The organism is Propioniciclava sp. (genome assembly GCF_029977985.1).
Lineage (GTDB): Bacteria > Actinomycetota > Actinomycetes > Propionibacteriales > Propionibacteriaceae > Propioniciclava.
Genome location: NZ_JARKOT010000006.1, coordinates 1 through 56313 on the forward strand (window position 1 = coordinate 1; position 56313 = coordinate 56313).

The 56313-nt window shown below is 70.5% G+C and carries 55 protein-coding genes and 4 tRNA genes (1 of these 59 only partly in view); 17 read left to right on the top strand and 42 right to left on the bottom strand.

Annotated elements, in window-relative coordinates:
* Positions 1–476: 476 nt before the first annotated feature.
* The 8 genes from rplA to Q1K57_RS00240 all read right to left on the bottom strand — a co-directional run bounded on the left by rplA (position 477) and on the right by Q1K57_RS00240 (position 5499).
* The gene (gene rplA / locus Q1K57_RS00205) at positions 477–1187 is read right to left on the bottom strand and encodes a 50S ribosomal protein L1 (RefSeq protein ID WP_300077456.1); all 711 of its coding nucleotides are present in this window, start codon (positions 1185–1187) and stop codon (positions 477–479) included.
* A 136-nt stretch (positions 1188–1323) separates the two neighbouring features.
* Positions 1324–1755 (bottom strand): 50S ribosomal protein L11, encoded by a 432-nt coding sequence (rplK, locus tag Q1K57_RS00210; RefSeq protein WP_300077459.1) that lies wholly within the window; start codon positions 1753–1755, stop codon positions 1324–1326.
* Positions 1756–1845: 90 nt separating this feature from the next.
* The gene (gene nusG / locus Q1K57_RS00215; protein ID WP_300077462.1) at positions 1846–2658 is read right to left on the bottom strand and encodes a transcription termination/antitermination protein NusG; all 813 of its coding nucleotides are present in this window, start codon (positions 2656–2658) and stop codon (positions 1846–1848) included.
* An 8-nt stretch (positions 2659–2666) separates the two neighbouring features.
* Entirely contained in the window at positions 2667–3200 is a 534-nt protein-coding gene (secE, locus tag Q1K57_RS00220) for a preprotein translocase subunit SecE (protein WP_300077465.1), read from the bottom strand.
* Positions 3201–3258: 58 nt separating this feature from the next.
* A tRNA-Trp gene (locus Q1K57_RS00225) sits at positions 3259–3331 on the bottom strand.
* A 221-nt stretch (positions 3332–3552) separates the two neighbouring features.
* The gene (locus Q1K57_RS00230) at positions 3553–4632 is read right to left on the bottom strand and encodes a UDP-N-acetylmuramate dehydrogenase (protein ID WP_300077468.1); all 1080 of its coding nucleotides are present in this window, start codon (positions 4630–4632) and stop codon (positions 3553–3555) included.
* A complete protein-coding gene (locus Q1K57_RS00235) occupies positions 4625–5074 on the bottom strand; it encodes a MaoC/PaaZ C-terminal domain-containing protein (RefSeq protein WP_300077471.1) in 450 nt (149 codons plus the stop codon). The genes Q1K57_RS00230 and Q1K57_RS00235 overlap by 8 nt, the downstream gene beginning before the upstream one ends.
* Positions 5071–5499: a MaoC family dehydratase N-terminal domain-containing protein gene (locus Q1K57_RS00240; RefSeq protein ID WP_300077474.1), complete on the bottom strand. Its 429-nt coding sequence runs from the start codon at positions 5497–5499 to the stop codon at positions 5071–5073. Before Q1K57_RS00240 ends, Q1K57_RS00235 begins: the two co-directional genes overlap by 4 nt.
* A gap of 65 nt (positions 5500–5564) precedes the next feature.
* On the opposite strand from Q1K57_RS00240, the gene Q1K57_RS00245 reads away from it, so the two are divergent.
* Positions 5565–6758 carry a glycosyltransferase gene (locus Q1K57_RS00245; protein ID WP_300077598.1) on the top strand — a complete coding sequence of 398 codons (1194 nt, stop codon included), beginning with the start codon at positions 5565–5567 and terminating at the stop codon, positions 6756–6758.
* Positions 6759–6845: 87 nt separating this feature from the next.
* Here the strand turns inward: Q1K57_RS00245 and rpmG are convergent, their stop codons facing one another.
* From rpmG to Q1K57_RS00270, 5 genes are all read right to left on the bottom strand, one after another.
* Positions 6846–7016: a 50S ribosomal protein L33 gene (gene rpmG / locus Q1K57_RS00250; protein WP_300077477.1), complete on the bottom strand. Its 171-nt coding sequence runs from the start codon at positions 7014–7016 to the stop codon at positions 6846–6848.
* A gap of 46 nt (positions 7017–7062) precedes the next feature.
* A tRNA-Met gene (locus tag Q1K57_RS00255) sits at positions 7063–7135 on the bottom strand.
* A 31-nt stretch (positions 7136–7166) separates the two neighbouring features.
* Positions 7167–7239 (bottom strand) — tRNA-Thr (locus Q1K57_RS00260).
* Between the two features lie 65 nt (positions 7240–7304).
* Positions 7305–7784 (bottom strand): GNAT family N-acetyltransferase, encoded by a 480-nt coding sequence (locus tag Q1K57_RS00265; RefSeq protein WP_300077480.1) that lies wholly within the window; start codon positions 7782–7784, stop codon positions 7305–7307.
* Positions 7785–7850: 66 nt separating this feature from the next.
* Positions 7851–7932, bottom strand: a tRNA-Tyr gene (locus tag Q1K57_RS00270).
* 87 nt (positions 7933–8019) lie between these two features.
* Between Q1K57_RS00270 and Q1K57_RS00275 the strand changes: the two genes are divergently transcribed.
* On the top strand, positions 8020–8511 hold the full coding sequence (locus Q1K57_RS00275; RefSeq protein ID WP_300077483.1) for a YajQ family cyclic di-GMP-binding protein: 492 nt from the start codon (positions 8020–8022) through the stop codon (positions 8509–8511).
* A gap of 307 nt (positions 8512–8818) precedes the next feature.
* On the opposite strand, the gene Q1K57_RS00280 is transcribed toward Q1K57_RS00275, so the two are convergent.
* From Q1K57_RS00280 to mptB, 3 genes are all read right to left on the bottom strand, one after another.
* On the bottom strand, positions 8819–9667 hold the full coding sequence (locus Q1K57_RS00280; RefSeq protein ID WP_300077486.1) for a YwqG family protein: 849 nt from the start codon (positions 9665–9667) through the stop codon (positions 8819–8821).
* A 161-nt stretch (positions 9668–9828) separates the two neighbouring features.
* The gene (locus Q1K57_RS00285; RefSeq protein ID WP_300077489.1) at positions 9829–10776 is read right to left on the bottom strand and encodes an enoyl-CoA hydratase/isomerase family protein; all 948 of its coding nucleotides are present in this window, start codon (positions 10774–10776) and stop codon (positions 9829–9831) included.
* Positions 10769–12295, bottom strand: a complete 1527-nt coding sequence (mptB, locus tag Q1K57_RS00290; RefSeq protein WP_300077492.1) for a polyprenol phosphomannose-dependent alpha 1,6 mannosyltransferase MptB — start codon at positions 12293–12295, stop codon at positions 10769–10771. The genes Q1K57_RS00285 and mptB overlap by 8 nt, the downstream gene beginning before the upstream one ends.
* A gap of 44 nt (positions 12296–12339) precedes the next feature.
* On the opposite strand from mptB, the gene Q1K57_RS00295 reads away from it, so the two are divergent.
* From Q1K57_RS00295 to Q1K57_RS00340, 11 genes are all read left to right on the top strand, one after another.
* Entirely contained in the window at positions 12340–12720 is a 381-nt protein-coding gene (locus Q1K57_RS00295; RefSeq protein WP_300077495.1) for a proton-conducting membrane transporter, read from the top strand.
* Positions 12721–12724: 4 nt separating this feature from the next.
* Positions 12725–13384: an NADH-quinone oxidoreductase subunit C gene (locus Q1K57_RS00300; RefSeq protein WP_300077497.1), complete on the top strand. Its 660-nt coding sequence runs from the start codon at positions 12725–12727 to the stop codon at positions 13382–13384.
* A complete protein-coding gene (locus Q1K57_RS00305) occupies positions 13381–13722 on the top strand; it encodes a 4Fe-4S binding protein (protein WP_300077500.1) in 342 nt (113 codons plus the stop codon). Before Q1K57_RS00300 ends, Q1K57_RS00305 begins: the two co-directional genes overlap by 4 nt.
* Before the next feature lie 9 nt (positions 13723–13731).
* Positions 13732–13818, top strand: coding sequence for a putative leader peptide (locus Q1K57_RS15640; protein ID WP_366525307.1), 87 nt, complete (start codon positions 13732–13734; stop codon positions 13816–13818).
* Positions 13819–13917: 99 nt separating this feature from the next.
* On the top strand, positions 13918–15630 hold the full coding sequence (locus Q1K57_RS00310) for a nitrite/sulfite reductase (protein ID WP_300077503.1): 1713 nt from the start codon (positions 13918–13920) through the stop codon (positions 15628–15630).
* The gene (locus Q1K57_RS00315) at positions 15627–16385 is read left to right on the top strand and encodes a phosphoadenylyl-sulfate reductase (protein ID WP_300077506.1); all 759 of its coding nucleotides are present in this window, start codon (positions 15627–15629) and stop codon (positions 16383–16385) included. The genes Q1K57_RS00310 and Q1K57_RS00315 overlap by 4 nt, the downstream gene beginning before the upstream one ends.
* Positions 16382–17314, top strand: coding sequence for a sulfate adenylyltransferase subunit CysD (gene cysD / locus Q1K57_RS00320; RefSeq protein ID WP_300077509.1), 933 nt, complete (start codon positions 16382–16384; stop codon positions 17312–17314). Before Q1K57_RS00315 ends, cysD begins: the two co-directional genes overlap by 4 nt.
* 59 nt (positions 17315–17373) lie before the next feature.
* Entirely contained in the window at positions 17374–18690 is a 1317-nt protein-coding gene (locus Q1K57_RS00325) for a GTP-binding protein (protein WP_300077601.1), read from the top strand.
* On the top strand, positions 18691–19602 hold the full coding sequence (locus Q1K57_RS00330) for a sulfite exporter TauE/SafE family protein (RefSeq protein WP_300077512.1): 912 nt from the start codon (positions 18691–18693) through the stop codon (positions 19600–19602).
* Between the two features lie 60 nt (positions 19603–19662).
* On the top strand, positions 19663–21516 hold the full coding sequence (locus Q1K57_RS00335; protein WP_300077515.1) for a 2-oxoacid:acceptor oxidoreductase subunit alpha: 1854 nt from the start codon (positions 19663–19665) through the stop codon (positions 21514–21516).
* Position 21517: 1 nt separating this feature from the next.
* Positions 21518–22573: a 2-oxoacid:ferredoxin oxidoreductase subunit beta gene (locus Q1K57_RS00340; RefSeq protein ID WP_300077518.1), complete on the top strand. Its 1056-nt coding sequence runs from the start codon at positions 21518–21520 to the stop codon at positions 22571–22573.
* A gap of 221 nt (positions 22574–22794) precedes the next feature.
* Here Q1K57_RS00340 and Q1K57_RS00345 read toward each other — a convergent pair whose 3' ends face one another.
* A complete protein-coding gene (locus Q1K57_RS00345) occupies positions 22795–23262 on the bottom strand; it encodes a VOC family protein (RefSeq protein WP_300077520.1) in 468 nt (155 codons plus the stop codon).
* A gap of 96 nt (positions 23263–23358) precedes the next feature.
* On the opposite strand from Q1K57_RS00345, the gene Q1K57_RS00350 reads away from it, so the two are divergent.
* Positions 23359–23976: a helix-turn-helix domain-containing protein gene (locus Q1K57_RS00350; RefSeq protein WP_300077523.1), complete on the top strand. Its 618-nt coding sequence runs from the start codon at positions 23359–23361 to the stop codon at positions 23974–23976.
* A 7-nt stretch (positions 23977–23983) separates the two neighbouring features.
* On the opposite strand, the gene Q1K57_RS00355 is transcribed toward Q1K57_RS00350, so the two are convergent.
* From Q1K57_RS00355 to Q1K57_RS00455, 21 genes are all read right to left on the bottom strand, one after another.
* On the bottom strand, positions 23984–25225 hold the full coding sequence (locus Q1K57_RS00355; RefSeq protein ID WP_300077526.1) for a serpin family protein: 1242 nt from the start codon (positions 25223–25225) through the stop codon (positions 23984–23986).
* Between the two features lie 52 nt (positions 25226–25277).
* On the bottom strand, positions 25278–26714 hold the full coding sequence (thrC, locus tag Q1K57_RS00360) for a threonine synthase (RefSeq protein ID WP_300077529.1): 1437 nt from the start codon (positions 26712–26714) through the stop codon (positions 25278–25280).
* 82 nt (positions 26715–26796) lie between these two features.
* Positions 26797–28185, bottom strand: coding sequence for an amidase (locus Q1K57_RS00365; RefSeq protein WP_300077532.1), 1389 nt, complete (start codon positions 28183–28185; stop codon positions 26797–26799).
* A 2-nt stretch (positions 28186–28187) separates the two neighbouring features.
* On the bottom strand, positions 28188–29093 hold the full coding sequence (locus Q1K57_RS00370) for a polyprenyl synthetase family protein (RefSeq protein ID WP_300077604.1): 906 nt from the start codon (positions 29091–29093) through the stop codon (positions 28188–28190).
* Between the two features lie 107 nt (positions 29094–29200).
* Positions 29201–30772 carry an NADH-quinone oxidoreductase subunit NuoN gene (nuoN, locus tag Q1K57_RS00375; RefSeq protein WP_300077535.1) on the bottom strand — a complete coding sequence of 524 codons (1572 nt, stop codon included), beginning with the start codon at positions 30770–30772 and terminating at the stop codon, positions 29201–29203.
* Positions 30769–32280, bottom strand: a complete 1512-nt coding sequence (locus Q1K57_RS00380) for an NADH-quinone oxidoreductase subunit M (protein ID WP_300077538.1) — start codon at positions 32278–32280, stop codon at positions 30769–30771. The genes nuoN and Q1K57_RS00380 overlap by 4 nt, the downstream gene beginning before the upstream one ends.
* 13 nt (positions 32281–32293) lie before the next feature.
* Positions 32294–34162, bottom strand: coding sequence for an NADH-quinone oxidoreductase subunit L (gene nuoL, locus Q1K57_RS00385; RefSeq protein ID WP_300077607.1), 1869 nt, complete (start codon positions 34160–34162; stop codon positions 32294–32296).
* A 55-nt stretch (positions 34163–34217) separates the two neighbouring features.
* Complete coding sequence (nuoK, locus tag Q1K57_RS00390) at positions 34218–34517, bottom strand: NADH-quinone oxidoreductase subunit NuoK (RefSeq protein ID WP_300077541.1); 300 nt, start codon at positions 34515–34517, stop codon at positions 34218–34220.
* Between the two features lie 4 nt (positions 34518–34521).
* Entirely contained in the window at positions 34522–35343 is an 822-nt protein-coding gene (locus tag Q1K57_RS00395) for an NADH-quinone oxidoreductase subunit J (RefSeq protein WP_300077544.1), read from the bottom strand.
* On the bottom strand, positions 35340–35900 hold the full coding sequence (nuoI, locus tag Q1K57_RS00400) for an NADH-quinone oxidoreductase subunit NuoI (protein ID WP_300077547.1): 561 nt from the start codon (positions 35898–35900) through the stop codon (positions 35340–35342). The genes Q1K57_RS00395 and nuoI overlap by 4 nt, the downstream gene beginning before the upstream one ends.
* The gene (gene nuoH, locus Q1K57_RS00405) at positions 35900–37270 is read right to left on the bottom strand and encodes an NADH-quinone oxidoreductase subunit NuoH (RefSeq protein WP_300077550.1); all 1371 of its coding nucleotides are present in this window, start codon (positions 37268–37270) and stop codon (positions 35900–35902) included. The genes nuoI and nuoH overlap by 1 nt, the downstream gene beginning before the upstream one ends.
* Positions 37267–39663 (bottom strand): NADH-quinone oxidoreductase subunit G, encoded by a 2397-nt coding sequence (locus Q1K57_RS00410; protein ID WP_300077553.1) that lies wholly within the window; start codon positions 39661–39663, stop codon positions 37267–37269. Before Q1K57_RS00410 ends, nuoH begins: the two co-directional genes overlap by 4 nt.
* Positions 39660–40976, bottom strand: a complete 1317-nt coding sequence (gene nuoF, locus Q1K57_RS00415) for an NADH-quinone oxidoreductase subunit NuoF (RefSeq protein ID WP_300077556.1) — start codon at positions 40974–40976, stop codon at positions 39660–39662. Before nuoF ends, Q1K57_RS00410 begins: the two co-directional genes overlap by 4 nt.
* Positions 40973–41671, bottom strand: coding sequence for an NADH-quinone oxidoreductase subunit NuoE (gene nuoE / locus Q1K57_RS00420; RefSeq protein WP_300077610.1), 699 nt, complete (start codon positions 41669–41671; stop codon positions 40973–40975). The genes nuoF and nuoE overlap by 4 nt, the downstream gene beginning before the upstream one ends.
* A gap of 47 nt (positions 41672–41718) precedes the next feature.
* Positions 41719–43011: an NADH-quinone oxidoreductase subunit D gene (locus tag Q1K57_RS00425; protein WP_300077613.1), complete on the bottom strand. Its 1293-nt coding sequence runs from the start codon at positions 43009–43011 to the stop codon at positions 41719–41721.
* A gap of 56 nt (positions 43012–43067) precedes the next feature.
* A complete protein-coding gene (locus Q1K57_RS00430) occupies positions 43068–43814 on the bottom strand; it encodes an NADH-quinone oxidoreductase subunit C (protein WP_366525305.1) in 747 nt (248 codons plus the stop codon).
* On the bottom strand, positions 43811–44368 hold the full coding sequence (locus Q1K57_RS00435; RefSeq protein WP_300077559.1) for an NADH-quinone oxidoreductase subunit B: 558 nt from the start codon (positions 44366–44368) through the stop codon (positions 43811–43813). Before Q1K57_RS00435 ends, Q1K57_RS00430 begins: the two co-directional genes overlap by 4 nt.
* A 22-nt stretch (positions 44369–44390) precedes the next feature.
* The gene (locus Q1K57_RS00440) at positions 44391–44750 is read right to left on the bottom strand and encodes an NADH-quinone oxidoreductase subunit A (RefSeq protein WP_300077562.1); all 360 of its coding nucleotides are present in this window, start codon (positions 44748–44750) and stop codon (positions 44391–44393) included.
* A 31-nt stretch (positions 44751–44781) separates the two neighbouring features.
* Complete coding sequence (locus tag Q1K57_RS00445) at positions 44782–46068, bottom strand: geranylgeranyl reductase family protein (protein ID WP_300077565.1); 1287 nt, start codon at positions 46066–46068, stop codon at positions 44782–44784.
* Positions 46069–46200: 132 nt separating this feature from the next.
* Positions 46201–47943 (bottom strand): DUF6297 family protein, encoded by a 1743-nt coding sequence (locus tag Q1K57_RS00450; protein WP_300077568.1) that lies wholly within the window; start codon positions 47941–47943, stop codon positions 46201–46203.
* Entirely contained in the window at positions 47940–48620 is a 681-nt protein-coding gene (locus Q1K57_RS00455) for an ABC transporter ATP-binding protein (protein WP_300077616.1), read from the bottom strand. The genes Q1K57_RS00450 and Q1K57_RS00455 overlap by 4 nt, the downstream gene beginning before the upstream one ends.
* Positions 48621–48680: 60 nt before the next feature.
* On the opposite strand from Q1K57_RS00455, the gene Q1K57_RS00460 reads away from it, so the two are divergent.
* Together Q1K57_RS00460 and Q1K57_RS00465 are read left to right on the top strand one after the other, a co-directional pair.
* The gene (locus Q1K57_RS00460; RefSeq protein WP_300077571.1) at positions 48681–49382 is read left to right on the top strand and encodes a demethylmenaquinone methyltransferase; all 702 of its coding nucleotides are present in this window, start codon (positions 48681–48683) and stop codon (positions 49380–49382) included.
* A gap of 11 nt (positions 49383–49393) precedes the next feature.
* Entirely contained in the window at positions 49394–51121 is a 1728-nt protein-coding gene (locus tag Q1K57_RS00465) for a TM0106 family RecB-like putative nuclease (RefSeq protein ID WP_300077574.1), read from the top strand.
* A gap of 321 nt (positions 51122–51442) precedes the next feature.
* Here Q1K57_RS00465 and Q1K57_RS00470 read toward each other — a convergent pair whose 3' ends face one another.
* Complete coding sequence (locus tag Q1K57_RS00470) at positions 51443–52315, bottom strand: 1,4-dihydroxy-2-naphthoate polyprenyltransferase (protein ID WP_300077577.1); 873 nt, start codon at positions 52313–52315, stop codon at positions 51443–51445.
* 50 nt (positions 52316–52365) lie between these two features.
* On the opposite strand from Q1K57_RS00470, the gene Q1K57_RS00475 reads away from it, so the two are divergent.
* The gene (locus Q1K57_RS00475) at positions 52366–52620 is read left to right on the top strand and encodes a PLD nuclease N-terminal domain-containing protein (protein WP_300077580.1); all 255 of its coding nucleotides are present in this window, start codon (positions 52366–52368) and stop codon (positions 52618–52620) included.
* A 37-nt stretch (positions 52621–52657) separates the two neighbouring features.
* Here Q1K57_RS00475 and Q1K57_RS00480 read toward each other — a convergent pair whose 3' ends face one another.
* The 3 genes in view from Q1K57_RS00480 to Q1K57_RS00490 are tightly spaced (at most 37 nt apart) and all read right to left on the bottom strand, a layout consistent with a single transcriptional unit that may run on beyond the window.
* Complete coding sequence (locus Q1K57_RS00480) at positions 52658–53317, bottom strand: response regulator transcription factor (RefSeq protein WP_300077583.1); 660 nt, start codon at positions 53315–53317, stop codon at positions 52658–52660.
* Positions 53314–55578 carry an ATP-binding protein gene (locus Q1K57_RS00485; protein ID WP_300077586.1) on the bottom strand — a complete coding sequence of 755 codons (2265 nt, stop codon included), beginning with the start codon at positions 55576–55578 and terminating at the stop codon, positions 53314–53316. Before Q1K57_RS00485 ends, Q1K57_RS00480 begins: the two co-directional genes overlap by 4 nt.
* 37 nt (positions 55579–55615) lie before the next feature.
* Positions 55616–56313 carry the 3' portion of an ABC transporter substrate-binding protein gene (locus Q1K57_RS00490; RefSeq protein WP_300077589.1) on the bottom strand. It continues 370 nt past the right edge of the window, so the window shows 698 of its 1068 coding nt (coding positions 371–1068); its start codon lies beyond the right edge, outside the window — the gene reads right to left on this strand; it ends in the stop codon at positions 55616–55618.

Sequence of the window (56313 nt, forward strand, 5' to 3'; positions counted from 1 at the left end):
ATGAAAAACCCACCTGACAAAAACCAACCCCACAAAAAAGGGCCAGCAATCATCTCAAAGAAACATCACCCACCAAAGCAGGCGACGAGGACACCAACAACAAAACCGTTGTCAGTGCAAAAAAACAGACCCACCAAAAAAATGGCAGGCCAACTGGCATTGACCTAAGCACGCTGTTGAGATCTCAAACTTCCACCACCAACCACGGATCAGCCTCGGAAGACCTCCCCGTGGGGCACTCGTTCTACTTTACGCTCACCGCCCGTCCGGGTCAAATCGGGCTCTTGGGCCCTCCTCGACGTGCTCCATCAGGAGCGGCTCGCCGGCCCGGCAGTCACCCGCCGGACCGAGGGTCAACTCTAGCGTGGATCTGCGCCACCGCGCAAAGTGAGGGGCGGCGTCCGACCCGTGGACGCCGCGTGCCCCCGCCCTCAGGAGGGCGGGGGCACGCGGATGCAGCCGGGTGACCGTGCTGGTCAGTTGGCAGCCGCCTCCGACGGCTTGAGACGCGCCGGGTCAACGGACACGCCAGGTCCCATGGTCGAGGAGATCGTCACCTTCTTCAGGTAGCGGCCCTTCGCAGCGGACGGCTTGAGGCGCATGACCTCGTCCAGAGCCGCGAAGTAGTTCTGCTTCAGCTGCTCCGGGGTGAAGGACGCCTTGCCTACGATGAAGTGGAGGTTGGCGTGCCGATCCACCCGGAACTCGATCTTCCCGCCCTTGATGTCCGTGACGGCCTTGGCCACGTCCATGGTGACGGTTCCCGTCTTCGGGTTCGGCATCAACCCACGCGGGCCGAGCACGCGCCCGAGGCGTCCGACCTTGCCCATCATGTCGGGCGTGGCGACGACGGCGTCGAAGTCGAGGTAGCCACCGGCTACCTTGTCGACGAGCTCGTCGGCGCCGACCTCGTCAGCACCGGCTTCGGTGGCGGCGGCGGCGTTGGCCCCGGTGGCGAAGACGAGGACCCGTGCCGTCTTGCCCGTTCCGTTGGGGAGGTTCACCGTTCCGCGGACCATTTGGTCGGCCTTCCGGGGATCGACGCCGAGGCGCATGGCAACCTCGATGGTCTCGTCGAACTTGGCGGACGCACCCTCCTTCGCGAGGGAGAGCGCCTCCTCAGGGGTGTAGAGCTGCGCGCCGTCGATCGCCTCGGCGGCCGCGCGGTAGGACTTGCTGCGCTTCATGTCTGGTTCCTTTCCTCAGCCCTTGCGGGCGTCTACCAGGTGTGGTGCGGGCCGCGCAGGCCCTGCCACGGTGTGTTGTCGTGCGGTGGTCTCGACAGGCTCGACCAATGGCGGTCGACAAGCTCGACCGGCGGGGTCAGCCCTCGACGGTGACGCCCATCGAGCGGGCGGTGCCCTCCACGATCTTCATCGCGGCATCGATGTCGTTGGCGTTCAGGTCAGGGAGCTTGGTGTTGGCGATGTCACGCACCTGCTCGCGCGTGAGCTTGCCCACCTTGTCGGAGTTCGGCTTGCTGGAGCCGCTCTTCAGGCCGGCGGCCTTCTTGATGAGCTCGGCGGCCGGCGGCGTCTTGGTGATGAACGAGAACGTGCGGTCCTCGTAAATCGTGATCTCGACTGGCACGACGGTGCCCCGCTGGGCTTCTGTCGCAGCGTTGTACTGCTTGCAGAAGTCCATGATGTTGACGCCGTGCGGGCCGAGAGCGGTACCGACCGGCGGTGCCGGAGTGGCGGCACCCGCGTTCAAGGCGACCTTGACGAGGGCTGCCACCTTCTTCTTGGGAGGCATGTTCGGGTCCTTGCTGGTTCATGGCACGGCCGGGAGCGTCGTGCCGGGTGGTTGGTGGCCCGCCGGGGCGGGCCGCACGAACGGGTTCGCTCAGCCCTTCTGGACCTGGGCGAAGCTGAGTTCCACAGGGGTCTCCCGCCCCAGGATCTCCACCAGCGCCTTCAAGCGTTGGTTGTTCGCGTTGATATCGGTGATGGTCGCGTGCACGCCTGAGAAGGGGCCCTGGACCACCATGACGGAATCGCCCACGTTGAAGTCGGCGACCTCCACCTTGCGCTTCTTCGGTGCGGACGCGCCGGCCGCCGCCGCGGTCGCCTTCGCGATCACGGCGGGCGCAAGCATGCGCTCGACCTCCTCGAGCGTCAGCGGCACCGGGTGGGTGCCCTGCCCCACGAAGCCGGTGACCGACGGCGTCTGCCGCACCGCCGACCACGACTCGTTCGTCAGGTCCATGCGCACGAGGACGTAGCCCGGGTGCGAGGTGCGGGTGACGTTCTTGCGCTGCCCGTTGCGGATCTCGACGACGTCCTCAGTCGGAACGATCGACTCGAAGATGTAGTCCTCCATGCCGAGCGTGGTGATGCGGGCGTCGAGGTTCTGCTTCACCCGGTTCTCCATGCCGGAGTAGGTGTGGATCACATACCAGTCGCCCGCCTGCGTGCGCAGCGTGGTCCGGAGTTCCTCGAGCGCAGCCTCGCCATCGGCGTCCGGCTCGGACGCCACGGGCTCCGGCTCGTCGTCCACACCGGCCAGATCAATCTCGATGTCGTCGCCCGCCTCGGCGTCGTCGTCGCCGAAGTCGAGGTTGAGCTCGGTGTCCGGCGCCTCGGTGCTGTCGAGCGCGCCGAGATCGATCTCGATCTCGGTCTCGCTGTAGGAGTCTGCGGACTGCGACTCAGTCATGCTTGATTTCAACCTTCCGTACGTCCGAACAGCTGGAGGAGCGCCCAGCCGAAGCCCAGATCGACCAGGCTGACGTAGGCGATCACGAACAGCACCAGGACGAGAACCGCCCAGAACAGCTGCTGCACCTGCGACCACGTCGGCCAGACGACCTTCCGTAGCTCCTCGGCCGATTCCTCCGCGAACTGCTTCGGCGTCGTGCGCTTGGAAGCCATCGGGCGCGCCTTGCGGCGTCCTTTGGCGGGGGTGGGCGGGGTATGGACGACCTCCGCGACCCGCCGCTTGGGGCGGGCGCTGCGGGCTCGTGCCGCCGCGGTCTCCGCCATCCTGAGCTGCTCGGGATCGTCCACCTCGACCTCGCTGCCGAGAGCGGACGCCTCGGCGTCCGCCTCCAACTCCTCGGCCTCCGCCTCGTCGGCGGCGACCTCGTAGGGCTCCGGATCGGCCAGATCCTCAGCGAGCATGCCGCCGGGCAGATTCTCGTCGACCGGCTCGTCCGGGGACGCCAAGGACTCCTCGGGGGAATCGTTCCTCGGGCTCACCTTGTTCCTCGCCTCATCTGTGCCGGTTGCGTCTTCTCCGGGCCGCGAGACGACCCAGCAGGGCAAGAGGGACTTGAACCCCCAACCTGCGGTTTTGGAGACCGCTGCTCTGCCAATTGAGCTATTGCCCTCCGGTGAATCCCCCCGCAGGAACGCCCGAGGGCAAGCTCCTGCCGGGTGGGAGAACCACCAAGACCAGAAGTGTACGTGGTTTGCCAGCGCGAGTCGAACCGGGCCGGATCGGACGCGTCGAGGCGGTGCGTTCGCGTGACGAGGGGCCTGCCGAACGACGCGCCGCCGAGCAACCAGCCTGGCGGGGCGTCACCCTGCCCTCGCCAGGGGCAACGACAGATCAGTCCAGCTCAACCCCGACGAACACCGGCTCGGGCACCAGCGTCACCCCGAATCGATCCCGGACGCCGTCACGCACCTCGCGCGCCAGGGCCACGAGGTCGGCGGCCGTCGCCCCCCCGCGGTTCGTCAGGGCGAGCGTGTGCTTCGTGGACAAGGTGGCGGGGGGCGTCCCGTAGCCCTTGCCGAAGCCCGCGTGGTCGATGAGCCAGGCGGCCGACGACTTGACCGTCCCATCCGGCTGGACGAACCGGGGCGCCTCCGCCGGCAGTGCGGCCGCGGCGTCGGCGTCCAGCAACGGGTTGGTGAAGAACGAGCCGGCGCTCCACGTGTCATGGTCGTCCGGATCGAGGACCATGCCCTTGCCGCGGCGCAGGTCGAGGACGGTCTCGCGCACCTGGGTCATCGGCGCGCGCTGCCCCTGCTCGACGCCGAGGCGACGAGCCAGCTCGGCGTACCTGATGCGCTCGGAGAGATCGCCCTGGAGGAACTGGAAAGTCACCGACACGACCACGTAGCGACCCGGCTCGGCCTTGAAGCGGCTGTGGCGGTACGCGAAGCGGCAGTCGAGGTTGGGGAAGGTCTTGAACTCGCCCAGCCGGCGGTCCCAGGTGCGGACGCTCCAGATGGTCTGCGCGACGTCTTGCCCGTAGGCGCCCACGTTCTGGATCGGTGTCGATCCCACCGCCCCCGGGATGCCCGACATTGCCTCCACGCCCACCAACTCGTTGCGGACGGCCCACGCGACGAAGTCGTCCCAGGGCTCGCCGGCCGCCACCTCGACGAGGATGCCGCCGCACGAGACGGGGGTGCCGCCGTCGCCCACGGCGTCCGCGTCGTACTCGCAGAAGTTGCCGCCGTCGGCCACGATGCCGCGGGTGGCGACGTGGACCACGGTCCCGTCAAAGCCGGCGTCCGCGACGAGGACGTTCGACCCGCCCGAGAGGACGAGGACGGGCTCGCCGGCGGCGTCGGCGTCCGAGACGGCCGCGACCAGCTCTTCGGTCGTCGTCGCCTCGACCCAGCGCGTCGCCGGGCCGCCGACGCGCAAGGTGGTGTGGTCGGCCAACAGCTCAGGCAAGGGACACCTCGGCCCTCGCGGCGCCCAGGACCTTCGTCTCGCCGCAGAGCGCGTCGATGGCGACCGTCGCGACGCCGTCGGTCACCGCCGTCACCGTCGCCGTGACCCGCACGACGACGCCTTCGTCGGTGTCCGGCACTTCGACCGGCTTCGTGAAGCGGACGCCGTAGCTGCGCACCCGACCGGGGTCGCCCGCCCAGTCGGTGACGATCTTGAGCGCGCGCCCCATCGTGAGCAGCCCGTGGGCGATCACCGAGGACAGCCCCAGATCGGCAGCCTTTCGGTCCGACCAGTGGATCGGGTTGAAGTCGCCCGAGGCGCCCGCGTAGCGGACGAGGTCGGCGCGGGTGAACGAGAGTTCGAGTGGAGGGAGCTGCGTGCCGACCGTCGCCGCGGCGAACTCGACACTGGGGGTCGGTGCGGTCGGGTGCGACGCGTTCATGCGGACTCCTCCTCGGGCCAGGTCTGGAACAGGGTGGACGCCGACGTGCAGACCGTCTCTCCCCCCGCCGTCAGGTCGACGGTGACGCCGATGATCGCCGAGTTGCCGCGCATGCGGACGCTGCCGATCGTGAGCGTCGCCGTGACCTCGTCGCCGGCGCGCAGCGGGCGCGCCCAGGTGAACTTCTGGTCACCGTGGATCGTGCGGTGCAGCGCCACGTCAAGCTCGGGATCGGCGAACATCGCCCCCCACGCGCGCGCCGACAGCACGGCCGCGAACGTGGGCGGCGCGACGGCGTCCTGGCCTGCGTAGGCCGGGTTGTCGTCCCCCAGCGCCGCGGCGAACTCGGCGATCTTCTCGCGGCTGACGAGGTAGGGCTCGGTCGGCGGGTAGGTCCGCCCGACGTGCGCTTCGGAAATCCGCATGGGACGAGGGTAGCCAAGGCCCGGGTCGTTTGTGGGTCGGGGCGGGTAGGGTCACGCCCGTGGGAATGCGCCTGTTGTTCGTGTCCATGCACACCTCGCCCGCGGACGCCCCCGGCGCCGGCGACGCGGGCGGCATGAACGTGGTCGAGTTGAGCCAAGCCCGGGCGCTCGTGGCCCTCGGGCACACCGTCGACCTCGTCACGCGACGCTCCGCGCCGGACCAGCGCGACGTCGAGGACTTGGGGGGCGGCGTCCGACTGCTCCACGTGGACGCCGGCCCCGCGCAAGCGCTCGCCAAGAGCGCCATCGACGCGCACACCGACGCGTTCGGCGCCGGTCTGGCGACGCTCGAGCCGTACGACCTCGTGCAGAGCCACCACTGGATGAGCGGTGTCGCCGCGCTGCCCGTGGCGAAGGCGTGGGGCGTTCCGCATGTGCAGAGCTTCCATTCGGTGGCCGCGCTGCCCGGTTCGCCGCTCTCGCACGGGGAGCCGCCGGAATCACCCGACCGGGTGGCCGGGGAGGCACTGTGCGCGCGGGAGTCCGACGCGATCATCACGGTGAGCACGGCCGAGGCGCGGACCGTCATCGAGCGCTGCGGGGCGGACCCGCGGCGAGTACAGGTCATTCCGCCCGGGGTGGACCTGGAGCTCTTCCGGCCGGCCGAGCCGTCCGACGAGCGCCCGGCCTGCCCGCTGTGCGGGTCGAAGGCCGGGTACATGCTCATGGCGGCGCGCCTGCAGCCCCTCAAGGGCGGCGACCTGGCGATCCGGGCTATGGCGGAGATCCCGGCCGCCGCACGACCCGACCTCATGATCGCCGGCGACGTCTCGGCCGACTTCGCCGACTACCGCGCCGAGGTGGAGGCGCTCATCGACGAGTTGGGCATGCGCAACCACGTGCACTTCGTGGGCGCGCAGTCCCGCGACAACCTTGCCGCGCTCATGCGACACAGCCAGGCGTTGCTGGTGCCCTCGCACTCGGAGACCTTCGGTCTGGTCGCGCTCGAGGGAGCCGCCAGCGGCGTTCCCGTGGTCGCCTCGAGCACGGGCGGGCTGCGCGAGGTCGTCGTCCACGAGGAGACCGGCTACCTCATGCACGATCGCGACCCGGTCGAATGGGGGGCCGCCCTCAACCGCCTCCTCGCCCACGAGCGGCTGCGACAGCGGATGGGCGTCATCGCCCGCGTCCACGCGCGCCGGTTCGCCTGGAGCGACATCGGACGCCGCCTCGAGGCCTCCTACGCCGCGCTTCTTTGACTACTCAGCACGACGAAACGGGAGCACGACGAAGACGGGCCGCCCCGGCTCAGGGGACGGCCCGTTCGTTGGGTCCGATGATCGGCGTCAGCGAGTCTCGCGGTGCGCCGTGTGCGTCTTGCACTTGGGGCAGAACTTCTTCAGCTCCAGGCGATCCGGATCGTTGCGACGGTTCTTCTTGGTGATGTAGTTGCGCTCCTTGCACTCGGTGCACGCGAGCGTGATCTTGGGCCGGATCTCGCCTGCCTTCTTGGCCATCCCAACCCCTCACTTTCCTGGTCTCGTGGGTCTCGCACTTGCTCGGTAGCGGGAACGGGACTTGAACCCGTGACACAGCGATTATGAGCCGCTTGCTCTACCGTCTGAGCTATCCCGCCTTGCTCACCCAGGTTCCCCCGGGCGATCCAGAGCCCCCATGCGGAATCGAACCGCAGACCTTCTCCTTACCATGGAGACGCTCTGCCGACTGAGCTATAGGGGCCAGACAGCGACGGACAACTTACCATCCAGAACGCACCGCCCCCAAATCAGCGGCCGCCGGGCCGCTCACCCCAACGCCCGGAAGCCGAGACGCTGGTAGATGCGGAAGGCGGCCATGGCCGTGGCGGGCTCGCAGTTGAGCCCGACGCTCGCGTACCCCAGCTCCCAGAGCGCGGACGCCGCCGCCTCCAGCAGGCCCTCGCCCAGGCCGCGCCCGCGGCGTCCGGGAGCGACGAACAACTCGATCACGAACGGACCGTCGGGAGCATCCCACGGAGGGTCCAGGACCGTCTGGATGCACCCTTCGATCCGTCCGCCCTCCTCGGCGACCAGGGTGGCGGCGGGGATCGGCGTGCCGAAGGCTCCAGCGAGGACGTCGGCCATCTCGGTGCGGGCCTCCTCCAGGGTTTCGGCAGCGACGCCGGCGGCATAAGCGTCGAAGTAGAGGCAGGCGACCTCGTCCAGATCGGCCGCCACCAGCGGCCGCACGCCGACGCCGGCGGGCAGCGGGCGGGCATCCAGCGGCAGGGGGCGAACCAGGTGCATGCAACTCCTCCCCACGTCCTCCCCACGACGCATCACGGCCCCGGCGGTGTACCGGGGCCGTGCGCGTGGCAGGTGTAGGGTTCGAACCTACGTAGGCTGTGCCGACGGTTTTACAGACCGCTCCCTTTGGCCACTCGGGCAACCTGCCGTGCTGATCGCTCAGCGGTGACCAACCTTAGCAACTGACCACGTCCCCCGCCCAATCGAGTACCCACCCAACCGAGGAGAGAGACCCATGGCGTCCGACAGTTCGTTCGACATCGTGAGCAAGTACGACCGGCAGGAGGTCGACAACGCCCTCAACATGGCGGCGAAGGAGGTGGGCCAGCGATTCGACTTCAAGGGGACCGACGCGTCCATCCGCTGGTCCGGCGAACTGATCGAGATGGAGGCCTCGGGCGAGGAGCGGGTGAAAGCCGTGCTCGATGTGTTCCAGAGCAAGCTCATCAAGCGCGGCATCAGCCTCAAGGCGCTGGACGCCGGCGACCCGCGCCTGTCGGGGAAGATGTGGAAGATCACCGCGTCGATGAAGCAGGGCATCAGCCAGGAGAACGCGAAGAAGATCACCAAACTGGTGCGCGACGAGGGGCCCAAGGGTGTGAAGACGCAGATCCAGGGCGACGAGCTGCGTGTCAGCAGCAAGAAGCGTGACGACCTGCAGGCCGTCCAGAAGCTCATCCGCGACGCTGATTACGACTTCGCCGTGCAGTTCACCAACTACCGGTGACGCCAGGTTCACACTCTGAGCACCCCCCGTAGCCCCGGCCACGCTCAGCGCGCGCCCCAAAGGCGCGTCGAGTGTGACGTTGGCCGCACCGCGCGGCTTGTACGGTGGCGTTCATGGCGAATGAACCCCGCTCAGCACTCATCGGCGGGGTGGCGCTGCTCGTCGCCGGGACCGCCGCCACCGTGTGGGGCGAACGGACCATCTTCGGGTTCGGGGAGCGCCGCCGGGCTCGCGGGGTGAGGTTCGCCCACGCGCTACCTGCCCTCGCGCTGGCCACCCTCGCCGCCGCTTCTCTCGCGGGTGATCTCTACATGCACTGGAGCATGAACCACGTTCGGTCCCACGCGCCGGCGGCCAGATCGGATTCGCGGATCCACCAATAGATCAGTCCGGCGTCGCCCCAGTTCATGCCCGCGTTCTCGTCGGAGTCGATCTGCAGGAGTAGCCGCCACTGGTCGGAGTCGCCGAGTAAGGCCGCGCCGTCGGGGCTACCGGATTCCTCCACCCCGTTGGCGGAGAGCTGGCACTCCGTACGCATGTCTCCCTGGAGTTGCTCGGGGACGCCGAGGAAGCGATGGCCGCCGAATTCTCCCGGAACTCCTTGGTTCCACCCCATGGTCGCCCACGCCGCCTCAGGGATCGGGAGGGGAGCGTTGATCGGCGTGGTGACCTGGATCTGTGGATGGGGCGTGAGGGCGATCGGCGTGAATCCTCCCATGGTTTCGACGTCGTCGGGCGGGTCGCGGAGCAAGCCACGGTCTTCGTGGTGGATGACCCGCCAGGCCCACTCGTCGCCCACGAATCCCCAGGCCTCCTGACGCACGGCCTCGTAGAAGAACGACAGGGTGCCTCTGGCGGGAAACGGTGCGTCCGGGAGCAGCGTCGCAGCCTCGGCGAGGTCGATTTCGGCGATGAAGCTGAGGGGGCCGGCTACGGGATCGCGCGGCCATTCCACTTCGGCCGGCAGGTGGGGGCGGCCCCCGACCCGCACGGGTGCCTCCTCCGGATTGGGGTGCTCCAGCTCCGGCTGCAGCACCAATCCGGGGCGCAGTAGGGGCGCCAAGGTGGGCAGCAGATCGGTGGTCCCGGTCCGCTCGAGGCGGTCGCGGAGGTCGGTCATCACCGCGGGGGGCGGACGCCATTCGTCGGGGGCCATGGGGAGATTATCGTCGTCGGAACCCGCCCTGATCACGCGGTCGGGAGAACCAGCGCGCTCGGTTCTCAACGGGGCGCGGACTAAGGCGTCGAAGAACTCGCAAGGCACGAGCCCGTCTCCGCGGCCGATCGCACGAGCGACCACGCGCCGGTGGTCGTGGACTACACCGTCTGAGCCAGCTCGGCGAACGCCGCGAGAACCTCGGCCCGGGTGACGTCCTCCAGCCGCGCGTGCTGCCAACGCGGGTTGCGGTCCTTGTCGACGAGCTGCGCCCGGACGCCCTCGGCGAAGTCGGGGCGGCCGAGCAGGTTGCGGGCGAGAACGAGGTCCTGGGCCAACACCTCGGCGAGGCCGGCCATGCGACGGACGCGGCGCACGGCCTCCAGCGCGACGGCGACCGCCAACGGGCAGCGTCGCCGCAGATCGGACGCCGCGGCCCGCGCCCGCGGGTCGGAATGCTCCTCGAGGCGTCCGACGACCTCGGCCGGGTCGTCGGTGGCGTAGCAGGAGTCGATCCAGGCGCGGTCGCGCTCCAGTTCGGACGCCGGAGCCTCCCCCGCCACCTCGTCGCTCAACCCGACGAGCACGGCGTCCGTCGCGTTGACGGTCGCGCCGGTGAGGGCGAGGTGTGTCCCGAGCTCGCCGGGGGCGTGGGCGAGATACCAGGACACGCCCACATCGGGCACGAAACCGATCATCGTTTCCGGCATGGCGAAGGCGGAGTCGGGGTAGGCGATCCGGTGTGAGCCGTGGGCCGAGACGCCGAGGCCGCCCCCCATGGTGTAGCCGCGCTGGTGAGCGACGTAGGGCTTCGGATAGGCGGCGATCGCGGCGTTGAGGGCGTACTCTGCAGCGAGGAAGTCCAGCCACGGTTCGCCCGCCGCGATCGCGGTGCGCAAGGCGCGGACGTCGGCGCCGGCGCACAGACCCCGCTCCCCCGCGCCGGTGAGCTCGACGGAGGCGACGGCATCGTCGACGCGCCAGGCGTTGAGGGCCGAATGGATGCCCGCGATCATGCCCGCGGTGAGCGCGTTCAGGGCGCGCGGCCGGTTGAGGACGAGGCGTCCGACCCCTCCCGCGACCTCCACGAGCAGTTCGGGTTCAGCCACGCTGCGCCCTCCGCTGCTGGGCGCGGACGACGAGCCACAACCCGGCGGCCGCGAGGGCGGCGAACGCGAGCGCGACGGCGTCGTTGCGCCAGGCGAGGTTGCCGGCCCCGTAGACGAGCGTGACCGCCGTGACGACCGCGGCCACGCGCCACAGGCGCCGAGACGGCCGGGTGAGCGGCAGTAGGAGTCCACCCCACAGCAGGTACCAGGTGTGCATGGCGGGGCCGAAGATGGCGACCGCGAGGTAGCCCCACGAGAGGAACCGCACCGGCTGGGTCCGGGCGCGGGTGACCGCGAGCCACACGAGCGACACGGCGGCGAGCGCCGTGCCCACCGCCTGGCTGCCGCCGATGAGGGCGCGGCCGGTCGGGTCGAGCCCGAAGGCGTTCGCCGCCTGCTGCACCGCCCAGCCGACCAGGGAGAACGGCGCCAGCGTCACGACCATGCCGGGGACGCTGACAGCGTTCATCCAGCCGTAGCCGAGCCCTGTCGCCCACGTGATCGCGGCGAACACGCCCAGGACGATCACGAAGGACGCCAGCAGCCGCGGGAGGAACCGCAGGACATCGCGGGCATGCCACGACGCCCAGCCCGAACCGATGATGGCGACCGGGAAGGCGGCCAGCAACGCAGGCTGCTTGACCGACATGGCCACCCCGACCGCGACCGCCGCCACCCAGAACCAACCACGCTGCGCCAGGTAGAGCGCCCACACGATGAGCCCCATCATGAGGGCGTCGTTGTGGGCGCCGCCGACGAAGTCGATGACGAGCAGCGGGTTGATCGTGGCGAACCAGGCGACGTCTCGCGGGGAGACGCCCATGAGCCGGCCGATCCGGGGCAGGTAGTGCACCACGAGGGCGACCCCCACGAGCGCCGGCAGCCGCATCAGGACCGCCGAGAAGTAGGGGTTGAGGCCTGCGAGTTCGACCAGCCACGCCGACACCTGCAGGGCCAGCGGGCCGTAGGGCGTCGGCGTGTACCGCCACACCCAGGCCACCTGATCGGCGAACGCGCCCGGCAGGACCGACGGCGAGGTGAGGTAGGGGTTGAGCCCGTTGTGCATGAGCCAGCCGTGGGCGGCGTAACTGTAGGCGTCGTGACTGAAGATGGGCGGTGCGCCGAGCAGCGGCAGCGACCACCAGGCCAGCACCGCCCAGTGCTTCACGTCCACGTAGATCGTCGGTCGCAGCCGTAGCCACGCCACGATGAGGAACCCGACGGCCGCGATGACCAGCGCCGTGCCGAACGCCCGCACGCCCCAGTTGTCGAGGCCGAGCGCCCGGAACGTGGGCCAGAACGGGCTTGCCTGCGGCAGGTAGGCCGGCGTGAGCGCCCCGAGGGCGAGCAGGAAGGTGCCGAGCAGGCCGAGGCGCACCGGCGCCAGCTTGATCGCCGCCACCATGTCGTCGAACCGCTGAGCTGCCTCCGCGCGCACGGCTCGGCCCGCGCGGACGACGAGGTTTCCGCGCCGCTCGGCGTCCGGAGCGGACGCCGCGGTGAGGTTCTCCGCCGGCACGAGGGACAGGGTATCCCTCCCGCCGTCGGCGGTACGCTGCGCCAATGCGCTACTGGGACTGGTTCGGCGACGGCTCACTCGTCGTCGGCGTCCTGGGGCTGGCGTGCTGCGTCGTCGAGACCGAGGCGGCCAGCCTCGGCCGCGCGGAGTGCCCGGCGCCCGCGGCGGGCGACACCGTCGCGCTCGTCGTCGCCGGCACGGTGACGGACGCCGTCGCTCCGGTTGTCGCCGCGTCGGTCGCGGCGCATCCGGGAGCGTCCGTGGTGGCTTTCGGAGCGTGCGCGTCGGCCGGCGGTCCCTACTGGGACTCGCCCGTAGTCACCAAGGGCGTCGACCAGCTGGTCGCGGTGGACGCCTACGTGCCCGGTTGCCCACCCACCCCCGCTGCCCTCGACGCCGTGCTGGGGGCGATCGCCCGTGGTTGACGCCGTGCGCTCTGTGCCGCTGTCGGGTTGGTTGGACGCCGCCCGCGCCGCCCGCGCCGAGGGGTACCGCTGGTTCGACTGGCTGGGTGCGGTGGACGAGATCGGTCGCACCGACTCGATCCGGATCGTGCTGCGTGTCGCGCCGCACCCGGACGCAGACGGCGTCCGGCTCGAGACGCTCGTGCCGAGGCTGGCTGGAGAGCTGGCGTCGGTCCGGGACGTGTGGGCCGGCGCTGCGTGGCACGAGCGCGAAGTGCGCGACTTCTTCGGCGTGACGTTCGCCGGCGGCGACCCGCGACCGCTCCTGCTGCGCCCGGACGCCGTCGGTCACCCGTTGCTCGCCGACTCCGTGCTGGCCGCCCGCGTCATGCGGGAGTGGCCCGGCGCGAAGGAGCCCGGGGACGCCCGCGCCGCCGGACGCCGCCGAACCGTCCCACCCGGCGTGCCCGACCCGGCCGTGTGGGGTGACCGGGCAGGCGAACCCGCATCGGCGGCGGAGGTGGCCGCCTCCGTGCAGGGCGGACGGATGCGGTCGCGAGCGACACCGGGGTCGCGACCAGCGCGCCCAGCGGCGCAGGCTCGTCCGGAGGCGGGAGCTCGCCCAGCGGCGGGAGCTCGCCCAGAGGCGGGGGATGGACCGCCGGAGCGGGGCGGAGCCCGATGACGCACGCACGGATCCGGTTGGTGGAGAACGCGTGCACGTCCTGCATGATCTGCGCGCGGGAGTGCCCCACGTGGTGCATCGACATCGGGAGCCACACCGAACCGGTTCCCGGCTCGCCTCCGGGGCCGCGACAACGCACGCAGCATGTCCTCGACAGCTTCACGATCGACTGGTCACTGTGCATGTACTGCGGGATCTGTATCGCCGAATGCCCGTTCGACGCCCTCGTCTGGGACGACGCGCTGCCACCGGCCGCGGCGTCCGCCACCGCATTGACCGAGGAACTCACCGCCCACATGGTGGGCACGGATTTCCCGAAAAGTGAACGTTCAAGTTAACCTCCTCGCATGCTGACCGACGCGACCGAGATCCTCGTGGGACGTCCCCACGTGGACCTGCAGCGCGTCGGGTCCTCGCTCTGTTGTGCGCGCTGACGCGCCCGCATCCCCTTTCACCGACGCCGGGCCGATGACCGCCCGTGCGCCGCCGTGCGCCCTCATGAGCGGTTCCCGGCCCCAGAACCGAGGAATCCCATGACCCACACACCCAGTGCGCCGCCCACCGGCGCCCGTGTCCGCCCACCGCGGGAGGGCCGCAGCAACGGCCAATGGCTCGTGGACGGCCGGACGCCGCTCAACGCCAACGAGGAGTTCAAGGCTGCCGACAACGGCCTGTCGGTGCGGGCGCGCATCGAGTCGACGTATGCCCGTGAGGGCTTCGCCTCGATCCCGGCCGACGACCTGCACGGACGCATGCGCTGGTGGGGGCTCTACACGCAGCGCAAGCAAGGCATCGACGGCGGCCGGACGGGCACGCTCGGCCCCGACGAACTATCCGATGAATACTTCATGATGCGCGTCCGGCTGGACGGCGGGGCGGTGAACGAGGCCCAGTTGCGCACCATCGCCGGCATCTCCACCGATTTCGCGCGCGACACCGCCGACATCTCCGACCGGCAGAACATCCAGTTCCACTGGATCCGCATCGAAGACGTCCCGGAGATCTGGCGGCGGCTCGAGGCGGTCGGGCTCCAGACGACCGAGGCCTGCGGGGACACCCCCCGCGTCGTGCTCGGCTCCCCCGTGGCAGGCGTGGCCGCCGACGAGATCATCGACCCGACCCCCGTGATCGAACAGATCGTGGCGCGCTGGATCGGCGACCCCGAACTGTCGAACCTGCCCCGCAAGTTCAAGACCGCCGTCACGGGCCACCCGAGCCTGGATGTTGTCCACGAGATCAACGACATCTCTCTCGTCGGAGTCGTGCACCCCGAACTCGGCCCCGGCTACGACCTCTGGGTCGGCGGTGGCCTGTCGACCGCGCCGCGGCTCGCCGAGCGCCTCGGCGCGTTCGTGACCGCCGAGCAAGCGCCCGCGGTGTGGCACGGCGTCGTCTCGATCTTCCGCGACTACGGCTACCGCCGGCTGCGCAACAAGGCGCGCCTGAAGTTCCTCCTCGCCGAGTGGGGGCCGCGGAAGTTCCGTCAGGTGCTGCAGGACGAGTACCTCGGCTACGCCCTCGCCGACGGCCCGGCGGCCGTCGCCCGTGGCGGCGCGGCCGACCACGTCGGCGTCCACCGGCAGGCGGACGGCAACTACTACGTCGGCTTCGCCCCGACGGTCGGGCGGATGTCGGGCACGAAGCTCGCCGAGCTCGCGGACGCCGCCGCCGCGGTCGGCTCGGACCGCATCCGGTTCACCCCGCACCAGAAGGTGCTCGTCCTCGACGTACCGCCCCGGCGCGCCAAGGGGCTGCGGAACCGGCTGGAGAAGATCGGCCTGACGGCGACGCCCGGCCCGTTCCGGCGCAACACGATGGCCTGCACAGGCATCGAGTTCTGCAAGCTCGCGTTCGTCGACACCAAGGACACCGCGACCGCCGCGATCGACGTGCTCGACCGCAGGCTCGCCGATCTCGACCTCGACGTGCCGATCACGCTCAACGTCAACGGTTGCCCCAACTCCTGCGCCCGCATCCAAACCGCCGACATCGGGCTCAAGGGACAGATCGCGAAGGGCGCCGACGGCGGCGACGAGTTCGCCTTCCAAGTGCACCTCGGCGGCGGCCTCGCCTCCGTCGACCGCGATGAGGCCGGCCTCGGCCGGACCCTGCGCGGCCTCAAGGTGACCGCCGAGGAGATGCCCACCTACGTCGAGCGCGTCGTCCGCCGGTTCGCCGCCGAACGCGACGCCGGCGAAAGCTTCGCCCACTGGGTCCACCGCGCCGACGAGGAGGCTCTCCGATGACGACCGTCGCTCCCCCGGCCCACGGCCCGGGCCGCACCCGGACCGCCGCGGAGCTCAGGGAACTCGCGCACGCGGCGTCCGAACGGTTCTCGAACGCAGACGCGGACACCGTGCTCGCCTGGGCGGCCGCGACGTTCGGCGACGCCCTCGTGGTGGCCTGCTCGATGGCCGGCGACACGGTGGTGCCGCACCTGGCGAGCCGGCACGCGCCGGGCGTCGACGTGCTGTTCCTGCAGACCGGATACCACTTCGCCGAGACGATCGGCACCCGGGACGCGCTGGCGGCGTCCGTCGACGTGAACGTCGTCGAGGTGCTGCCCGCGATCACCGTCGCCGAGCAGGACGCCCTCTACGGGCCGAAACTGCACGACCGCGACCCCAGCCGCTGCTGCGCCATCCGCAAGGTCGAGCCGATCAACCGCGAACTCGCCAGCTACGAGGCGTGGGTCACCGGCCTGCGCCGCGAGGACAGCCCGCTCCGCGCCGACACCCCCCTCGTCGAGTGGGACGCAGCCCACCAGATGGTGAAGATCAACCCCATTGCCGCCTGGACGTTCGACGAGTTGCTCGCCTACGCAGGCAACCACCAGGTGCCCGTCAACCTGCTGCTCACCGAGGGCTACCCGTCCATCGGGTGCGCCCCCTGCACGCGCCCCGTCGCGCCCGGCGAGGACCCGCGCGCCGGCCGCTGGTCCGGCCTGGCCAAGACCGAGTGCGGCCTGCACGTCACCGACACACACCCGGAGGAAGCATGAGCACGGCGGTCTCGACCAGCTCGATCGACGGACGGGGTGCCCTCTCGCATCTCGCCGAACTGGAGTCCGAGGCGATCCACATCATCCGCGAGGCGGTGAGCGAGTTGGAGCGGCCGGTTTTGTTGTTCAGCGGCGGCAAGGACTCCGTCGTCATGCTGCACCTCGCCGTGAAGGCCTTCTGGCCGGCGCCGTTGCCCTTCCCTGTCCTGCACGTCGACACGGGCCACAACTTCCCGGAGGTGCTCGCTTACCGGGACGCCGAGGTCGACCGCCTCGGACTCCGGCTCGTCGTGGCGTCCGTCCAGGACTACATCGACGACGGCCGGCTGCTGGAACGCGCCGACGGCACGCGCAACCCCCTGCAGACCCAGCCGCTGCTGGATGCCATCGCCGAACACCGCTTCGACGCCGTCTTCGGCGGCGGCCGCCGCGACGAGGAGAAGGCGCGCGCCAAGGAGCGCGTCGTCAGCCTGCGCGACGAGTTCGGGCAGTGGGATCCGCGCAACCAGCGCCCCGAGCTGTGGACCCTGTACAACCCGCGCCATCGGCCCGGCGAGCACGTCCGCGTCTTCCCTCTGTCCAACTGGACCGAACTCGACGTGTGGCGCTACATCGAGGCCGAGGGCATCGCGCTGCCCGGGCTCTACTACGCCCACGACCGGGACGTCTTCAGCCGCGACGGCATGCTGCTCGCCGTCGGGCCCCACAGCCAGCCCCGCGACCACGAGCCGGTCGAGACCCGCCGCGTCCGCTACCGGACCGTCGGCGACATGAGCTGCACCGGGGCCGTCGCATCCGACGCGGCCACCGTCGCCGACGTCATCGCCGAGGTCGCCGTCACCCGCATCACCGAACGCGGCGCCACGCGCGCCGACGACCGGCTCACCGAGGCGGCCATGGAGGACCGCAAGAAGGAGGGGTACTTCTGATGGTCTCGACACACTCGATCTCGACGAGCTCGACCAGCGAGGTCGACTCGACCAGCGGCATGGGGTCCGGCGGGCTCCTGCGGCTCGCGACGGCCGGCTCCGTGGACGACGGCAAGTCCACGTTGGTTGGGCGCCTGCTGTACGACTCCAAGGCGGTGCTCGCCGATCAGTTGGACGCCGTCGCGCGCGTCAGCGAGGCCAAAGGCCTCGGTCACGTCGACCTCGCGCTGCTCACCGACGGCCTACGGGCCGAGCGGGAGCAGGGCATCACGATCGACGTCGCCTACCGCTACTTCGCGACGGGGCGCCGCACGTTCATCCTCGCCGACTGCCCCGGCCACGTGCAGTACACGCGCAACACCGTCACGGGCTCCTCCACCGCCGACGTGCTGGTGCTGCTCGTCGACGTCCGCAAGGGCGTCCTCGAGCAGACGCGCCGGCACCTCGCCGTCGGCCAGCTGCTGCGCGTCCCGACGATCATCGTGGCGGTCAACAAGGTCGACCTCGTCGGTTACGACCAGGGCGCCTACGAGACCGTCGCCGCCGACATCCATCGCGTCGCCGCCGAGCTGGGCGTGCCCAACCTGGTCACGCTGCCGACGTCGGCGCTGGTCGGCGACAACATCGTCGACCGCTCCCCCCACCTGGACTGGTACGACGGCCCCTCCCTGCTCGAGCTGCTCGAAGCCGCACCGGCGGCGTCCGAGCTGGGGGAGCTGCCCTTCCGCTTCCCCGTGCAGCTCACGCTGCGCCCGCAGGACGCCGCCCCGGAGTTCCGCGACTACCGCGGCTACGCGGGCCAGGTGTCGACGGGGCAGGTGAGCGTGGGCGACGAGGTGGTCGTGCTGCCGATCGGACGCCGCACGCGCGTGACCGGCATCGACACCTTCGACGGCCCGCTGCAGACGGCGTTCGCCCCGCAGTCGGTGACCCTGCGGCTCGCCGACGAGATCGACATCACCCGGGGCGACCTGATCGCGGCGGCCTCCGATGCGCCGGAACCGACCCAGGACCTGGACGGGATGGTCGCCTGGCTCGCCGAGCGTCCGTTGCGCGTCGGCCATAGGGTCCTCGTCAAGCACGGGACGCGGACGGTCCAGGGCATCGTCCGCGACCTGCACGGACGCCTCGACCTTGCCACGCTCACCCCCCAGGCCACCGAGGCGCTCGAGCTCAACGACATCGGCCGCATCAAACTGCGGCTCGCCGCCCCGGTCGCCGCAGACGACTACACACGGTCGCGCCGCACGGGCTCCTTCCTGCTCATCGACCCGCAGTCCGGCGGCACGCTCGCCGCGGGCATGGTGCGCGGGGAGGCGTCCTTCAGCGACCGGGCCGCGATCCAGCCCGACGCCACCCTCAACTGGGTGATCTGAATGAGGCAGTTGGTGGTCATCGCGCTCGTGGGCTTCGCGGCGCAACTCGTCGACGGGGCGCTCGGGATGGGGTATGGGGCGACGTCGAGTTCGTTCCTGCTCGTCGCAGGCCTGACGCCGGTCATGGCCAGCGCCACCGTGCACCTCGCCGAGGTGGGCACCAACGTGGCGTCCGGGGTGTCGCACTGGCGGCTCGGCAACGTCGACTGGCGGCTCGTGGGGCGCATCGGCGTGCCGGGCGCGATCGGGGCCGCCCTGGGGGCGACCGTCCTCGCCCACCTGTCGACGGAGGCGGCCCGCCCGCTGATGGCGATGATCCTCGGCGGACTCGGCATGTACATCATGCTGCGCTACATCTTCCGGCCGCCGCAGGTGTCGGACGCCCGCCGATCCCCCCACCGCAAGCGGTTCCTCGTGCCGCTGGGGCTCGTCGGCGGCTTCGTGGACGCCACCGGCGGCGGCGGGTGGGGACCCATCTCGACGACGACCCTCATGTCGGCCGGCAAGACGGCGCCGCGCACGGTCATCGGCTCGGTCGACACCTCCGAGTTCCTCGTGTCGGCGTCGGCATCCGCCGCGTTCCTCGTCCACCTCGGCCTCCTGGGCGTCGAGTGGCCCCTCGTCCTCGCCCTCCTGCTGGGCGGGATCGTCGCCGCCCCGATCGCCGCGTGGCTCGTGTCGCGCATCCCCGCGCGCACCATGGGGATCGCCGTCGGCGGGCTCATCATCATGACCAACCTGAACACACTGCTGGCCGCCGGCGGCATCGACAAACAGGGCCTCACGCTCGGCTTCGCCGGCTTCGTCGCCGTGTGGTTCGCCCTTGTCATCGCCATGGCGGTGCGCGAGTCCCGCGTGAAGAAGGCCCAGGCGGAAGCACTCGCTGCCGCCGAGGCCGAGTGGTCCATCTGAGCGACTAAGCTGGTCCGTCGAGTGCGTCCACCGCCGCACCACGTCCTGAAGGAAACACCCGTGCCTGTGCAAGTCCAGACCCTCGATCGCGTGGTCATCCGGTTCGCCGGCGACTCCGGCGACGGGATGCAGTTGACGGGGGACCGCTTCACCTCCGACACCGCGAACATCGGCAACGACTTCGCGACCCTGCCCAACTTCCCCGCCGAGATCCGCGCGCCTCAGGGGACGGTCGCGGGCGTGTCGAGCTTCCAGCTGCACTTCGCCGGCAACGACATCAAGACGCCGGGCGACAAGCCGGACGTGCTCGTCGCCATGAATCCCGCCGCACTGCGCGCCAACCTGGGCGACCTGAAGCGTGGCGGCGTCGTGATTGCGGACGCCCACGAGTTCACCAAGCGGTCACTCGCCAAGGTGGGCTACACCAGCGATCCGCTCACCGACGGCACGCTCGAGGACTACCAGGTTCACGCACTCGACCTGACGGGCATGACGGTGGCGTCCGTCGAGCAGTTCAAGCTGGGCCGCAAGGAAGCCTCCCGGGCCAAGAACATGTACGCCCTCGGCCTGCTCACCTGGTTGTACAGCCGGCCCGTGGCGCACACGCTCGACTTCCTCGACCGCAAGTTCGGACGCCGCCCCGAGATCCGCGACTCCAACAAGGCGGCCTTCCTCGCCGGGCACGCCTTCGGCGAGACGACCGAAACCTTCGCGCACCGCTTCGAGATCCCGGCCGCGCCGGCACCCGCCGGCACCTACCGGCAGATCACGGGCAACAAGGCGCTGGCGCTGGGGCTCATGACGGGCGCCGTGCTCGCCGACCTGCCCTTGTTCCTCGGCGCTTACCCGATCACGCCGGCGTCCGACGTGCTCCACGAACTGAGCCGCGCCAAGGACCACGGCGTCACCACCTTCCAGGCGGAGGACGAGATCGCCGCCGCGGGAGCCGCGCTGGGGGCGTCCTATGCGGGCGCGCTCGGCGTCACCACCACGTCGGGGCCGGGCATGGCGCTCAAGAGCGAGACGATCTCACTGGCGGTCATGCTGGAGCAGCCGCTCGTGGTGTGCGACATCCAGCGCGCCGGGCCCGCGACGGGCATGCCGACGAAGACCGAGCAGGCCGACCTGTTCCAGGCGCTGTACGGACGCCACGGCGAGGCCCCCCTGCCGGTGTTGGCGGCGCAGTCGCCGTCCGACTGCTTCGCGACGGCGATCGAGGCGGTGCGGATCGCTCTGCGCTACCGGACGCCGGTGATCGTGCTGAGCGACGGCTACATCGCGAACGGCGCCGAGCCGTGGCTCGTGCCCGACGTGGCCGAGCTGGAGCCAATCGATCCGGAGTTCGCCACCGAGCCGAACGGGCCGGACGGGAGCTTCCTGCCGTACCTGCGCGACGAGCGCCTCGCTCGCCCGTTGGCGCTCCCCGGGACGCCCGGGCTCGAACACCGCATCGGCGGCATCGAGAAGGCCGACGGCACCGGCAACGTGAGCTACGACCCGGCCAACCACGAGCGGATGGTGGCGCTGCGGCAGGCGAAGATCGACGGGATCGTGGCCGACGTGCCCGACCTCGCCGTCGACGACCCGAGCGGCGCGGCCGACGTGCTCGTGCTGGGGTGGGGGTCGACGTGGGGGCCGATCGGGGCCGCGGCGACGCGGGTACGGGCCACCGGCCGCGCGGTGGCCACCGCGCACCTGCGCCACCTGAACCCCCTGCCCGCGAACACGGGCGACGTGCTGCGCGCCTACCGGCGGGTGATCGTGCCGGAGATGAACCTCGGCCAGCTGACGATGCTGCTGCGGGCGAAGTACCTGGTGGATGTGGCCAGCTACACGCGCGTGCGAGGTCTGCCCATCAGCCCCGCCGAGTTGGCACCGCACCTGATCGACCTCATCGACGCGAAGGAGGTCTGAGATGACCGACACGCAACAAGCCGGTCCGTCGACGTCCGGGCTGGACCGGGTGCCGCTCGCGCTGACGCCCGTGAACCGCAAGGACTTCGTCTCCGACCAAGAGGTGCGCTGGTGCCCCGGCTGCGGCGACTACGCCGTGCTGGCCGCCTTCCAGTCGCTCATGCCCGAGCTAGGCATCAAGCGGGAGAACACGGTGATCGTGTCGGGCATCGGGTGCTCGTCGCGGTTCCCGTACTACGTGGACACCTATGGCATGCACTCCATCCACGGGCGGGCGCCGGCGATCGCGACCGGCGTCGCGCTCGCCCGGCCGGACCTGGCGGTGTGGGTCGTGACCGGCGACGGGGACGCGCTGTCGATCGGCGGGAACCATTTCATCCACGCGCTGCGGCGCAACATCAACATCACGATCATGTTGTTCAACAACCGCATCTACGGGCTCACGAAAGGCCAGTTCTCCCCCACGTCGGAGACGGGCAAGGTGACCAAGTCGAGCCCTGCGGGATCGGTGGACCGGCCCTTCAACCCGGTGGCGCTGGCGCTGGGGGCGGGGGCCACCTTCGTGGCCCGCACGATCGATTCCGACCGCAAGCACCTCACCGACGTGCTCACCCAGGCGGTCAACCATCGCGGCGCCTCGCTGGTGGAGATCTACCAGAACTGCCCGATCTTCAACGACGACGCCTTCGCCGGTCTCAAGGAGCCGAACTCGCCGGCGATCGTGCCGCTGGTGCACGGCGAGCCGGTCGTGTTCGCGGGTGGGGAGTTGTGCGTGGTGCGCCGCGCGGACGGGAGCCTGGGCATCGCAGCGGTGGCAGACGTGGACGCCGCCGAGATCGTCGTGCACGACGCGCACGCGGCCGACCCATCGCTTTCGTTCCAGTTGGCACAGCTCACCCAGACCCAAACGCTGACTCGCTCGCCGATCGGGGTGTTCCGGTCCGTTGTGGCGCCGACGTTCGACGACGAGTCGCGTCTGCAGGTACACATGCCGTCCGACCGCCTCGGCGCTCTTCAGGGCTTGGTGACGGGCAACGACACGTGGACGGTCGCCTGAGGCTCCGGGGTCACTGAGGGGACGGGACGGGCACGGGCACGGGCACGGGCAAGGGCACGGGCAAGGGCAAGGACCATGGCACCAGCGATCGGCGGAGGTGCGCTCGGCACTGTCACGCCCACAGCCGGAGTTCTGGCGTGACAGTTCAAGCGCGACACCCGGACGCGCGAGTTGTCTCTCCGACTCGTGGTGAACGATCCGACCGCCTGGGTCGGTGATCCCTACTCCCCCGCGGCGGCGCGCTCGAGATCGGCGATGACGATGCGCTGCATGCTGAACGCCGCCTGCGCGACGCGCCCCATCGCGGCCGGATCGGCCGCCGCCTTCTGGAAGATCTGCATCTGCTGGACCGGGACGATGTCCCACCAGACGCCGAACCGATCCACCAGCCATCCGTTCATACTCGGCGTGCCCCCATGCGCGAGAAGGGCGTCCCAGTAGCGGTCGAACTCGTCTTGGCCGTCGACGACGATCTGCGTGCTCACCCGCTGGGACTGTACGTCGGCGTCCGGGCCGGCGCCGTTGAGCACGACGAAGTGATGACCCAACGCCGTGAAGGTGCACAGCATGACACCGCCCTGGCCGTCTGGCACGGGGCTGAGGTCGCTGGCCCCCAAGGCCTCGGCGTAGAACTCCCCCGCCTCCTTGGCGAGGCCGGTCAGAATGAAGCACGTGGTGGCGGTGGCCATGGGAGTCCTCTCCTCGCATAGTTGCTCTTTGCAACGTGACTTAGAGATTGCCATCATGGTGGTAGCCTGTCAACGGGTTGAGCCACGGAGGTGCGCATGAGGAGCTACGGGCAGTACTGCGGTGTCGCGCGCGCGGCGGACGTGATCGCGGAGCGCTGGGCGCTGCTCATCGTGCGCGACCTCCTCGTCGAGCCACTCCGCTTCGGTCAGCTCCGCGACGGGCTGGGCGCGCCATCGAACATCCTGACCACCCGGCTCAAGGAACTCGAGGCGTCCGGGATCGTCGAACGCGCCGTGGCCCCCGCCCCCGCCCGCGGCGTCTTCTACCGGCTGACCGACTACGGGCGCGACCTCGAGCCGATCGTAGACGCCATCGGCCTGTGGGGCGCGCGCCGCATGGACGCCCCCCGCGAGGGCGAGCAGGTGTCGGACTGGTCGCTGGCGAGCGCCCTGCGGGTGGGTTGGACCGGCGCCTGCACGCGCCGCACGGTGTGGCGCGTCGAGGCGGGGTCCGCGAGCGCGTGGGCCGTCACCGACCCGGACGCCCCCTTGTCCCTCGGCGCCGGTGAGCCGCCCGAGGAGCCGGACGTCACCCTCGGTGGCCCCGGACTGCGCCGGTTCCTGGCCGGACGCCGCCCCGCTGAGGTCGAGGCGTCCGACCCGGCCCTGTTGCCCGAGTTCGCCCGCTGCTTCTGTGTGCCCCTGGACGCCTGAGGGCGCCTCACGCGGTGGGATCGCCCACGTGGCCAGCGAAGAGCACGGTGCGTGTCGGCACGTGGACGAGGGCGAACCCGAACGGGCGGTCGAGGTCGAGCTCATGGACCTCCATCGGGGCGCTCCCCGCCTCCATGCCTGCCGCGGTCGCGGCGGCAGCCTCGAAGCCGTCGGCGTCCACGTCCATGACCGCCGAATGGACGACGAAGCCGATGTGAAGGGCCTCGTCGTCGGTCATGCCGGCGAAGTCGGCACGATAGGGGTCGAAGGCGTCGGTGACGCCGAGGGCCGCCAGCGCGTCGGCGAGGGACAGATCCGACGCCACCCGCCACACCGGCATGCCCAGGGACACCGTGCCTGCGGGGGCATCGAGCACCGCGCCGACCGCAGCTTCGGTGACGACGTGGTCGAGGGTGGCGGCCTCCGGGAGCGGGCCGGCGAGAGGCAGCACGGTGGGCGCATTCGGGCGCAACACGACGAGAGCCACTTCGTCGCCTTCGACGGCGATCGCGGTGCCGGTGAACTGGTCGGTCTCGACCCACGGCCAGTGGCCGCCGCCGACGAGCCAGTCCACATCGACCCGCCCACGCGCCGCGGTGGTGAATGGGTGGGTCTGCCAAGGGGTGAACGGCTCGGCCCAGGCACCCTTGGCGTGCAGTGCATTGACGAGCACCATGCGCGTGTCGGGCGTGATGAGGCCGGGCTCCACGAGCTCCGGGATGAGCCCGGCCGTCCTCTCGGATACCCAGTCGTTGATCTCGGTGCGGACCCGCTCGCCCTCCACCCCGATCGGCTCCCGGCGCAGCGGCGCCCCGAACGCGTCGAGGTGGGCGAGGTAGGCGTCCTTCCACGTGAGCGACTCCTCCGCCCACACCTGGTTGGCACCGGAGAGCTCGAGCCCGGCGGCAGCGTCCAGGGCGTTCCAGACGGTGTTGACAAGGGCCGGGAGCTCGTCGGCCGAGGCGCCGAGGGCCTTCTCGAGCTGCGCACGCGTCGCGCCGCCGGCGCCGCCGGTCACCATCGCAAGGACCGTCCCGATCGACCACGGCGACAGGACCAGGTTCGTCGCCTCCTGCCCGCACGCCCGCACGAGTGCGCCGGCGAGGACGCCGAAGGTCGCGTCCGGAGCTGTGGCCAGCGTGGGCCCGGAGCCGGGCCGGACGGCGGCGTCCGACCCCGAGCCCGGGAGCGAGCAGCCCGCCAGCGCCAGCAGCAGCGAGCCGAGGAGGAGGTCGCGCCGGTTCAGCATGATGGTGTCCTTTCGTCTCCCCCACCACGCACGCCGGCGCCGGCGCGTTGCGTCAGCCGGCTGCGATCAAGTCCTTGAGGGCGGCGGCGTCGTTCGGCAGGTCGACGACCTGGCGGGGCAGATCCTCGATGCCGGCGAAGCGCTCCGGTCGGGGCACGTCGGCGCCGAGCGCCTCGGTGATCGTCGCCGAGAACTTGACCGGCAGGGCGGTCTCCAGGGCGATGATCGGCCGGGCGATCGCCTCGGACGCCCCCAGCCGCCGAGCGACGCCGACGGCGTCCGCGGTGTGCGGGTCGATGACGATGCCGGAGCGGGCGTGCTCGGCGGCGATCGTGGCGATGCGGTCGGCGTGCGTCGAACTGCCCGCCACGAAGCCGAACCGTGCACGCAGGCCCGCGAAGGCGTCCGTGCGGGACAGATCGAACTCGGCGACCATGGGCAACTGGTGGGCGAAGAGGTCGCGCACGGAGGCGGCGTCCCGCCCGAGCAGGTCGAACACGAACCGCTCGAAGTTCGACGCCTTGGAGATGTCCATGCTGGGCGAGCTGGTCTCGTGGGTCTCCGACCGGCCCCGAACGCGGTAGACACCGGTGGCGAAGAACTCGGCGAGCACGTTGTTCTCGTTCGTCGCCAGCAGGAGCGTGTCGATGGGCAGCCCCATCTCGCGGGCGATGTGTCCGGCGCAGATGTTGCCGAAGTTGCCCGACGGCACGGCGAACGTGACCCGGTCGTCGTCGTCGGCGGTGGCGTGCAGCCACAGGGCGATGTAGTACACAACCTGCGCCAACAGCCGTGCCCAGTTGATCGAGTTGACCGCGCCGAGCCGATGACGGGCCTTGAACGTGAGGTCGGCGTTGACGGCCTTGACGAGGTCTTGGCAGTCGTCGAAGACGCCGTCGACGGCGATGTTGACCACGCCCGGATCGTCGAGGCTGAACATCTGCGCCTGCTGGAACGGGCTCATCCGGCCCGCAGGGGTGAGCATGAAGACCTTCAGCCGGTCCTTGCCGAGCATCGCGTACTCGGCGGCCGAGCCCGTGTCGCCGCTCGTCGCGCCCAGAATCGTCAGCGTCTCGTCGCGGCGTTCCAGCTCGTACTCGAACAGTTCACCGAGCACCTGCATGGCCATGTCCTTGAACGCGGCCGTCGGCCCGTTGGAGAGGTGGCCCAGCAGGACGCCCTCCCCCAGGTCGCTCAGGGAGACCACCTCGGCCGCACCGAACTTCTCCGCCGTATAGGCGCGGTCGCAGATGCCGCGCAGATCCGCTGAGGGGATGTCGTCGATATACAGGCCGAGCACCTCGGCGGCCAGGGCCGCGTACCCCGCCTCGCGGAGCAGGGTGCGCCAGGACGCCAGCGTTGCGGCATCCACCTGCGGGTACGACTGGGGCAGGTACAGCCCGCCGTCGGGCGCGAGGCCGGCCAGGAGGATGTCGCAGAACGGCAGCCCGGGGCCACCGGAGGAGTCGCGGGTCGAGACGTAGCGCACCGGCCCAGCCTACCGGCCGGCCCCGGCGACCCGGTCCACGTCCGGGCGGGCGGCAGGCAGGTTCGCGCCCCTGCCAGCCGCGTCAGGCGGCGCCGAACCCCGCCCGCGGCCGGACGGTGCGCGGCCACGGCAGGGTGTCCTCGAGGACGGCCGCCAGCCGCAGCAGCAGAGCGTCCCCGCCGCGGCGTCCGGTGAACATGACGCCGATCGGCAGCTCGACGCCCTCCACGTCGGCCCGCACGAGCGGCAGGCTGAGCGAGGGGCGCCCGGTGAGGTTCGCCACTGACGTCCACGGCGTGAAGTCGACCTGGGCGGCGAAGTCGGCAGCCGGGTCGTCGTCGTCGCGCAGCGCCCCGACGGGCAGGGGCGGCTGGGCGAGGGTCGGCGTCACGACGATGTCGAGACCGGCCCACGCCTGCTCGACGTCCCACGTCAGCCGCTGGATCTCCCCGAGCGCGGCCGCGTACTCCGCCGCCGAGACGGCCTGCCCACGCCGACGCAACCACGAGGTGAGCGGCGTCAGGTCCTCCTCGGCCTCCGGCGGCAGCGGCAGGGACGCCGCCCCCGTGGCCCACACCGCGTCGAACGCGGCCCAGCGGCCCGCGGGGAACGCCCGGGGCGCCGGCACCACCGCGTGGCCGAGATCGGAGAGCACGTCGGCCACCTCCGCCACCGCTGCGCGGCAGGCACGGTGCACCTCGGCCGTCTCGGAGATGACCGGCACGTCGGTGACGCCGATACGCAGCCCCGCGGGCGCCTCGGCCAGCACCGCGAGGAAGCCGTGCCCAGGCGCGAGCACGTCGAGCCCGAGCGCGCTGTCGCGGACCGTCGTCGTGAGGACGCCGTCGGTCACCAGTCCCGGCCCGGGCACCCGGCTCGGCAGCGTGTTGACCAGCCCTCGGGACGGCTTCAGCCCGACCAGGCCACAGCACGCGGCCGGAATGCGGATCGACCCGCCCCCGTCGGACGCGTGCGCCATGGGCACGATGCCGGACGCCACGGCCGCCGCCGCCCCACCGCTCGACCCGCCCGCCATCCGCGTGGTGTCCCACGGCGTCACGGCGGGCGGAAGCGAGTCCGGCTCGGTATAGCAGGGGAACCCAAACTCGGGCGTCGAGGTCTTGCCCAGCGTGATCGAACCGGCCTCGATGAGCCGCCCCGCCACCACGTCCGTCGCGACGCCGACGTGGCCCGCCATCACCTCGGACCCGCCCTCGAAGGGCAGCCCGGCGACCTCGACGAGGTCCTTGATCGGCAGTGGCACGCCGGCCAGCGGGGCGCGTCCCAAGGTTCCGGCGGCGACCGCGGCGTCCACCGCGGCGGCCTGCGTGCAGGCGTGCTCGGCGGCGAGCGACGCGAAGGCTCCCACGACGGGGTTCAGATCGACCGCACGGGCCAGCGCCTCGGTCGTCACCTCCAGCGCGGAGACCTGCCCCGCACGCACCGCGGCGGCCAGGGCGACGGCGTCCATGGCTAGGCCGAACGCTCCACGACGGTGTCGGCGAGCGCGCGCAGCGCCGCCTTCGCAGGCCCCTCGGGCAGCGGGGCCAGGTGCTGCCGGGCCACCGCAGCGCGCCGCTCGATCTCGGCCCGCGCGGCGGCCATCACCGGGTGCGCCCGCAGGCCGGCGAGCGCCTCCGCAACCTCCGCGTCGTCGGCGAGCGGCCGGGACACCAGATCGCGCAGACGGGCGTCTGCCGGATCGTCGCCGGCCAGCAGCATCAGGGTCGGCAGCGTCGGGACGCCCTCGCGCAGGTCGGTGCCCGGGGTCTTGCCGGAGGTGTCGGACGCGATGTCGAGCAGATCGTCGGACAACTGGAACACGACGCCGATCTCCTCACCGAACAGCGCCAACGCCTGCACCACGTCGGCCGGCGCTTCGGCGACCATGCCGCCGAACATCGCCGAGGCGGCGATGAGCGAGCCCGTCTTGTCGGCGATCACGGCCAGGTAGTGGCCGAGCGGGTCTTCGCCGGGCTCGGGACCACGCGTCTCGGCGATCTGGCCCTGCACGAGCCGTGCGAAGGTGTCCGCCTGCAACTCGACGTATTCCGGGCCGAGCTTCGCGACCGTCGACGACGCCCGCGCGAACAGGTAGTCGCCCACGAGGATCGCGACCTCGTTGCCGTAGAGCCGGTTGGCGCTCGCGACCCCGCGCCGCCGGTCGGCCTCGTCCATGACGTCGTCGTGGTAGAGGGACGCCACGTGCGTGAGCTCCACGACGATGGCGGCCTTCTCGACGCGGTCGGGGTCGGCACCGCCGTACAACTGCGAGGCGAGCACGACGAGCATCGGCCGGAACCGCTTGCCGCCGGCAGCGAGCAAGTGCCCCGCCACGTCGGTCACGTAGGCGCTGTCGCCCCTGGCAGCCTCCGCCAGGACACGCTCGACCGCGTCGAGGCGCTCACGAACGGCAGCCTCGAACGCCGGGTCGGCCCCCGGGTAGGTGATGGACGGCACAGAACTCCTTCTCGTGGGCCACCCGCTCAGCGCAGGTAGTTCCCCGCAAACGTAGCAAGCTGCATGACCTGATCGGGCAAGATACCCAGCCAGACCGTGGCGACCGCCCCCACCGCCACCGGGATCCACGTCCACCCGCTGGCCCGCCCGACGAACGTGCCCTTGGCCGGTTCGCCGCCGAACATGACGACGATGACACGCAGGTAGAAGTAGGCGCCCACCAGACTCGCGAGCGCCGCGACGAGGACGAGCCACCAGTAGCCGCCCCGCCACGCGGCGGTGAACACGGCCCACTTGCCGATGAAGCCGCCGGTGAGCGGGATGCCCGCGAAGCTGAGCATGAACAGGCCGAACAGGCCGGCGACGACCGGGTTCTTCTTGGCGAGGCCGGCCCACCCGGCGATGCCGTTCTCCTCGCCCGCCGCGTTGCGCACCAGCGTCACCAGCGCGAAGGCGCCGACGGTCGCGAAGCCGTACGCCGCCAGATAGAAGCTGATGGACGCCGCCGACGTCGCCTGGCCGATGGCCACGAGCTGGTTCGCCCCGACCACCGCGGTCAGGATGAAGCCTGCGTGCGCGATCGAGCTGTAGGCGAGCATGCGCTTGATGTCGGTCTGCGTCAGGGCCGCGACGATGCCGACGACCATGGTGACCGCCGCAACGACCGCGAGCATGGGCTGCCAGGCGAGGCGCTCACCGTCGAGAGCGACGTAGAGCACGCGGAGCAGGGCGCCCATGGCGGCCAGCTTGGTACAGATCGCCATGAACCCGGTGACGGGCGTCGGGGCACCCATGTAGACGTCCGGCGTCCAGCTGTGGAACGGCACGGCACCGATCTTGAAGAGCAGTCCGACGGCGAGCAGGACGAGGCCGGCGAGCAGGATGCCGTCGCCGGCCGTGCCTGCGCGAACCGCGTTGTGGATGCCGGCCAGATCGAGCGTGCCGGAGTAGACGTACAACAGCGCGATGCCCATGAGGAAGAAGGCGGAGCTGAACGCGCCCAGCAGGAAGTACTTGAGGGCGGCCTCCTGGCTGAGCAGGCGCCGCCGGCGCGCCATCGCACAGAGCAGGTAGAGCGGCAGCGAGAAGACCTCGAGCGCCACGAACATCGTGATGAGGTCGGTCGCCGCCAGGAAGACCATCATGCCGCCCACAGCGAACAGGCCGAGGGGGAAGACCTCCGTGTGCTCGTGGCCGGCGCGTGCGCTCTCGGCTTCGTCGACCGACCCCGGCACCGCCGCCGCCGAGGCGGCGAACGTGCTCGCCCCGCCGTTGACCCGCCGCTCGGCGAACACCATGAACGCCAGCAGGCCGAACACGAGCAGAGCTCCCCAGCCGAAGTAGGTGGGCCCGTCGAGCATGAGCGAACCCTCCACCATGGCGCCGACGCGACCTCGGTTCCAGTTCACGACGAGCAGGCCGAGGGCGAGCAGCAGGCTCGCCATCACCAAGGTCACCTGGGCGACGAAGCGCAGGTGCCGCGGCAGCACGGCCTCGAGCAGGATGCCGATGCAGGCGGCCAGGAGCACGAGCACGACGGGCGCGATCGCGACCCAGACGAAGTCGGGTGCGGGCCAGAACCCGGTGGTGGGAATCATCGGCCAACTCCTTCCACGACCGGCGCGGGGTCGGTCATGCCGAGGTGCTGCATGGTGGTAACCGCGGTGGGTTCGACGACATCGACAGCCGGCCCGGGAAAGAAGCCGAGGAGCAGCATGACGCCGATGACCGGCACCATGATCCAGCGCTCGGCACCGGAGAGGTCACGGCCGGTGAACGCCGTCGCGGCCTCGTCGGTGAGCGGCCCGGTCATCGTCAGGCGGTACCAGCGCAGGACGTACACGGCTGCCAGCACGACGCCCAACAGTGCGGCGACGGTTACCACCGGGTTGCGCGACCAAGCGCCGGCGATGACGAGGAACTCGCTCACGAACGTCGACATGCCCGGCAGCGACAGCGCCGACAACCCCGCGAGCAGCAAGACGCCGGCGGCCACCGGGGCGACCTTCTGCACGCCGCCGAACGCGGCGATGTCGGCGCTGCCACGCCGCTTCACGAGGTAGCCGACGACGAGGAACAGGGCCGCCGTCGAGAAGCCATGGTTGAGCATGTAGAACATCGAGCCGGTCAGGCTCGGCGTCGTGAAGCTGTAGATGCCGAGAATCATGAACCCGAAGTGGCTGACCGACGTGTAGGCGACGAGCCGCATCATGTTGCGCGACGCGACGGCGCCGAACGCGCCCCAGAGGATCGAGACGACGGCGAACCACGTCATGAAGGGAGCGATCCACGTGCTCGCCTCGGGAAACAGCGTGAGGCAGAAGCGGATCATGCCGAACGTGCCGATCTTGTCCAGGACGCCGACCAGCAGGGTGGCCGTTCCGGGCGTGGACTGCTCGGCGGCGTCCGGGAGCCACGTGTGCAGCGGCACCATCGGTGCCTTGACGACGAAGGCGACGAGGAAGCCGAGCATGAGCCACCGGCCGACATCGCCGGTGATGTCGGCACCGGCGAGATCGTCCAGCAGGTACGACGGGACGCCGACGGCGCTGGTCACGGCGAAGATGCCGACCACCGAGGCCAGCATGATGAGGCCGCCGGCCAGGCTGAACAGCAGGAACTTGAGGGCGGCGTACGAGCGGCGCGGTCCCCCGAACCCGACCATCATGAAGTAGACGGGGATGAGGGTCGCCTCGAAGAACAGGTAGAACAGCAGCACATCGGTCGCCGTGAAGACGAACAGCGACAGGCCTTCGAGGATCAAGACGAGCGCGAAGTAGACCTGCGCGCTCCAGCGGGCACCGGGCAGGTCCCACTCGGCGATCAGGACGACCGGCGTCAGGATCGCGGTGAGCAGCACCATGGCGACGCCCATGCCGTCGAGGCCGAGCGCCCACCAGGCGCCGAAAGCGCTGATCCACGGCACCTGGACGCTCATGTCGGTGCCCCCGAGGTGCAGGCCGACCACCGCGATCGCGAGCGCCAGGGTCAACAGGCCGGCGCCGAAGCCGAGCAGCCGGGCCGCACCCCTGCCCATGGGCAGCAACAGGAGCAGGCCCGCCACCAGCGGCAGCAGCCCCAACACGGTGAGCCAAGGGAATGTCATCTCAACTCCTCCCTCAACCCAGCAGGCCGAGGATCAGCACGACACCGACGGCGAGCACGCCGAGGAGCATCGTGAGGGCGTAGCTGCGCAAGTAGCCGGACTGCAGGCGCCGCACCTGCGTGGACAGCCCGCCGAACGCGCGGGCGGTGGTGTCCACGGCGCCGTCGATGCCGACCCGGTCGGTCACCTCGAGGGCGGACGCCGTCGCGTACGCCGGGTGCACGAACAGGAAGTCGTTCGTCTGGTCGCCGTACAAGACGTTGCGGCCCATCAGGGTGAAGGGGTCGCGGGTGGCGGGGACAGATGCCGGGATCGCCCGGCGGCCGAAGACCAACCACGCCGCGGCGATGCCGGCGGCGACGACCGCGAGGGTCAGCAGGCCGATCGGGGTCGGCAGCAGGCTGAGCTCGTGCGGGTGGATGCCGAGCGCCGGCTCGAGCCAGCCCTGGATCCAGTTGTTCATCACGATGCCAGCGCCCACGCTGAACACGGCGAGCACGATGAGCGGCACCGTCATGACGGCCGGGGACTCGTGCGGGTGGACGCCGGCGCGCCACCGTTTCTGGCCGAAGAACGTCATGAGCATGAGGCGCGTCATGTAGAACGCCGTGATGCCGGCGCCCACCAGCGCGCACACGCCGACGATCAGGTTGTGCTCGAACGCGGCCTCGATGATGTGGTCCTTGGAGAAGTAGCCCGAGGTGAAGGGGAACCCGATGATCGCCAGGTAGCCCATCGCGAACGTCAGGAACGTGACCCGCATGACCTTGCCCAGCGCCCCGTAGTTGCGCATGTTCACGTCGTCGTTCATTCCGTGCATGACCGAGCCGGCGCCGAGGAACATGTTGGCCTTGAAGAACCCGTGGGTGAGCAGGTGGAAGATCGCGAACGCGTAGCCGGCCGGGCCGATGCCCGCGGCGAGCATCATGTAGCCGATCTGGCTCATCGTGGAACCGGCGAGCACCTTCTTGATGTCGTCCTGCGCCGTGCCGATCCAGGCGCCGGCGAGCAGGGTGACCGTACCGACGACCACGACGGCGCTGGCGGCGATCGGCGCGGCCTCGAAGATCACGTGGCTGCGGACGACGAGGTAGACGCCCGCGGTGACCATGGTGGCGGCGTGGATGAGCGCCGACACGGGGGTCGGGCCCTCCATGGCGTCCAGCAGCCAGGCCTGGAGCGGCACCTGCGCCGACTTGCCGCAGGCGGCGAGCAGCAGGAACACGCCCAGCAGCGTGGCCCACAGCTCGTTGCCGAGGCCCGCCATGCCCTGCGCGACGGCGGCGAACGACGAACTGCCGAACAGGGCCAGCATCGTGCCGATGGCCATGAGCATGCCGAGGTCGCCGACGCGGTTCATGACGAAGGCCTTGACGCCCGCGCTGGCCGCCGACGGCTTGTGCTGCCAGAAGCTGATGAGCAGGTAGGACGCCAGGCCGACGCCCTCCCAGCCCACGAACAGGATGAGGTAGTTGTCGGCGAGCACCAGCAGCAGCATCGCCGCGACGAACAGGTTCAGGTAGGCGAAGAACCGGCGGCGGCGAGGGTCGTGCGCCATGTAGCCGATCGAGTAGACGTGAATGAGGCTGCCGACGCCGGTGATGAGCAGGGCGAACAGGATCGACAGTTGGTCGACGAGCAGGCCGACCCCGATGTCCCACGTTCCCGTGGTGAACCACGTGTACAGCGGCAGCGAGATGCGCCGCGCGTCGTCGGGGTTGAGCAGCATGCCGACGAACACGGCCAGCGCCACGCCGAAGGACACGAGGGGCGCGAGGGTGCCGAGGAGGTGGCCCCACGCATCCGCGAGTCGCCCGGCGAGCAGCAGGACGGCGGCCGAGACCGCCGGCACGGCGATCATGAGCCACATGAAGAGGTACATCCCGCTGGCCGGTACCGGCTCGGTGATGGTCTCGAGAAGGATCACGTCAGCCACCTCAGAGCTTCAGCAGGTTGGCGTCGTCGACCGAGGTCGAGCGGCGGGTCTTGAAGATCGCCACGATGATCGCGAGGCCCACCACGACCTCCGCCGCCGCGACGACCATGACGAAGAAGCTCGCCACCTGCCCGTCCAGCCCGCCGTGGATGTGGGAGCCCGCCACGAGGGCGAGGTTGGTGGCGTTCAGCATCAGCTCGACACACATGAACGCGACGAGCGCGTTGCGCCGTGTCAGCACACCGAAGGCGCCGATCGAGAACAGGATCGCGGCCAGGATGAGGTAGTTCTCCGGATTCATGCGCTCACTCCTCCTCGTCCTCGTCGTCGGAACGAACGGCCTCGATGGCCGCGAAGGTCTCCTCGGTCACCTTGGCGAGTTGGGGGCTGTCGAGCGAGGCACCGCGCAGCACGAGCGTGTGCGAGAGCGACTTCTCGGCGACGGTGCCGTCCGGCAGGAGCGCCGGGGCGCCGATGGCGTTGGTGTGCGCGTAGACACCGGACGCTGGCAGCGGGCCCGGATGCTCGCCCGAGGTCGCGTAGGCGTCCATGCGTTCGGCGGCCAGATGGTGCTGACCCTTCTTGGGGTGCACGCGCTGGTGATGGGCCAGCAGCATCGCGCCGACGGCGCCGGTGATCAGCATGGCGGCGGTGAGCAGGAAGACGAACGCGTACCGGTCGAAGAGGAGGAAGGCGATGCCCTGAGCGTTGCCGTCGTAGGCGTTGTTGGCCTCCGTGACCGTGACGGGCGGCGTCACGATGGCGCCGCCGATGGCCCAGATGAGCAGCATCGCAAGGCCGAGGCCGCCGATGCCCGCCAGGAGTTGCTGGCCCCTCAGGGTTTCGACGAGCGAGTCCGGGGTGTCGACGCCCACCATCATCAGCACGAACAGGAACATCATCATCACGGCGCCGGTGTAGACGATGATCTGCGTCATCGCGAGGAACGGGGCGTTCAGCGACGCGTACAGCACGGCCAGCGAGATCATCGCCACCGCCATGCCGAGCGCGGCGTACACCGCACGGCGCGCCAGCACGAGCCCCAGGGCGCCGATGATGGCGAGGGGCGCGACGATCCAGAAGGTCACCTCCGCCCCGGTGACGAGCGGAACGAGTGTCGGGTTCACTGGTGGGCCCCCTTCGCGGTGACCGGGCCGGTCCTCATGTCCGGGACGCCGGTGGGCGGCAGGCCGAGGAAGTAGTCCTTCTCGTCGTCGCCGAGGCGCCGCGGGTGGGGCGGCTCCTCCATGCCCGGCAGGAGTGGGGCGAGGAGGCGGTCCTTGGTGTAGATCATCTTCTCCCGCGAGGTGTCCGCGAGCTTGAAGTCGTTCGTCATGGTGAGCGCTCGGGTGGGGCACGCCTCGATGCACAGGCCGCACAGGATGCAGCGCAGGTAGTTGATCTGGTAGACGCGGCCGTACCGCTCACCGGGCGAGAAACGCTCGGCGTCGGTGTTGTCGGCGCCCTCCACGTAGATGGCGTCGGCCGGGCAGGCCCACGCGCACAACTCGCAGCCGACGCACTTCTCGAGGCCGTCCGGCCAGCGGTTGAGCTGATGGCGCCCGTGGAACCGCGGGGCGGTGACCTTCTCCTTGCCCTTCTGCGGGTAGCCCTGCGTGAAGGTCTTGCGGAAGATCGTGCGGAAGGTGACGCCGAAGCCGGCCCACGCGTCGAACAGGCCCATCACTGTTCCTCTCGGTTGGTCTCGGACGCCGCCGGTGCGGCCGCTGCGTCGTCGGCGTCCGTCTGGCCGGCAATGACTCCGGCGAGCTCCGGCAACTCCTGGCCGGGCAGCGGCGGCACCGGGTAGCCCCCGGCGAAGGCGTCCACGGGACCGTCGGCGTAGGTCTCGACGGGTCCGACCGGTTCGGTGCGCAGCAGGGCGACCGCGAACAGGGCGACCACGACGAGGCCGATGAGGATCCACAGAAGCGGGCCCTGCAGCAGCCCGTGGTTGCGCAGGCCGATGATGAGGGATGCGCCCATGACCCAGACCAGCGAGATCGGGATAAGGAACCTCCAGCCGAGCGCCATGAACTGGTCGTAGCGGAAGCGCGGCAGCGTGCCGCGGAGCCACACGAAGAGCGAGATCAGCAGTTGCACCTTGAGCACGAACCAGAGGAGGCCCCACCAGCCGGTGTCGACACCCGGGATGAGAGCGAGGGGCCAAGGTGCGTGGTAGCCACCGAGGAACAGCGTGGTCGCGATCGCGGAGACCGTGGCCATGTTGATGTACTCGGCGAGGAAGAAGATCGCGTACCGGAAGCCGTTGTACTCGGTGAGGTGGCCGCTGACCAGCTCGGACTCGCACTCGGGCAGGTCGAACGGGGCGCGGTTGGTCTCGCCGACCATCGAGATGACGTAGACGACGAAGGAGGGGGCGAGCAGCAGCCAGTACCACTGGGTCAAGCCGAGGAAACCCTCCTGCTGGCCGAGGAAGCCCGGGCCGAACAGCGGCCGGTTCTGCGCCTCGACGATCTCGGAGGTCGACATGGTGCCCGCATAGAGGAACACGGCGACGTAGGACAGCCCCATCGAGATCTCGTAAGAGATCATCTGCGCCGAGCTGCGCAGCGAGCCCAGCAGCGAGTACGGAGACTGCGAACTCCAGCCGGCCATGACGAAGCCGTACACGGCGACCGAGCTCATTGCCAGCAGCAGCAGTGCCGAGACGGGCATGTCGGTCACCTGGAGGCGTGTCGTGACGCCGAAGAGGTTGACCTCGCCGGCGAGCGGGATGACCGACCAGGCGGTGAACGCCGTCACGCCCGCGATGAGCGGGGCGATGGAGAACAGCACCTTGTCGACCATGCCGGGGGCAAAGTCCTCCTTGAACATGAGCTTCAGGCCGTCGCCGAGCGCCTGGCCGAGACCGCCGAGCCACGTCGGGTTCATGATCGGGCCGAGCCGGTGCTGCATCTTGGCGACGAGACGGCGCTCGTACCAGACGTTGAAGATCGTCCACGTCAACAGCAACACGACGACGCCGACGACCTTGATCAACACGATCCACCAAGGATCGTTGCCGAAGATCGAGAGATCCTGCGGAGTCATGCCACACCTCCACTCACCTGGACGGGTTGGGTCGCGGTGACCGCGAGCTCCCCGAGCCCCGCACCGTCGATGTTGCCGGGGACCCACACGACCCCGTCGACCATCGTGGGCTCCACGACGAGCGGCAAGGTGAGCTCCCCGTTGCCCGCACCCACGGTGACGAGATCGCCGTCGGCCAAGCCCAGCTCGGACGCCGTCGCCTCGCCCAGGCGGGCCACCGGCTTCTTCGCCGTCGCCAGCAGGGCGGGCGCGCCGTCGTTGGCGGCCGAGCCGTCGATGAGCAGGCGCCACGAGGCGAGCACCAGGCCGGACGCACGGTCCGGCTGCAGCCACTCCTCGGCCGGAGCCGCGGCCCGCTCGCCGTCCCATGTGCCCAGCTCGTCCAACTCCCGACGGGCCTCCTTGGTCCGGCGGATGCCCAGATCGGTGCCGAGGGCGTCCGCAAGCATCGCGAGCACGCGGAGGTCGGTCATCGGGGACCCCGCCTGGCGGTTGACGCGGTTGACGCGGCCGGGCCGGTGCTCCCAGTTGAGGAAGGTGCCCGCCTGCTCCTCGATGAGGTCGACCGGCAGCACGACCTCGGCGCGCGCGGTGACCTCGCTGATTCGGGACTCGAGGCTGACAAGGAACGGCGCCTGCTCGAAGCCGGCGCGTGCGGCGGCGGCGTCCGCGAAGTCGGTCGGCTGGACGCCGGCGACGACGAGGGCGCCGAGTTCGCCGGACGCCGCGGCATGCAGCATGGCGCCGGCGTCCAGGCCGGGCTCGGCGGGCAGGGCGGGGACGCCCCAGGCCGCCTGCACGTCGACGCGCGCGGCGGCGTCCGCGACCGGGCGTCCGCCGGGCAGCAGGTGCGGCAGGCAGCCGGCCTCGACCGCGCCGCGATCGCCGGCGCGGCGAGGCACCCACGCGAGGCGGGCGCCGGTGTGACTGGCGAGTTCGACGAGCGCCGAAAAGGTGCCGAGCGACAGCGCGGCGCGCTCCCCCACCAGGATGACGGTGTCCGCGTCGGCGTCCAGCTTGCTGACCACCTCGGCCTCGGTGCCGGGCACCGTGGGGACGAAGTGGGCGCCCAGCTTGCGCGCGCCGTTCGACTCGAACGGCGCGACGGTGACGACCTTCAGCTTCTTCTTGCGGACCGCCTTGCGGAGCCGCAGGAAGACGATCGGGCTCTCCTCCTCCGGCTCGAAGGCCACGCAGATGACCTGCTTCGCCTCCTCGAGCCCGGCGTAGGTGACGCCCTCGCCGAACGCCCGGCCCGCGACGGCGTGCGCCAGGAACTGACCCTCCTCCACCGAGTGCGGGCGGCTGCGGAAGTCGATGTGGTTGGTGCCGAGCACGGCGCGGGCGAACTTGCTGTAGCCGTAGGCGTTCTCGAGCGTGAGGCGTCCACCCACGAGGACGCCGACGCCCGCCCCGGCTGCCTTGAGACCGGCCACGGCGGCATCGATGGCCTCCGGCCAACTCGCCGGGCGGAGCGCGTCGCCGTCGCGGACGAGCGGGCTGGTGAGCCGGTCGGCCTGGCGCCCCGAGTAGAACGCGAAGCGGCCGCGGTCGCAGTTCCACTCCTCGTTCACGTCGGGGGCGTTGCCGGCCAGGCGCCGCTTCACCTGGTAGTGGCGGTGGTCGGTGCGCAGTTCGCAACCGGCCGCGCAGATCTCGCAGACCACCGGTGTCGACACGAGGTCGAACGGGCGCGCCTGGAACCGGTAGTCGGCGCTGGTCAGCGCCCCGACCGGGCAGATCTGCACGACGTTGCCGGAGAAGTAGCTGTCGTACGGGTGGTCTTCGTAGAAGCCGACCTGCTGGAGCGCCCCGCGTTCGACCAGCGCGATGAACGGGTCGCCCGAGATCTGCTCGGAGAACCGGGTGCAGCGCGCGCACAGGACGCACCGCTCGCGGTCGAGCAGCACCTGGGCCGAGATCGACACTGGCTTCGGGAACGTGCGCTTCACCCCGTGATAGCGGGATTCGGCGGGACCGTGGCTCAGCGCCTGGTTCTGCAGCGGGCACTCGCCGCCCTTGTCGCAGATCGGGCAGTCGAGCGGGTGGTTGATCAGCAACAGCTCGAGCATGCCCTTCTGAGCCTTCTCGGCCTTCGCGCTGCTGAGCTGGGTCTGGATCTGCATGTTCGGCGCCACCTCGAGGGTGCAGGACGCCTGCGGCTTCGGCATGCCGCGCCCGTTGCCCATGTCGGGCACCTCGACCATGCACTGGCGGCACGCGCCGACCGGGTCGAGCAGCGGGTGGTCGCAGAACCGCGGGATCGCGATGCCGATCATCTCGGCCGCGCGGATCGCCAGCGTGCCCTTCGGCACCTGCACCTCGGTGCCGTCGATGAAGACACTGATGAGGTCGCTCTTCGCGACTTCGCCGGCCTTGGCCTCGACGCTCATGCGTGGGCTCCCTTCGGTGCCGCGAACAGGGCGCTGCGCTCGTACGGGAACAGCTCCCACGCCGGCGTGGAGTAGCCGGCCTCGAACTCGGAGCGGAAGTGCTTGACGGCGGACGTCACGCAGGCGACCGCGCCGTCGGCGAGCGCGCAGAACGACTTACCGCCGATGTTGTCGCACACGTCGAGCAGCTTGTCGACGTCGCCTTCGATCGCAGTGCCCGCCTCGAAGCGCTGCAGCATCTGGACGAGCCACCAGTTGCCCTCGCGACACGGCGTGCACTTGCCGCACGACTCGTGCTTGTAGAACTCGACCCAGCGCAGCGTCGTGCGCACCACCGACGTGGTCTCGTCGAACACCTGCAGGGCCTTCGTGCCCAACATGGTGCCTGCGCCCGCCATGCCCTCGTAGTCGAGGGGCAGGTCGATGTCGGCGGCCGTCAGGATCGGCGTCGAGCTGCCACCCGGCGTCCAGAACTTGAGCTCGTGACCCTCGCGGATACCACCGGACAGCTCGAGCAGTTGCCGCAGCGTGATGCCCATGGGCGCCTCGAACTGTCCGGGCCGCTTGACGTGGCCGGACAGCGAGTAGAGCGTCATGCCCTTCGACTTCTCCGTGCCCATCGAGCTGAACCACGCCGACCCGTTGCGGATGATCGCAGGCACCGAGGCGATCGATTCGACATTGTTGACCACGGTCGGGCACGCGTACAGACCCGCGACGGCCGGGAACGGCGGGCGGAGCCGGGGCTGGCCGCGGCGTCCCTCGAGCGAGTCGAGCAGGGCCGTCTCCTCGCCGCAGATGTAGGCGCCCGCGCCGGCGTGCACGATCACCTCAAGGTCGTAGCCCGAGCCGAGGATGTTCTTGCCGATGTAGCCGGCCGAGTACGCCTCGCGGACGGCCTGCTGCAGCCGCCGGATCACGTGCACGACCTCGCCGCGCACGTAGATGAACGCCGCCGCGCAGCCGATCGCGTAGCTCGCGATGACGACGCCCTCGACGAGCGTGTGCGGCGAGGCCATGAGCAGCGGCATGTCCTTGCAGGTGCCGGGCTCGGACTCGTCGGCGTTCACCACGAGGTACTTGGGGTTCGGGTTGTCCTGCGGCACGAAGCTCCACTTCATGCCGGTCGGGAACCCGGCGCCGCCCCGGCCGCGCAGGCCGGAATCCTTGACCGTGTTCATCACGTCGGCCCTGGACATGCCGAGCGCCTTCCTGAGGCCCTTGTAGCCTTCGGCGCGCTCGTAGTTGGTCAGCTTCCACGCCCGCTCGTCGGCCCAGTTGGCCGAGAGCACCGGGGTCAGCAGGTCGGTCACTTCGCCTCCTCCTCGCTCGGCCCGGACGCCGCCGGCGCCGGCGCCGCGGGGGCCTTCCACCCCTGTTCGCGGGCGATGCCGAGGCCCAGCTTCGACTCCGCGCCCGCCGTGGGGCCTTCGTCGGCGCGCCCGTCGGGGAAGCCCGCGAGCACCCGCTCCGTCTGGCGCCAGCCGACGAGCTCGGCGCCGCGGGTCGATTGGACGCGCTCACCGGCGGCGAGGGCGTCCAGCAGGTCGGTCGCCTTCTGTGGGGTCATGTTGTCCATGAACTCCCAGTTGACCATCATCACAGGCGCGAAGTCGCAGGCCGCGTTGCACTCGAGGCGCTCGAGGCTGAACGTGCCGTCGGCGGTGGTCTCCCCCTCGCCGATACCCAGCTTCTCCTCCACGACGTCCATGAGGATGTCGCCGCCCATCACCGCGCACAGGGCCGTCGTGCAGACGCCCACGTGGTGCTTGCCGGCCGGACGCCGCTTGTACATCGTGTAGAACGTCGCCACACCAGACACCTGGGCGGTCGTGATGCCGAGCACCGCGGCACACGCCTCGATGCCCGCCGGGGACACCCGCCCGTCCACCGACTGCACGAGGTGCAGCATCGGCAACAGCGCCGAGCGGGCCTGCGGGTAGCGGGCCGCGATCTGCCGGAGTTCCTCGATCGTGGTCTCGTCGATGTTCGTCGAGGTGTCGGACATGTCGACCGATCCCGAGTCGGGGAACCAGCTCTGGAACTCGTGACCGCTCACCGGTCGACACCTCCCATGACGGGGTCGATGGACCCGACGGCGACGACGACGTCGGAGATCATGCCGCCCTCGCACTGGAGCGGGATGGATTGCAGGTGGTTGAACCCGGGGTCACGCATGTGAGCGCGATACGGCCGCGTTCCCCCGTCGGAGACGACGTGGCAGCCCAACTCCCCCTTGGGGGACTCGATCGGCACGTAAGCCTGGCCGGCGGGCACCTTGAACCCCTCCGTCACCAGCTTGAAGTGGTGGATCAGGGCCTCCATGGACTCGCCCATGATGTGTTTGATGTGCTCATTGCTGTTGCCCTGGCCGTCCGGCCCGACGGCGAGATCGGCCGGCGACCCGATCTTGAGATCGTCGATCATCACGGGCATGCCGACCGACGCCTCGAGGCGTTCCGCGCACTGCTTCACGATCTTCAGCGACTCCCACATCTCGTCCAGGCGGATGCGGAAGCGCGCGTAGGCGTCTGAACTGGCCCAGCCGTCCTCCGGCTGCCAGGCCATGACGTCGAAGTCGTAGGTCTCGTAGCCGCAGTACGGTTGCGTCTTGCGCAGATCCCACGGCAGGCCGGTGGCCCGCAGCATGGGTCCGGTAACACCCAGGGCCATGCAGCCGGTCAGATCCTGACGGCCGATGCCCATCATGCGCCCCTTGAAGATGGGGTTCTCGTTGCAGAAGGCCGCATACTCCGGCAGGTGGTCCTCGAGCCACTTGATGACGTCGCGCAGTTGCGCGAGGCCGCTCTCGGGCAGGTCGTTGTTGACGCCACCCGGGCGGATGTAGGCGTGGTTCATGCGCAGACCCGTGACCGCCTCGAAAAAGTCGAGGATCATCTCCCGTTCGCGGAAGCCGATCGTCATCACCGTGAGGGCGCCGATCTCCATGCCGCCCGTACCTATCGCGACGAGGTGCGATGCGATGCGGCACAGCTCCATCATGAGGACGCGGATCTCGTTGGCCCGCTGCGGGATCCGGTCCTCGATCCCGAGCAGCCGCTCGACCGCCAGGCAGTAGGCGGCCTCGTTGAACAGCGGTGCCACATAATCCATGCGGGTCACGAACGTGGAGCCCTGCACCCACGTGCGGTACTCCATGTTCTTCTCGATGCCCGTGTGCAGGAAGCCGATGGCCGGCCGGATCTTGACGACGGTCTCGCCATCGCACTCGAGGATCAGGCGCAGGACGCCGTGGGTCGACGGGTGCTGCGGACCCATGTTGATGACGAGCGTCTCGTCGCCGCGCTCGGCCTGCTCCTGGGCGATCTCGGCCCAGTCGCCCCCCATCGAGGTGTAGACGGGACCCGTGGTCTCCTCGCCGGGGCCGGCGTAGTAGTCGGTGCTCACCGGTAGCTCCTTCGCTGGTCCGGGGGCGGGACGACCGCACCCTTGTACTCGACGGGAATGCCGCCGAGCGGGTAGTCCTTGCGCTGCGGGTGGCCGACCCAGTCGTCCGGCATGAGGATGCGGGTGAGCGCCGGGTGGTCGTCGAACACGATCCCGAACATGTCCCACGCCTCCCGCTCGTGCCAGTCGGCCGCCGGGTAGAGCGCCACCACGCTGGGAACGTGCGGGTCGGCGTCCGGGCACGTCGTCTCCACGCGGAGGCGGCGGTTGTGGGTGAACGACTGCAGGTGGTAGACGACGTGCAACTCACTGCCCGCATCGGTCGGGTAGTGGACGCCGGAGACGCTCAGGCAGCCCTCGTAGCGGAGCAGGGCGTCGTTGCGCAGCGCGGTCATCACCTCGAGGAGCTTCTCGCGGCGCACGTACACCGTCAGCTCGCCGCGGTCGAAGACCACCGTGAAGAACGGGTCGCCGACGAGCTCCTCGACGCGTGCCACGACCTTCTCGTGGGCGTCCGGCAGCGGTCGTTCCGTCGGCACGGGGCGGTGCACCTCGCGGACGATCTCGCCGTACCCCGACGTGTCGGGCGAGCCGTCGCTCCACATGCCGCGGCGGGTCGCGGGCGGCAGCTGCGGCGACGGCTGGGCGTCCTCGCGCTCGAGCCCGGCCCCTGGGGCCGAGTCGGTGCCCTCGACGGGCGCGTCGACCGACTTCTCCTCGCCCGGCAGCTTCTCGTCGCTCATCGCATGAGCCCCTTCTGCTCGAGGGTGGGGGTGGCGATCAGGGCGAGCTGTTCGAGGTCTTCGAGCATCTTGGCGCGGTGCTTGCCCATGGGGTCCGTCAGCACCAGCTGGCGCAGCTTGAACATGCCGTCGATGAGCATGTCGGGGCGAGGCGGGCAGCCAGGAACGTAGATGTCGACGGGCACGATGTGGTCGCCGCCCTGCACGATGGCGTAGTTGTTGAACATGCCGCCCGAGCTGGCGCACACGCCCATCGCCATGACCCATTTCGGGTTGGGCATCTGGTCGTAGACCTGGCGCATGACGGGGGCCATCTTCTGGCTGACCCGGCCGGAGATGATCATCAGGTCGGCCTGGCGGGGCGAGGCGCGGAAGACCTCCTGGCCCCAGCGCCCGGCGTCCACACGCGGCGTCCCGTACGCCATCATCTCGATGGCGCAGCAGGCGAGGCCGAAGGTGGCCGGCCAGAACGAGGTCCGCCGCATCCAGCCGGCGACCGCCTCGATCGTGGTGGTCAGGATGCCCTCTTCGGGCAGAGCGTCTTCGATACCCATCAGATGATTCCCTCAGTCGTCCTCAGTCCCATTCCATGCCACCGCGCGCGTACTCGTAGTAGTACGCGATGCCCAACAGCAGCAGGAAGGAGAGCATGGCCAAGATCGCGAACATGCTCAGGTGACCGAACGCGACCGCCCACGGGTAGAGGAAGGCGATCTCGATGTCGAACACGAGGAACATCATCGCGGTGATGTAGTACTTCACCGGGAAGCGGCCACCACCGGCCGCCTTCGGCGTCGGGTCGATGCCGCACTCGTACGGCATGTACTTGCTCTTGTTGTAGCGCTTGGGGCCGACGACCAGCGACAGGAGGATCATCACGCCGAGCAGGGCGGCGGAGAAGAAGAGCACCCCGAGGATCGGAACGTAGGGGCTCATGGCTGCAACCTTCCCTTCTGCTCGGCGCCGCTCATGCGGACGGCGCCATTCTCGCGACCGAGGTGAGCACCTTGTCCATCCAGTCACCGTCAGCGGTGTCGTACAGATGGGCGAGGAGCTTCATCGTGAACTTCATCAAGGTCGGTCTGGGCAAACCGTAGCGCGTGCAGATGCCCATGATCTCGGGCCGTTCGATCAGGGAAACGAAGACCTGACCGAGCCGGTAGTAGCCACCCCACGCGTCGGCCAGCCGGGATGCGTAGCCCTGCAGGGCCTTCTCGGCACCCCGCGTGCCGAAGCCGCGCCCCTTGGCGTCCGCGATGGCGTCGGCGGCCATCTCGGCGGCCTCCATCGCATAGGGGATGCCTTCGCCGTTGAACGGGCTCACCATGCCGCCGGAGTCGCCCACGAGCAGCAGACCGCGCCCGTAGGCGGGCTTGCGGTTGAAGCTCATGGGCAGCGCCGCAGACCCGATCCCGCCCACCTGGTTCTCAGGCCGGAAGCCCCACGCCTCGGGCGTCGTGGCGACCCACTTCGCGAGCGCCTCGCGGAAGTTGACCTTCTGGCTGGCGGCCGTGCTGCTCACCGTGCCCAGGCCCACGTTGACCGTGCCATCGCCCATCGCGAACACCCAGCCGTAGCCGGGCAACAGGTTGGAGCGGCCCGGTTCGCCGTCCCACAACTGGAGGTGGCTCTCCATCCAGTCGTCGTGGGTGCGGGCCTCGGAACGGTAGTAGGTGCGCACGGCGACGCCCATCGGGCGCTTGCGGTTCTTCTGCAGCCCCAGCCCGAGGGCGAGGCGCGAGGAGTTGCCGTCGGCGGCGATGGTGACGGGCGCGCGGAACTCCCGGCCATCCTTGGTGCGGACGCCGACGATGCGGTCGGTCGACCCGGCCAGCACGGGCTCGACGACGGTGGTGTTCTCGTGCAGGTCGGCGCCGGCGTCCACGGCGAGGCGCGCGAGAAAGTGGTCGAACTCGGCGCGCGGGCGCGTCAGGCCGAAGTTGGGGAACGACTCGAGCTCGGGCCACGGGAAGTGGAAGGGCTCGCGCCGCGCGCCGTAGGTGCGCAGGCCCACGTTGCGCTTCCAGCCGGCCGCCTCGGAGACGTCGACGCCGAGCCGGATGAGCTGCTTGGCGGCGCGGGGGGTGAGCCCATCGCCGCACACCTTGTCGCGCGGGAACGTGGCCTTCTCCAGCAGCGCCACCGACAGGCCACGCCGGGCGAGCCACGTGGCGGCGGTGGCGCCGGCAGGGCCGGCACCGACGACCACGACGTCGGCCTCGACGAGGGAGGAGGTGTCGCGCGACCGCGTCATCAAACCCCTCACCCCTGTCCCGCTTCGCGTTGGTCGGGGGTCAGTTTATGCAACCGTTCCCACAAGCGCCATTCACCCCGCTGACTACCGTCTTCCCCAGTCAGGAACGTATTTGTGCAACGGGTCCGTGTGCTATTTATCGGTTGGGCGACGTCGGTTGGGGATCGTGGTGCGCGTGCCGGCCGACCGCGCCTTCTCGGCCTCGAGCTGCTTCTTCTGCTCCTCGGCCTCGGCGGCCATCTCGGCCGAGTTCGCGCCCCCGATGAGGAAGCCGGCCACGAGGGTGGCCATCGCGAGCGACCAGATGGGGTCGACGCCCAGCAGGATCGGTGCGGTGACGAGCGCCACCATGTCGAAGCCCCGGGCCAGGTTGAACATGAGGCTCGGCGGGACGGCGCCCGACGAGGTCGCCACCATCGGCGTCGCGAAGTCGACCGGCTTGGCCGTCTGCCAGCGGACCGCGCCCAGCAGGCCCGCGGCGGCCGTGCCGAGGGCGGTCAGGAACGCGGGGAACGGCTCCCGGACGACCCCACCCAGGATGCCCGTCATCGACGGCGTCACCAGAAAGGCCCACAGGACCGCGAGCAGGGCCGGCACGGTAACCGTCGCCTGCCGGATCTGGCGGGTCGACAACGGGAACATGCGCGCCAGGCCGCCCGTCCGGGACAACACGCGCAGCGCGCCGAGGGTGGGGATGAGCGCCGCGACGAGGGCGAGCGCCGCGCCCAGGGGCGCCACGATGCCGAGGCCGACGGCGTCCAGCGCGTAGGGGACGAGCGCCGAGCCGAACACGCCCACGAGCGGTCGCGGGAAGCGGACGAGGCGCTGGAGGTCGCGGGCGACGAGAGCGCGGGCGCCGACCCCGCTCCCCCGCACCGGCTTCACGTGACCGCGGGCGGCGGCTTCGCGCTCCACAAGGATGTCCCGGGCCAGGCCGAAGTCGAGGCCGAACATGGCTCCCTGCATGCCGCTGACGAGCGAGCCGCCGCTGATCAGGCGGGCGCGCGGGATGTGGTCCAGGCGCAGGCGGGCGAGCACGAAGCTCACGACGCCCACGACCACGGCGACCGCGGCGAGGCCGAGGACGAGGACGTCCGGCGTGGCGAACGTGCCGACGCCGATCCAGCCCGCAGAGATCGCGACCATGCCCGCCAGGGCCAGCAGAGCGAGCAGCGTGGCCACCCCTCCGAGGAGGCGCAGCACCCACGTGCGCTCGCGCGACTGCTCGGACGCCGCGAACGCCACGACGGCGGAAGCCGCCAGCCCGGTCGCGACCGCCCAGGCGACCACGGCGTGGAGCGGCTCGCCCGCGAGCGCGGCGACGATGCCGGCCAGGACGATACCGACGAGGGCAGCGGCGACGACGACGGCGTAGAGGCGTGGCCGCAACAGCCGGACGCGGCCGATTGGGGCCGACATGACCCAGCCCCCCTCGGCGGCCGAGGCGAGCACGGGCCCGAACAGGCGCGCCACCGCGGCGCTCAGCGCCACCACCGCGAAGAGGACGCCCCACGGGATCAGGGAGCGACCGGTGTCGCAGTCGGCGGTGGTGCAGGACGCCGCCGCCCGCTGGCTGCCGATGATCGCGTTCGTGATCATCGCCCCCAACAAGACGACGGTGAAGACGGCGAAATAGGCGTCGCTGAACGCCTGCCACAGAGTCTTCGTGGCGCGGCCGTGCCGCCACTGCTTGACCATGCGGTGCAGCGCCTTCTCATTGACAACCTCGGCCTGCGCGTCGGGCAGGAAGGCGAAGCCCCAGTCGCGACCCTCGAACGCGGCATACGGGTCGCCCTCCGGCTCGAGGGGCACCTCGACCGCGGGGGCGGCGTCCGGCTGGGCGGCCGCGCGGCTGCGCCTACGCTTCTTTCTCACGCCTCCCCCTCGTCGGGCTCGGGGGCGCCGGACGGCGCGAGCAGGCGGATCGTCTTCGTGGCGACCTTGTCGACCAGGTGCGGTTCGTGGCTGGCCATGACGATCGCGAGCCCGCGTTTGCGCTCCTCGACGAGGCGGTCGGCCAGCCAGGCGACACCCTCCACGTCGAGGCGCTGCTCGGGCTCGTCAAGGACCAGCAGGCGGCGGGGACGGACGAAAGCGCTCGCCAGGGCAAGGCGGCGGCGCTGCCCGGAACTCAGGGTGGCCGGTAGCTGCCCCGACTGCGGAACCAGTTGGACTTCGTGCAGAACGGCGTCCACCTGGGCGTCCGGATCGGGGACGCCGTGGGCGCGGGCGATGAGGTCGAGGTGCTCGACCACCGACAGGTCGGGGAAGAAGTCGAGATCGTCGATGACGGAGGCCACGTGGCGGCGGATGTCGGGGTTGATCTCGCTCATCCGCTGGCCCTCGAACTCGACCCGGCCGTCGTCGGGCTTCTGGGCGCCCACGAGCATGCGCAGGATCGTCGACTTGCCGGCGCCGTTGCGGCCGGTGAGCGCGATCGCGTCGCCCGCGAAGACGGTGAGGTTGAAGTCCCGCACGATGGCGACGCCGCCGAAGGACTTGCCGATGCCGTCGGCGGTGAGCACGGGTGTTCGTGGAGCCATGGCCCCGATTCTCCACCCCCGCCCAACCCGCGGACGGAATTGTCCGTGGCCCGTGAGAGGATCGGCGTCGTGCAGAAGTTCGATGCCAGGGCCACCCTCGCCAAGCGCCGCGCCGACGTGGCCGCCATGTTCGACGGTGTCGCGGGCCGGTACGACCTCATGAACGACCTCATGACGGGCGGCCTGCAGCGGCTGTGGCGCATCGAGACGATCCGGGCGATCGACCCGCGGCCGGGGCAGCGCATCCTCGACCTCGCGGCCGGCACCGGCACGTCCTCCCGGCCGCTGGCCGACGCCGGCGCCCTGGTCGTCCCCGCCGACCTCTCCTACCACATGCTCGCCGAGGGACGGCGCCGCCAGCCCGACCTCGGCTTCGTCAACGCCGATGCGCTGCAGTTGCCGTTCGCCGACGGCTCCTTCGACGCCGTGACGATCAGCTACGGCCTACGGAACGTGGAGGACACGGTGGCCGCCCTCGCCGAGATGCGCCGCGTGACCGCCGCCGGCGGCGTCCTCGTGGTGGCCGAGTTCTCGACGCCGACCTGGGTGCCGTTCAGGCAGGTGTACCGCCGGTGGATCGTGCGGGCCCTGCCGGCGCTGTCGGGGCTGTTCTCGTCGAACCCGACCGCGTACGAATACCTGGCGGAGTCGATCCTGGCCTGGCCCGACCAGCCGCACCTGGCCGAACTCGTCCGCGCGGCGGGGTGGCGCGACGTGGAGTGGAAGAACCTGTCGGGCGGCATCGTCGCCCTGCACCGGGCGGTGGCCTGAGGTGATGTGAGGTGTCCGAGCCCGGCCGGCCGTTCGTCCTCGACGCGTATGCGGCGCGCAGTTGCCCGCTGAAAACGGTCAACGCGTTCACGCCGTCGCTCGTCGCGCCGTCGTTGGAGCGCCCCAACCCGCCCTTCTTCCGGGACGCCGACGCCATCGAGGCCGACATCGTGAGCCACTTGGCGGGCACGGACGCGACCGTGGTCGACCTGCGCGCCCGGGCGGCCCTGTCGGCGGAGGAGGCGCGGGCTGCGTGCCTGCAGGCGATGGCCGACCGGGTCGACGTCATCGTGGGCGGGCTCCTGCCGGCCGACACCGAGCACCACCGGGTGGGCCGCCCGTCGCTGCTGATCCGGTGCAGCGCGACCGGCCGGGGCTACCACCCGGTCCAGATCAAGTTCCACAAGGTGCTGCAGACGTGCCCGCTCGACGCGCCGCCGCTGGTGGCGTCCACGTTGCGCGCGCCGCGGGCGCCACGGGAGATCCCGGGGCGGTCGTTCCGGTGGCGCACGCGGCTGAACGCGGCCCTGCAGGTGGCGCACTACTGGCGGTTGCTGGAGGCGTGCGGGTTCGCTGCAGCCGATCCGTGGGCCGGTCTCATCGGCATCGACCGGATCAACACGGCCCCCGACGGCGAGCGGGCCGTCGTCGAGCCGGTGATCTGTTGGCTCGATCTGGGTGACGTGCGGGTGCCGTCGAACCCGCACACCGTCGAGGTGCCGGCCGAGGCGCCGCTGCTGTCCACGCTCGAGCGCTACGACCACGAGCACGCCTTCCGCGTCGACCTGGCCGAGCGGGCGCTCGTGTCGTCCGGGCAGGAGCAACTGCTCACGCCGATCATCAGCCCCGAGTGCCGCGGCTGCGTGTGGCAGCCCCACTGCCAGGCGCAGTTGGACGCCGACGACCTGTCCGTCCGGATCAGCAAGGCGCCGCTCGACGTCCACGAGGTGCTCACCCTGCGCGGGCTCGGCGTGAGTACGGTCGGCGAGCTGGCCGAGGCCGACCTGGACGCCCTCCTCGAGCGCTACCTGCCGCGCGCCAGCCACCGCGAGGACGGGGAGGCCCGCCTGCGCCGAGCACACCAGCGCGCGCAGATGATGCATGCCGGTGTCGAACTCGAGCGGACCGATGACGAGCCCCTCGACCTGCCACGCCACCCCTTGGAGATCGACATCGACATCGAGACCTCTGCCGACGACCGCGTCTACCTGTGGGGGTTCTGGGTGGACGACGCGGACGCCGGCCCGCCTGTCTACCGGGAGTTCAGCGCGTTCCGCGCGCTCGATGAGGCGGGCGAGGCAGCGCTCGCGGCCTCCGCGCTGGGATGGTTGCGCGCGGCGACCACCGGGCGCGACGCGGCCGTCTACCACTACTCCGACTACGAGACGATCCGCATCGGACGCCTCGCGTCCCGCCTGCCCAGCGACCTGGCGGGGTGGGCGGCCGAGGCGACGGCGTCCCTGTTCGTCGATCTGTTCGCCCTCGTCAGAGCGCATTACCTGGGGGCGAACGGGCTCGGGCTGAAGGTGGTGGCCTCCGCGGTGACCGGCTTCGCGTGGCGCGACGAGGACCCGGGTGGCCTCAACTCGCAGAGCTGGTTCGCCGACGCCGTCGGCCACGCGGACGCCGGCGTCCGGGAGCTGGCGCGCGTGCGCGTCCTGGAGTACAACGAGGATGACGTCCGCGCCACCTGGCACCTGCGCCGCTGGCTGCGTGAGCAGGAGTCCGGCGCGAGCTGAGCCGGCGGTGCCTCACGTGACAGCGGAGGCGCACCAACGCCGCGCAGACCCGGCGTCTCTGCACCTGACCGGCGTCGCTGCGAACCCAACCGGCGTGGGTGCGCCCCAACGGCGTCCGTGCCCTGCGACCCCCGCTCCCGCCACCCCACCTCAGGGTCGGCCAGCCACACACGCCGCTTAGGCGCATGAACGCCGCGCAGACCCGGCGTATGTGCACCCAACCGGCGTCGCTGCGAACCCAACCGGCGGATGTGCACCCAACCGGCGTCACTGCCTACCCAGCCGGCGTGGGAGCGCCCCAACGGCGCCTGCAGGGCGGCATCAGAGCCAGGAGCCCACGAAGACGCCCACCGCAGCGGCGAGTTCGCCGAGGCCGGTGAGCTTGAGGACACGGATGAGGTCACGCCCCATCGCACCCACCAGGACGAGCCGGACGGGGCCGACCAGGAGCACCGCGCCCGCGAGGCCGAGCAGTGCCCACAAGGTGCTCGTGAGGGCGAGCTGGACGACCCCGAACAGGCCGAGGGCGACGAGCGCGACGTACAGCCAGCGTGTGTTCGCGTCGCCCAGGCGAACGGCCAGCGTGTGTTTGCCGACCGCGGAGTCGCCGGTGAGGTCACGCAGATTGTTCGCCACGAGGATCGCAGACGCCAGCGCGCCCGTCGCGACGCCGCCCCACACAGACGCTTCAGGCACCGCACCCGCCTGGACGAACGTGGTGCCGCACGTGGCGACGAGGCCGAAGAACACGAACACGAACAACTCACCGAGCCCCGCATAACCGTAGGGGCGGCGTCCACCCGTGTAGTACCAGGCGGCCAGGATGCAGGCCATCCCGACAGCAAGCAGCCACCACTGGGCAGTGAGCACGGCGAGCGCCAGCCCAGCGAGGGCGGCGATCCCGAAGCAGCCGAACGCCGCCACCTTCACGGCCGTGGGCGTCGCAGCCCCCGAGCCGACGAGACGCAGCGGCCCGACCCGGTCGTCGTCGGTGCCGCGGACGCCGTCGGAGTAGTCGTTCGCGAAGTTGACCCCGATCTGCAGCGCGAGCGCGACGACGAGCGCCAACAACGCCTTGAGAAGGGAAAACGCGCCGGCCCAGGCGGCGACGCCGGACCCCACCAGGACGGGCGCCACCGCGGCGGGGAGGGTTCGTAGCCGGGCACCCTCGATCCATTGCCCCGCCGTCGCCATGGCCCCTAGTCTCCCATGGCTCGGCTGGATCACCCGACTAAGCTGACAGCGTGCCTCGCGTTCTGTTGGTCCTCGTCGTGCTGACCATGATGGTCTACGCGCTCGTCGAGGCCTTCCAAGCCGAGGAGACCCGCATCCGCTTCATGCCACGCTGGCTGTGGGTGGCCGCGATCATCTGCCTGCCGGGGGTGGGTGCGCTGGGCTGGTTCTTCCTCGGACGCCCCCTCGGCCGCGGCGATATAGGCGGCGACAAGCGGCGTCCCATCGCGCCCGACGACGACCCGGACTTCCTCCGACGGCTCTGAGCGGCCCTCGACCAGCCGGACAGCCGCCGGGGCGGCGTCAGACCTGAGGCTCCACCGGGGGCACGATGCCGTCCTCGACGGCACGGCGGAAGAGTTCCAGCTTGGAGGCGGCCGGCCGGTCCACCTGGGTGTACTTGGCGCGGATGCGTTTCAGGTACTCCTTCACCGAGTTCTCGGTGATGTACAGCGTCCGGCCGATGTCGGGGATTTCCAGTCCCGCGGCGTACAGGCTCAGCACCTCGCGCTCGCGCGGCCCCAGCGCTGCCGCCACGTAGTGGGCGTCGCCCTCGATCGCCGACAGGATCTCCTGGCTGATCACCTGCTGCCCCGAGTGCACCGCCACGATGGCCTCGATCGTCTCGACGATCGGATCGGCCTTCCGGCACACGCCGTCAGCGCCGCCCGCGAGCGCCCGTCGCAACAGGCGCACGTTGTCGGCGATCGAATAGACGAGCACGCGGAACCCCTCGGCGCGCAGCGTCTCGGCGTTGTCCTTCGGGTCGGAGCCGTCGCCCAACTGCAGATCGAGCAGCACCACGTCGACGTCGTCGAAGCCGCCCTCGAGAAACGCCTCGACGTTCTCGGCGCCGCCGAGGAAGACGATGCCCGCATCGTCGGCGGCGGCCAGGGCATGCCCGATGCCGACCCGGATCGCCTCGTGGTCGTCGATGATGGCCGTCTTGATGGGGGTCGTCATGCCTGGCTCACCGTGATCATTCCCTCGTTGTCGATCCGGGTCAGTCGCGACCCGGCCTGGTTCACCTGCACGATGGTAACGGCCTCGTCGTAGCCCTCCGGCGCCGTCCTCGCCACGATGCGCCCCCCGGACGCCCCGCGCACCACGGCCTCCAGGTGCCGCAACGTGGCCCGCCGGACGAGGTCGGGCAGTTGAGACCCACGGTTGTCGACGAGCGTCACCTGCACCCCCCGTAGGCGGGCGGCCATGATCGCCGCCGACAGCGACGGTCCGGTCAGGTTGGCCGCCTTGATGCCGTCGCGCAGCGTCCCCTCCAGCGCCAGGCAGGCCTCCCGGTCGGCGTCGGTCAGCTCGGCACACGGGTCGGCGATCTTCGTCAACAACGGGTCGACCTGGTCGCGCAGGTCGGCCAGCCACACCTCGCGCAGCACCAGCTTTCCGAACGAGCCGGCGCTCCGCGTGGATGCCTCGTCCGCCGCCCGCTGGGCGGCGTCCAGATCGCGCTGGACCCGACCGATCCACACCACCAGCAACTCCACGATGAGCAACCAGCCGACCGGGTTGAGCGCCAGCGCCACCTGGCCCCCCAGCGGCTGCCCCGTCGACAGCGCCCCACCCAACACGATCAGGGCGGACGCCGCAGCGCACGTCCATGCCGCCACGCGATGGCCGCCGGCGCGAATGAGGACGGTGAACATGCACAGCAGCGCCACCCACCAGTCCGAGTGCGAGGTCCAGGCGCCGCCCGCAGGGAGCGCCAGAGCTCCCAGCAAACCGACCGCGGCGGCCCCCACGGTGGCCGCCCAGGCGCGCCACCTCGGCAGGAGGCGTCCGAAATCGGCCACGGCCAAGGGCGAGACGAGCACCGCCGCGACCACCGCGGCCATCGTGAATCCGGGACGGCTGGTCACGAAGAACTCCAGCACCCCGACCCCCGTGAACAAAGCGACCGCCCCCATCGCCACCCACGCCACCGGGCGAACGTCCACCCGCTCGAACATCGGATGGTCGCGCGTGGCGGCGTTGCGGGCGTCTGGGCGCACCTCGTCGGGGAACCCCTGCCAACCCAGGGTCACCGTCGTGCCCTGGCCGGGCGTGGATGCGATGCCGGCCGTCCCGCCCACCGACTCCATGCGCTTGCGCAACGACACGCGAATGCCCAGCCGCCGGCTGTTCACGGCGGCCACGTCGAAGCCGCGGCCGTCGTCGGCCACCTCGACGGTGCACGCCACCCGCCCCACCTCGGTGCGCCGGATCGCGACGTGGACGCCGACGTGCCGGGCGTGCGCGTGCTTCTCGGCGTTGATCGCCGCCTCCCGAACCGCCCGCGCCAGCATGCGCACCACCCGGTTCGGCACCAACGGCGCGAGAGGGTCGATGTCGGTCGTGACGGCCGCCATTGGGCACGCGGCACCGGCGACGTCGTCGATGAGCCGGCCCACGTTCGCCGGCGGGAAGTCGTCGGCGCCCGTGTCCTCCGCCGCCTCGGCATCCAGGCTCGCGAGCGCGTGCCGGGCCTGCTCGGCGAGGTGGACGTCGTGGCCGCCGCTTCCTCGCCCGGCCGAGACGAGCGTCGTCATCACCTCGTCGTGGATCACCCCGTCGAGCCGGGCGCGCTCACCGACGAGCGTCGTGCGGAGGGCGGCGTCCGCCTCGAGCCGCTGCGAGGCGGCGACCCAGCCGTCCAGCGCGGCCGCCTGCTTGCGCACATGGGCGAAGAGGAACAGCAGGCCGAGGGGCTGAAGGGCGACGACGAAGGTGTCCTGCAGGGCGACGAGCGCGTTGACTCCGCCCCCGCTCGGGCTGAGCCGGGCGATCAGATAGGCGGCCGAGCTGAACAGGTTGTGCATGATGGCGACCGTGTTGCCCCACGCGATCGACAACACGACGGTCGAGACGCCGATGACCATCCACAGGAAGGGGGGCTCCGAGGTGGGCACGCCGAGCCACGACATCGGCCAGGTCCACAGGCCGAACAGGACGCTTCCGGCGAACAAGGTCGCCGGCACGCGCACGCCGCGGCTCGACCACGCGTAGATCGGCAGCAACAGGCTGGTCGCGACGATGCCGCCGCCGACCACCGCCAGCCAGCGCCAGTCGATCGACGCGAGCTGGCTGTACGCGAGGCCGATGGACGCCAGCCCCGTGCCCAGCACGCTCAGGCTGACGGCGCGGTCGATCCAGCCGGCATAGCCGGTGGCGACCACGAGCCGCGTCGCCGGTGGCGGCGGCACCACTGGGGGCGTGACGAGGTCCGTCATGCTCGCGGGTGATCCCCCTTTCCAGCAGCGCCGCGCGTCACTCGCTCAGGTGCGCGTTGGTCATCGCCAGTGCTGGATCGACGGCGGAGTCCACCAGGCCCGCGTCCAGCATGAAAGTCGTCATGTCCTGCCACGCCTGCGGGTCCATTCTGCCCGTCACGGTGGTTCCGTCGGGCGCCCACAGCGGGATCGTCGCGTCCAGGGTGGCCGACGCCGCCGCCTCCGCCCCCGCCTCGCTGAGAGTGGGGATCTGGGCGCGCGAGCTCTCGACGGCGCTCGCCGGGGCGTCCACCGTGGCCTGGACGCCCTTGACCATGCCGACGGCGACCGCGGTCGCGGCGTCCGGATTCGCGTCGAGGAACGCCCGCGTCGTGGCGAGGACGATGCTGACCAGCGGCACCTGACCCGACGCCGTCAGCGGGATCGTGCGCGTGGGGATCCCCGCCTGTTCGAACTGCACCGCGTCGTTGTTGGCGAAGCCGATGATGGCTTCCACCTGGCCGGTGGTGAGAGCGGCCTGCTGAGTGTAGCCGATCTCCTGCACGAGCACGTCGCTCTCGGTGAGGCCCGCCCCGTGCAACAGAGCCTTGAGGCCGAAGTAGGTCTCCCCCGACCGGCCGGGGAGGCCGATGCTGCGGCCCGCCAGATCGGCGGCCGTCTGCACGGGAGATGCCTCCGGCACGATCGCCACCACCGGATAGGCGTGGTAGTACTGGCCGATCGCCACCACGTCCA

Bases quoted from the DNA above. Each gene is read 5' to 3' on its own strand.
- rplA (WP_300077456.1), bottom strand. From the start codon at position 1,187: ATGAAGCGCAGCAAGTCCTACCGCGCGGCCGCCGAGGCGATCGACGGC.
- rplK (WP_300077459.1), bottom strand. From the start codon at position 1,755: ATGCCTCCCAAGAAGAAGGTGGCAGCCCTCGTCAAGGTCGCCTTGAAC.
- nusG (WP_300077462.1), bottom strand. From the start codon at position 2,658: ATGACTGAGTCGCAGTCCGCAGACTCCTACAGCGAGACCGAGATCGAG.
- Q1K57_RS00235 (WP_300077471.1), bottom strand. From the start codon at position 5,074: ATGAACGCGTCGCACCCGACCGCACCGACCCCCAGTGTCGAGTTCGCC.
- Q1K57_RS00240 (WP_300077474.1), bottom strand. From the start codon at position 5,499: ATGCGGATTTCCGAAGCGCACGTCGGGCGGACCTACCCGCCGACCGAG.
- Q1K57_RS00245 (WP_300077598.1), top strand. From the start codon at position 5,565: ATGCGCCTGTTGTTCGTGTCCATGCACACCTCGCCCGCGGACGCCCCC.
- rpmG (WP_300077477.1), bottom strand. From the start codon at position 7,016: ATGGCCAAGAAGGCAGGCGAGATCCGGCCCAAGATCACGCTCGCGTGC.
- Q1K57_RS00265 (WP_300077480.1), bottom strand. From the start codon at position 7,784: ATGCACCTGGTTCGCCCCCTGCCGCTGGATGCCCGCCCGCTGCCCGCC.
- Q1K57_RS00275 (WP_300077483.1), top strand. From the start codon at position 8,020: ATGGCGTCCGACAGTTCGTTCGACATCGTGAGCAAGTACGACCGGCAG.
- Q1K57_RS00280 (WP_300077486.1), bottom strand. From the start codon at position 9,667: ATGGCCCCCGACGAATGGCGTCCGCCCCCCGCGGTGATGACCGACCTC.
- Q1K57_RS00295 (WP_300077495.1), top strand. From the start codon at position 12,340: ATGCGCTACTGGGACTGGTTCGGCGACGGCTCACTCGTCGTCGGCGTC.
- Q1K57_RS00305 (WP_300077500.1), top strand. From the start codon at position 13,381: ATGACGCACGCACGGATCCGGTTGGTGGAGAACGCGTGCACGTCCTGC.
- Q1K57_RS15640 (WP_366525307.1), top strand. From the start codon at position 13,732: ATGCTGACCGACGCGACCGAGATCCTCGTGGGACGTCCCCACGTGGAC.
- Q1K57_RS00310 (WP_300077503.1), top strand. From the start codon at position 13,918: ATGACCCACACACCCAGTGCGCCGCCCACCGGCGCCCGTGTCCGCCCA.
- Q1K57_RS00315 (WP_300077506.1), top strand. From the start codon at position 15,627: ATGACGACCGTCGCTCCCCCGGCCCACGGCCCGGGCCGCACCCGGACC.
- cysD (WP_300077509.1), top strand. From the start codon at position 16,382: ATGAGCACGGCGGTCTCGACCAGCTCGATCGACGGACGGGGTGCCCTC.
- Q1K57_RS00325 (WP_300077601.1), top strand. From the start codon at position 17,374: ATGGGGTCCGGCGGGCTCCTGCGGCTCGCGACGGCCGGCTCCGTGGAC.
- Q1K57_RS00330 (WP_300077512.1), top strand. From the start codon at position 18,691: ATGAGGCAGTTGGTGGTCATCGCGCTCGTGGGCTTCGCGGCGCAACTC.
- Q1K57_RS00340 (WP_300077518.1), top strand. From the start codon at position 21,518: ATGACCGACACGCAACAAGCCGGTCCGTCGACGTCCGGGCTGGACCGG.
- Q1K57_RS00345 (WP_300077520.1), bottom strand. From the start codon at position 23,262: ATGGCCACCGCCACCACGTGCTTCATTCTGACCGGCCTCGCCAAGGAG.
- Q1K57_RS00350 (WP_300077523.1), top strand. From the start codon at position 23,359: ATGAGGAGCTACGGGCAGTACTGCGGTGTCGCGCGCGCGGCGGACGTG.
- Q1K57_RS00355 (WP_300077526.1), bottom strand. From the start codon at position 25,225: ATGCTGAACCGGCGCGACCTCCTCCTCGGCTCGCTGCTGCTGGCGCTG.
- Q1K57_RS00365 (WP_300077532.1), bottom strand. From the start codon at position 28,185: ATGGACGCCGTCGCCCTGGCCGCCGCGGTGCGTGCGGGGCAGGTCTCC.
- nuoN (WP_300077535.1), bottom strand. From the start codon at position 30,772: ATGATTCCCACCACCGGGTTCTGGCCCGCACCCGACTTCGTCTGGGTC.
- Q1K57_RS00380 (WP_300077538.1), bottom strand. From the start codon at position 32,280: ATGACATTCCCTTGGCTCACCGTGTTGGGGCTGCTGCCGCTGGTGGCG.
- nuoL (WP_300077607.1), bottom strand. From the start codon at position 34,162: ATGTACCTCTTCATGTGGCTCATGATCGCCGTGCCGGCGGTCTCGGCC.
- nuoK (WP_300077541.1), bottom strand. From the start codon at position 34,517: ATGAATCCGGAGAACTACCTCATCCTGGCCGCGATCCTGTTCTCGATC.
- nuoI (WP_300077547.1), bottom strand. From the start codon at position 35,900: ATGGGCCTGTTCGACGCGTGGGCCGGCTTCGGCGTCACCTTCCGCACG.
- nuoH (WP_300077550.1), bottom strand. From the start codon at position 37,270: ATGACTCCGCAGGATCTCTCGATCTTCGGCAACGATCCTTGGTGGATC.
- Q1K57_RS00410 (WP_300077553.1), bottom strand. From the start codon at position 39,663: ATGAGCGTCGAGGCCAAGGCCGGCGAAGTCGCGAAGAGCGACCTCATC.
- nuoE (WP_300077610.1), bottom strand. From the start codon at position 41,671: ATGTCCGACACCTCGACGAACATCGACGAGACCACGATCGAGGAACTC.
- Q1K57_RS00425 (WP_300077613.1), bottom strand. From the start codon at position 43,011: ATGGGGGGCGACTGGGCCGAGATCGCCCAGGAGCAGGCCGAGCGCGGC.
- Q1K57_RS00430 (WP_366525305.1), bottom strand. From the start codon at position 43,814: ATGAGCGACGAGAAGCTGCCGGGCGAGGAGAAGTCGGTCGACGCGCCC.
- Q1K57_RS00435 (WP_300077559.1), bottom strand. From the start codon at position 44,368: ATGGGTATCGAAGACGCTCTGCCCGAAGAGGGCATCCTGACCACCACG.
- Q1K57_RS00440 (WP_300077562.1), bottom strand. From the start codon at position 44,750: ATGAGCCCCTACGTTCCGATCCTCGGGGTGCTCTTCTTCTCCGCCGCC.
- Q1K57_RS00445 (WP_300077565.1), bottom strand. From the start codon at position 46,068: ATGACGCGGTCGCGCGACACCTCCTCCCTCGTCGAGGCCGACGTCGTG.
- Q1K57_RS00470 (WP_300077577.1), bottom strand. From the start codon at position 52,315: ATGGCGACGGCGGGGCAATGGATCGAGGGTGCCCGGCTACGAACCCTC.
- Q1K57_RS00480 (WP_300077583.1), bottom strand. From the start codon at position 53,317: ATGACGACCCCCATCAAGACGGCCATCATCGACGACCACGAGGCGATC.
- Q1K57_RS00485 (WP_300077586.1), bottom strand. From the start codon at position 55,578: ATGACGGACCTCGTCACGCCCCCAGTGGTGCCGCCGCCACCGGCGACG.